The sequence below is a fragment of the Chromatiales bacterium genome (assembly GCA_020445605.1).
Classification (GTDB): Bacteria; Pseudomonadota; Gammaproteobacteria; order JAGRGH01; family JAGRGH01; genus JAGRGH01.
This window is the reverse complement of record JAGRGH010000055.1, coordinates 1-56,503: the sequence shown is the minus strand read 5'-3', so window position 1 is coordinate 56,503 and position 56,503 is coordinate 1. Positions and strand designations below refer to the sequence as shown.

The window sequence follows — 56,503 nt, the reverse complement described above, 5'->3', positions numbered from 1 at the left end:
GGCGTTCATCAACCCGGAAATCATCGAGCGCAGCGGGCAGTTCCAGATGGACGAGGGCTGTCTGTCGGTGCCGGGCTTTTTCGAGACCGTCACCCGTGCCAACAACGTGCGCGTGCGCGCACTCGACCGCGACGGCAAGCCGTTCGAACTGGAGGCCGAGGGCTTGCTCGCGGTGTGCATCCAGCACGAGATCGACCACCTCGACGGAAAGCTGTTCGTGGATTATCTGTCCACGCTCAAGCGTGACCGCATCCGCAAGAAACTGCTGAAGGCCGAGCGCGAGGGCACGGTCGAGGACACCCCGACGCGCAGCGTGGCCATCTGACGCGCAGCGCCCTGCGCACCTCGGAACAAAGCGAGCACGATCCCATGACTGCGGCCGCCCTGCGGGTGGTGTTTGCCGGCACGCCTGAATTTGCCGCGGTGCTGCTCGCGACGCTGCTCGAAAGCCGGCACGAAGTCGTCGCGGTGTACACCCAGCCGGATCGACCGTCCGGGCGCGGCCAAAAGCTGTCGCCTGGCCCGGTCAAGCAACTCGCACTGGCAGGGGGGGTTCCGGTCGCGCAGCCGCGAACGCTGCGTGACGCCGACTCCGCCGGCCAGCTGCGCGCCCTGCAGGCGGATGTCATGGTCGTGGCGGCCTATGGGCTGATCCTGCCCCAGGCGATCCTGGAGGTTCCACGCCTGGGTTGCGTGAACGTGCACGCCTCCCTGTTGCCGCGCTGGCGCGGCGCTGCGCCGATCCAGCGCGCGATCCTCGCCGGCGACCCGGAGACCGGCATCACCATCATGCAGATGGACGCCGGCCTGGACACCGGCGCGATGCTCTCGCGCTGGCCCGAGCCGATTCGCGCCAACGACACCGCGCAGACCCTGCACGACCGGCTCGCCGCGCTCGGCGCCCGCGCGCTCGTTGCGGCGCTGGACGAACTCGCGGTTGGAACCGCCCGTGCGGTCGCACAGGACTCTACGCAGGCGACCTATGCCGCGAAGCTCGACAAGGCCGAGGCGGCGCTGGACTGGGCACTGCCGGCGGAGGTGCTGGCCCGGCGCGTGCGCGCGTTCAACCCCTGGCCGGTGGCGCACACGCGTTATCAGGGCGAGGTCCTGCGCGTCTGGCAGGCGCATGCCGTGCACGGCTCGGCGGCCCCCGGGGCATACGCAGGTCGGTCTGAAGGCGGCGTTGCCGTGGGTAGCGGGGCCGGGCTGCTGGTGCTCGACGAGATCCAGCTGCCGGGGCGCAGACGCGTGGCGGCGGCCGACTTTGCCAATGCGGCCGATCTCGCGGACGCGCGCTTCGGTGACTGACGCCGACGGCGCACAGCCACGCGCGGTCGCGGCCGGCGCGCTCGCCGCCGTGCTCGGAGCGGGGCGCTCGCTGGACGCGGCGTTTGCCGATTTGGCTGGTGCCGCCTCTCCGCTGGCGCGGGAACTGGCCTACGGCGTGTGCCGGTTCGCGCCGCGCCTTGGGGTGCTGGCGCGCGGCCTGTTCGAACGGCCGATGAAGCCGCGCGATCGTGATATCGACGCGCTGCTGTGGATCGGCATCTACCAGCTCGAGTACCTGCGGGTTCCGGCGCATGCGGCCGTGCATGCGACCGTCGCGGCGGCGCGTACGCTCGGCAAACCCTGGGCCGTGGGGTTGCTGAACGCCGTGCTGCGCCGCTACCAGCGTGAACGCGAGGCACGGCTGGCGGCGGCGGACGCCGATCCGGCCGCGCGTGCCGCCCATCCGCGCTGGCTGCTGGAACAGATCGGGCGCGTGTGGCCGGACGATGTCCGGACCATCGTCGAGGCCGGCAATGCGCGCCCGCCGATGTGGCTGCGGGTGACCCGGGCACGCACCACGCGTGCGGATTTCCAGTCGCGGCTCACGGGTGCCGGGATCGGGTGCGTTGCGGGGCCGGAGGGGACTGATGCCTTGAGGCTGGATCAGCCGGTCGACGTCGCCGCCCTGCCGGGTTTTGCCGACGGTCTGGTATCGATCCAGGACCTCGCCGCGCAGCGCGCCGCGCCGTTGCTCGGCGCGCAACGGGGCCAGCGGGTGCTGGACGCCTGCGCCGCGCCGGGCGGCAAGACCGCTCACCTGCTGGAACTCGCCGACGGGGATCTGGAGCTGGTCGCAATCGACCGCGACGCGGCCCGGCTTGATGCCGTGCGCTCGGGGTTGGCGCGGCTTGGCCTGCGTGCCGATTGCGTCGCGGCGGACGCCGCAGCGGCGGATACGTGGTGGGACGGCCGGCCGTTCGACCGCATCCTGCTCGATGCGCCGTGTTCGGCAACTGGCGTCATCCGTCGGCACCCCGACATCAAGCTGTTGCGCAGGCCCGCCGATATCGCGCCGCTGGCCGCGCGCCAGCGCCAACTCCTTGATGCGCTGTGGCCGACTCTCGCTCCCGGCGGGCTGCTTCTGTATGCGACCTGCTCGATCCTGCCCGCGGAAAACGCCGAGGTCGTGGCGGGGTTTCTCGCCCATCACGCCGACGCGCGGTCCGGGTCGATCGACGTGCCATGGGGGCGCGTCGCCGGTGCAGGCCGGCAGCTGCTGCCTGGCGACCCCGACGACTGCGACGGATTTTTCTTCGCGCAGATCCGAAAAGCCATGATCTAGCCAGCCTGTTGCCAATTCGCAACAGGCGCGTAATCTATCAGCCGTGAACCGAGCCTTGTCGTCGTTGGCAACCCCGCGCGGGCGCTGGATGATTGCGCTGGCCTGCGTGCTGCTGGCCGCTGGTCTGGCCCGCGCCGAGGGCGGCACGATCGAGCTGGTGAACCCGGTCGTCGAACGGGCCGACGACGATCGCTGGCGATTGAGTGCCGCATTCGACATCCGTCTCGGTGAGGTCGTGCGCGAGGCGCTTCTGAGCGGCGTCGCGCTGACCTTTGATTTCGTCGTCGAGTTGCGACACACCGATGGCTGGCCATGGCGCCGCAGCGTCACCGAACTTCGGCAGCGTCGCGAACTGGTGTATCTCGCGCTGGCCTCGGCGTTCCGCGTGGAGCGACTCGACAGCGGCGCGGTCACCGAATACACGAACATGAGTGCTGCGCTCGCGGATATCGGCCGGCTGGAAGCGCTGCCGGTCATCGCCGCCAGCGAACTCGAGGCCGGCAAGGACCATGTCATCCGGCTCGACGCGAGTCTGGACATCGAGGCGCTGCCGGTGCCGCTGCGCCCGCGGGCGTATTTGTCGACGGATTGGTATCTGTCCAGCCCGGAATACGAAATCCCGCTGCCGTGATGATGCGCGCGAACCTGAAGCTGCTGCCGGTGCTGCTGCTCTTCGCGGGGCTCCTGTATGTGCTGCACCTGATCGCGGCGGCGACGCAGAACGCGCAGGGCACCGGGCATCTGTATTCGTGGCTGATCCTGCTCGACAGTATCGGCCTGGTCGTGTTGCTGGCGCTGATCCTGCGGCACTTCGTGCAGATCGTTCAGCAGCACCGTGCACGGGCGCCGGGTGCGCGCATCACCCTTCGCCTGGTTGTGCTGTTCGTGCTGCTCGCGCTGGCGCCGGTCAGCGTCGTGTTCTTCTTTTCCATGCAGTTCCTGCACCGCGGCATTGATGCATGGTTCGACGTGGAGATCGACAGCGCGATGGACGACGGCCTGCGTCTGTCGCAACTGTCGCTGGACCTCTATACACGTGAACTCGTCAAGACCACCGAGAACGTCTGGCGTGAGCTGTTCGAAACCCCGCCGGCGGCACGTGCCAGCGCGCTGAATGATCTGCGCGCCTCGAACGGCGCAGAGGAACTTACGCTGATCGGCCCGCGCGGGGAGATCGTGGCGACCAGCAACGCGGACTCGACAGTGTTGATTCCGACCCCGGTCAGCGAGGAAGCCCGCATGCAGGTCCGCCAGGGGCGCTCGCATGTTGCGCTCAGTTCCGCGCGCAGCGAACGCTGGCGGGTGGCCGTGGCCACGGGCGGGACCTCCGAAGGCAATGTGCTGCTGCACGCGATGTTCCCGATGCCCGAGCGCATCCAGGACCTCGCCGATCGCGTGCAGATCGCCTATGCGAAGTACAAGAAGCTGGCGTTTCTGCGTGATTCGCTGAAGTTCAGCTTCACGCTTGCACTGGTTCTGGTGCTGGCGTTTGCGGTGTTTTCCGCGGTGTGGGCCGCCCTGTATGGCGCGCGGCGCCTGGTCGAACCGCTGCGCCAGCTCGCCGATGGCACGCGCGCGGTCGCCGACGGCGATTTCACCCGCAAGCTGCCCGAGTCGCGCAACGATGAACTCGGCTTTCTGGTGCGCTCGTTCAATGCCATGACCGAGCGGCTGAACGCGGCCCGTGAGGCCGAGCGGCGCAGCCAGCGGCAGGTCGAGGAACAGTCCGCCTACCTGCAGGCGGTGCTCGGTCAGCTCTCCTCCGGGGTCGTCACCCTGGACCCGGACGGCAGCATGCGCACGATCAACAGCGCCGCCGACGTTATTCTGGCCGAGCGTCTCAGCGACCTGCACGGCGAGACGCTGGAACGCCTGAAGGGCGTGTTGCCGCGACTCGCGCCGTGGGCCGATGCGATCGTGCGTGGCGTGCAGGCCAACGCCGACTGGCGCTGCGAGGTGCAGTTGTTCTCGCCGGCCGGCCGGCAGATTCTGCTGTGTCGCGGTGCGCCGCTCGGCGGCGTGGATGCGGCGGGCCATGTGGTGGTTTTCGACGACGTGACTGCGCTTGTGCAGGCCCAGCGCGACGCGGCCTGGGGCGAGGCCGCGCGGCGGCTTGCACACGAGATCAAGAACCCGCTGACGCCGATCCAGCTGTCGGCCGAGCGCTTGGAGCGGCGCCTGAACGACCAGCTCGACCCCGCGACCGGTGAATTCGTGCGTGGCGCCACGCACACCATCGTCCAGCAGGTCGAGGCGATGAAGGCCATGGTCAACGAGTTCGCCGACTACGCGCGGCCGACGCGCCGCGACCTCGAGCCGGTCAACCTGAACTCGCTGGTGCGCGATGTCGTGGCGCTGTATTCGGCCGATACCGATCACTCCGCGCTGTCGGTCGAACTGGATACGCGGGTGCCGATGATAAGATGCGACTCCGTGCGCATTCGCCAGGTCCTGCACAACGTGTTGAAGAACGCCCAGGAGGCCACCGGCGGACGGCGCGACGCGTCTGTCCGGGTCGCCACCGAGTGCAGCGGCGAGCCGCGCTGCAGCTATGTGGAAGTTTCCGTCACCGACAATGGCCCCGGTTTCGACCAGGCCATCCATGCGACGCTGTTTGAACCCTACGTCACCACGAAAACCAAGGGCACCGGGCTCGGCATGGCCATCGTGAAAAAGATCATTGAGGAACATGGTGGCAGTGTTCTGGCCGAAAACCTCGACGGCGGCGGCGCGCGCGTGACCATGCGTCTGCCGGTGGCAACCGAGCCGGTCGCGAGCGCAACCGTGGAGATGACGCGATGACCGCCACGGTCCTGGTCGTCGACGACGAACACGATATTCGCGAGACGGTTCGCGGCATCCTCGAGGACGAGGGTCACAGCGTCTACACCGCCGAGGACACCGCGAGCGCGCGGCGGCTGCGGCATGAACACGTGCCGGACCTCGTCCTGCTCGACATCTGGATGCCCGGCGAGGACGGCATCACGCTGCTCAAAGAGTGGGCCGCCGACGGGCGTCTGCCGTGCCCGATCGTGATGATGTCCGGCCACGGCACCGTGGAGACCGCGGTCGAGGCGACGCGGCTCGGCGCATTCGATTTTCTGGAAAAGCCGCTGACCATGAAGCGGCTGCTGATGACCGTGGAGCGTGCCCTTGAGGCCGGTGCCGCGGGTGCGGAGTTCGCCGCCTCACGCCGCGGCGGGCAGGCCGTGCTCGAACCGGCGGGCAGGAGTGCGACCATCCAGCGGCTGCGCGAGCAGATGCGGCGCATTGCCCAGCACGACACACCGGTCCTGCTCTACGGCGAAGCCGGCGCGGGCAAGCAGACCTTCGCCCGCTATCTGCACCTGCATTCGGCGCGTCGCGAACAACCGTTCGTGGATTTTTCCGTCAACGCATCCGGGCAGGGCGTGGAAGAGGAGCTGTTCGGCTCCGGTCGCCGCGCCGGCAAGCTGGAGCAGGCCGGTGGCGGTGTGCTGTATCTGGCTGACATCGGCGAACTGTCGCTGGCGGTTCAGGCGCGGCTCAATGCCGCGATCGACGAGGGCTCGTTTACGCGCACCGGCGGTGGCGAACCGCTGGCGCTGAACATGCGCATCGTTGCGGCGACCCGGCTGGTGCTCGAGCAGGAGGTCGAGCAGGGCCGCTTCATGGAAGACCTGTATTACGCGCTGAATGTGGTGCCAGTCGAGATTCCGCCGCTGCGCGCGCATCGCGAGGACGTGCCCGATCTCCTGCAGTTCTATGTCGACTGGTTTGTCGAGCACGACGATCTGCCGTACCGGCGGTTTGGCGTGGCCGCGCAGAATCATCTGCGCAATCATCACTGGCCGGGCAACGTGCTGGAGCTTCGCAACCTGGTCCAGCGGCTGCTGATTCTAGCCGCAGGCGAGGAGATCTCCGTGGACGAGGTTCGCACCGCGGTCGGTGATGCGCCACCGGACGTGCCGGCGCACGAGCAGAGCGTGTCGATCTCGATGGATCTGCCGCTGCGCGATGCGCGCGAGCAGTTCGAGCGCGCCTACCTCGAGTATCAGCTCGAAAAGAACGCCGGCAGCGTCGCGAAGATGGCCGCCGCCGTTGGCATGGAACGCACCCACCTGTACCGCAAGCTGCGCAGCCTCGGCATCGCCATCAAGTAACGGCGCCGCGTCTCGACCATGAAAATCATCATCCTCGGGGCCGGTCAGGTCGGCTCGTCGGTCGCCAACATCCTGGCCGGTGAGGCGAACGACATCACGGTCATCGATCAGGGCGAGCGCGTGTTGCAGGAGCTGCGCGACCGTCTGGACATCTCGACGGTCTGTGGTCATGCGAGCTATCCGGAGATTCTGCGCCGCGCGGGCGCTGACGATGCCGACATGATCATCGCCGTGACCAACTCCGACGAGGTCAACATGGTCGCCTGCCAGGTGGCCTACACGCTGTTCCACACGCCGACCAAGATTGCCCGCGTGCGCGCGATCGAGTACCTGTCCGAGCAGTCACTGTTCGCGCAGAATGCGCTGCCGATCGACGTGATGATCAGCCCCGAGGAGATCGTCACCGATCACATCCGCAACCTGATCGACCACCCCGGCGCGCTGCAGGTGCTCGACTTCGCCGACGGTCGCGCGCAGCTGGTGGCCGTGCGGGCGTACTACGGCGGTCCGCTGGTCGGTCATGAACTGCGCGCGTTGCGCGACCATCTGCCGGCGACCGAATCGCGCGTCGCGGCCATCTACCGGCGCGGCCAGGCGATCCTGCCCGACGGCCACACCGTGATCGAGCCCGACGACGAGGTGTTCTTCATCGCCGCGCGCAAGGACATCAACGCGGTCATGGCCGAGTTGCGGCGCAAGGAGAAATCTGTAAAGCGCGTGATCATCGCCGGCGGCGGCAACATCGGCAAACGTCTGGCCGAGATGCTCCAGTCGCGCTATCAGGTCAAGATCATCGAGCGCAGCCCCGAGCGGGCCGAACTCATCGCGCCGCTTCTTGAACGAACCATGGTCCTGCGCGGCGATGCCGCCGACGGCGATCTGCTGCTCGAGGAAAACATCGACCAGACCGACGTGTTCTGCGCGGTCACCAACGACGATCAGGTCAACATCCTCTCGTCGATGCTGGCGAAACGTCTCGGTGTGCGCAAGGTCATGGCGCTGATCAACCGGCCGGCCTTTGTCGACCTGGTGCAGAGCGGCGCGGTGGATATCGCGGTCTCGCCGCAGCAGGCGACCATCGGCAGCCTGCTCACGCATGTGCGCCGCGGCGATGTGGTGCGTGTGCACTCGTTGCGCCGCGGTGTCGCCGAGGCCATCGAGGCAATTGCGCACGGCGACTACGGCAGTTCCAAGGTCGTCGGCCGGCGGGTGGAGGAACTGCGGCTGCCCAAGCTCACGACCGTGGGCGCGATCGTGCGCGGCGAGGAGGTGCTGATGCCGCATCACGATCTGGTGATCGAATCCGGTGATCACGTGATCCTGTTCCTGGTCGACAAGCGCCGCATCGGCGAGGTCGAACGCTTGTTCCAGGTCGGCGTGAATTTCATATAGGCGTCGGGCGTTCGTGCATGATTTTGCCCAGCGTTCCGGTCTGATGAGGTGTGACGGTCGCGCGCGCGCGCGCAGCGGTCACTGAGCAGATTCCGGATGCGTTATCTAGCCATCCAGCGTGTTCTTGGTCTGCTGCTGATGTTGTTCAGCAGTTCGCTGCTGCCGCCACTGGCCGTGTCGTTCTGGTATGGCGACCACACGGAAACATCGTTTCTGAGCGCCTTCGCGCTGGTGCTTGGACTCGGTGTCGCGATCTGGTTGCCGGTCGCGCGTGTGGAACGCGAACTGCGCGGCCGCGACGGCTTTGTGATCGTGGTGATGTTCTGGGTCGTGCTGGGCGGCATCGGTGCGGTGCCACTGATGCTGTCCGAGAATCCGCAGGTATCGGTCACCGACGCACTGTTTGAATCGATCTCGGCACTGACCACGACCGGCGCAACGGTGCTGGTCGGCCTCGACGAAATGCCGAGATCGATCTTGTTTTATCGGCAGGAGCTGCAGTGGCTCGGCGGAATCGGGATCATCGTACTCGCGGTCGCCGTATTGCCGATCCTCGGCGTCGGTGGCATGCAGCTGTACAAGGCCGAGGCGCCGGGGCCGGTCAAGGACAGCAAGCTCACACCGCGCATCACCGAGACGGCGAAGGCGCTGTGGTATCTGTATCTCGGGCTCACGGTGGCCTGCGCGGTTGCCTACTGGCTCGCCGGCATGACGCTGTTCGATGCCGTCGGGCATGCGTTTTCGACGGTCGCGATCGGCGGCTTTTCGACCCACGACGCCAGCATGGGCTACTTCGACAGCCGCCTGATCGACAGCGTCGCGATCGTATTCATGCTGCTCGCCGGGGCGAACTTTGCGCTGCATTTCACCGCGTGGCGCGGACTCACCCTGCGTCCGTATCTGGGCGACCCGGAGTTCCGGCTCTACATCGGCCTGTTTGCCACGGTCGCTGCCATCACCAGCGTCATGCTGTATGTCACCTCGACGTTCATCACCTGGGACGACGCGATTATCCAGGGCGTATTCCAGGCGGTGTCGATCGGCACGACCACGGGCTTCACGACGGCCGACTATCACCTGTGGCCGGGCTTCATCACGATCCTGCTGCTGATGACGAGTTTCATCGGCGGCTGTGCGGGCTCGACCGGCGGTGGCATCAAGGTCGTGCGGTTCCTGCTGCTGATCCGTCAGGGCGCGCGCGAGATCACGCGTCTGATCCATCCGAATGCGCAGGTGCCGGTGCGCCTGGGTGGCGTGACGATCTCGCAGCGCACCGTGGATGCCGTGTGGGGGTTCTTCGCGCTGTATGTCGCGAGCTTCTCGGTGATGTACCTGCTGCTCGCGCTCACGGGGCTGGACCTCATGACCTCGTTCTCGGCCGTGGCCGCCTGTCTGAACAACCTGGGTCCCGGGCTCGGACTTGTCGGCTCGAACTACCAGGTCCTGCCCGACGCGGCGAAGTGGGTGCTGTGTTTTGCGATGCTGCTCGGGCGACTGGAGATCTTCACCCTGCTGGTGCTGTTCACCCCGGCCTTCTGGCGGCCGTGACCCCCGATTCACGCATCGCCGCCTTCGAGCGCATGCTCGCCGGTGGCCGCGATGGTGCGTTGCTGCGCTTCGGGCTGGGCAGCGCGTACCTCGACCGGGACGAAACCGAACGTGCGCGCGAACATCTGGCGGTCGCCGTCGAGCTAGACCCCGGTTATTCGGCGGCCTGGAAGCTGCTCGGTCGGGCTGCATTGGCGGCCGGCGATCGCGACGCCGCAATCGCTGCCTGGCAGCGCGGAATCGAGGTTGCCGGCAGGCGCGGGGATCAGCAGGCAGAGAAGGAGATGCGGGTATTCCTGCGCCGGGCCGAGCGCGGGGCGGACCGGGCGAGATGATCGTCGGGCGCATCCGTGCCGCGCTGGGCCGCTGGCTTGCGGCGTACATCTCGCGACCGACGGGCCGCTACCGGCGCTTCTCCACGCATGCCCCCGCGGTGCTGCGCCAGTACCTGGCACCGGGGGACGTGCTGCTGGTCGAGGGCGACCTGCGCGTTTCCAGCGCGATCAAGTATCTGACGCAGTCCACCTGGTCGCACGCCGCGCTGTACGTCGGCGATGCGCTCGCGAGCGCGCCTGGCGATCCCGATCCGCCGAGCCTGATCGAGGCGGATCTCGAGGCCGGCGTCATCGCGGTACCGCTGTCGAAATATGCGGATTTCAACACGCGCATCTGCCGGCCCGTGGGCCTGACCCCGGACGAGCGCGAGCAGGTCGTCCGCTTCATGCTCGGTAATCTCGGCAAGTCCTACGACCTGAAGCACGTCTTCGACCTCGCGCGCTATCTGCTTGCCACCCCGCCGGTGCCTTCCCGCTACCGACGGCGCATGCTGGCGCTCGGCAGCGGGGATCCGACCCGCGCGATCTGCTCGACGCTGATCGCGCAGGCGTTTCAGGGAATTCGCTATCCGGTGCTGCCGTCGACCGAGCGGATCAAGGCCGGCGGCACGGGCTACGACCCGCAGGAGGTCCTGCGCATTCGCCACCACAGCCTGTTCGTGCCGCGGGACTTCGATTTGTCACCGTATTTCCGCGTCGTGAAACCGACCATCGAGGCCGGGTTCAACCACCGCGAACTGGTCTGGGCGGAGCAGGATCTGCCGTCGGACGGGGCGATCGGGGAGTCGACCCCGGTGGCCGGCAGCTGACCGTTCCGCGGGATGGCCAGCCGGACCTTCCCCGCGGCGCACGGAAACGCCGCTGCCCGGGCAGTCCCGGACGGATTGATCAGAGCTTGCTTCGAGGGTCAGTTCACCGCGCGTTCGCGGTTCATCTGCGCCATGCGCTGAATCAGCCCGTCGACGCCGCCGCGTTCGACCTCGCGCTGGAAACCGTTGCGATAGGTCGTGATCAGGCTTACGCCTTCGATGACGACGTCGTAGGCCTGCCAGCCGTGTTCGCCACGCGCCATGCGGTAGCTCACGGACACCGGCGGCGCGCCGGCACTCTGGATGCGGGTGCGCACCAGCGCGTCGTCGCTGCCCTCGGGCAGGCGCATCGGCAGGTGTTCGATCCGCCAGTCGCCGGCGTCGGCGAAAGCGGCGGCATAGGTCCTGAGCAGCAGCTGCTTGAATTCACTGGTGAAGGTGCTGCGTTGCTCTTGCGACGCCGTACGCCAGTACTTGCCGAGCACGAGCTGGGCGACGCGGTCGGTGTCCACGTGCGGCATCAGGACCTCGTCGGCCAGCGCATAGACCTGCGACAGATCGGCGCGCAGGGTGCTGCGATTGGAGGTCAGCTCGCCCTGCAGGCGATCCGAGACGGTCTGGATGATGCGCTGTGGCTCGGCAATGTCGTCGGCGCGGGCCTGCGCGGCGCCGAGCGCCAGGCAGACCGGGATCAACACGAGCAGGAGACGGATGGGGTTCATGCGGGATTCCTTGTTCTTCGGCGGCCACCGCGCCGCGCGCGGGCAAGCGGGCCGCCAATTATACGATTCAGACTGCGCTGGAATCAGCGAAGTTTCGCCAGTGCGGCATCGATTGCCTCAATGACGTTCGATTCGATTTCCGCCAGCACGTCGCGCGCCGGGCTGTCGCCGGCGAACGAGGTCGGCCGGGCGAACAGCACCGAGCTCACGCCCTCGCGCTCGATGACCGTCACGTGCAGCGGGCACAGGGCGAGCATGTCCGGATCGGCGTTCGCGACCTGGTTCGAGAGCCAGGCATTGCAGGCGACCATGCTGCGGATCGCCTGCAGGCCGTTGCGGTTGTAGTCCTCGCCCCAGCGTTTCGCCATGCCGGCCATGTTCTGGCCGATGTCGGCCTCGAACACCACCCAGATGCGGCGCTCCTCGAGTGCCGCGTAGACGGCGCCGTACACAGCGTCCGCAGGCGCAGCGATGCTGGCCTTGTACAGTCCGTCACCGGCGCGCGCGATGCCCGCGCCGAGCACCAGTACCACCAGCAAGAACAGACGTTGCATCACGGCCACCCCTCGCACATCGGCCCGAATGGCCGGGCGGCTATACTACCGCCGGTCACCGCAGGGGTCGAAGTCCAATGTCCGGAGCCGACGAGCAATTTCCCGCAACGCGCATGCGGCGCATGCGCTTCGATGGTTTCTCGCGCCGGCTGATGCGCGAGCACCGGCTGACGAGCGACGACCTGATCCAGCCGGTGTTCGTGCTGCCGGACGCGGGCGCCCGTGAACCGGTCGCGTCCATGCCCGGCATCGAGCGCATGGGCATCGACGTCCTGCTCGGCTACTGTGAACGGCTGCTCGAACTCGGTGTGCCGGCCGTGGCGCTGTTTCCGGTCACGCCGCCCGAGGACAAGAGCGACGACGCGCGCGCGGCGTTCGATCCGCAGGGCATCGCGCAGCGCGCCGTGCGCGCGATCAAGGCGCGCCTGCCTGAACTCGGCGTCATCACCGACGTTGCGCTGGACCCGTTCACGACGCACGGCCAGGACGGCCTGGTCGACACATCCGGCTACGTGCTGAACGATGAGACCGTCGACGTGTTGGTGCGCCAGGCGCTTTCGCATGCCGAGTCCGGCGCCGACATCGTCGCACCGAGCGACATGATGGACGGGCGCATCGGTGCGATCCGCACGGCGCTGGAGGCCGACGGCCATCGCAATACGCGCATCCTCGCGTATTCGGCGAAGTACGCCTCGAGTTTCTACGGCCCGTTTCGCGACGCGGTTGGTTCGGCCGCGAATCTGGGCGGCGGCAACAAGTACAGCTACCAGATGGACCCGGCCAATTCGGACGAGGCGCTGCGCGAGGTCGCGCTCGATCTCGCCGAGGGCGCCGACATGGTCATGGTCAAACCCGGCATGCCGTATCTGGATATCGTCCGGCGGGTGAAGTCCGAGTTTGGCGTGCCGACCTTCGTCTATCAGGTCAGCGGCGAGTACGCGATGCTCGCTGCGGCCGCCGAGCGCGGCTGGCTGGACCGGCGCGCCTGCGTGCTCGAGAGTCTGCTCGGTTTCAAGCGTGCCGGGGCCGACGCGGTGCTCAGTTACTTCACGGCCGAGGTTGCCGGCTGGCTTCGCGAGTCAGCCTGAGCGGGCCGCGCATGGAAGAGACCGCTCTCGATCAATACGCGGTGATGGGCAATCCGATCGCCCACAGCAAGTCGCCGCAGATCCACGCCATGTTCGCCGAACAGACCGGACAGTCGCTGCACTACTCGGCGATCCTGGTCGCGGTCGGTGGTTTCGAGCGCGCGCTGCGCTCGTTCCACAGCCTCGGCGGGCGCGGCCTGAACGTCACCGTGCCGTTCAAGCGCGAGGCCTGGGAACGCGCCGACGAGCGCTCGGACCGTGCGGAACTCGCGGGCGCCGTGAACACGCTGTCGTTTCGCGAAGACGGCAGCCTGCGTGGCGACAACACCGACGGCGTCGGGCTGGTGCGCGACCTGACGGTCAACCTCGGTCTGGGACTGGCGGGCAAGGAGCTGCTGCTGCTGGGCGCCGGCGGTGCCGCCAGCGGCGTGCTGGCGCCGCTGCTCGGGCAGCGGCCGGCGCGGGTCGTGATCGCCAATCGCACGGTGGCCAAGGCCGTTGCGCTGGCCGGGCGCTTTACAGATACCGGGCCGGTGGAGGGCTGCGGGTATGAAGACCTGTCAGGACGGCGGTTCGATCTGGTGATCAACGCCACGGCGACGAGCCTACTGCACAAGGTGCCGCCGCTGCCGCGCAACCTGCTGAGAGCTGGCGCCTGGTGCTACGACATGATGTACAGCGCCCGACCGACCGCGTTCGTGCAATGGGGCCTGGAACATGGCGCCGAACATTCGGTCGACGGCCTTGGCATGCTGGTCGAGCAGGCCGCGGAATCGTTTCTGATCTGGCGTGGCGTGCGCCCGGAAAGCGGTCCGGTGATTCGCCGCCTGCGCGATGATCTCGCACGCGCGCTGGCGACCAAGTCAGGTTAAGGCCGCAAGCGCCGTCGGTGACTCAGGCATGCCGGCCCGCGTGACGGGCGGCGAGTTTCACGTAGTGGTTCGCCGAGTAATGGATGTGGCGGATCTCGGCATCGGTCAGCGGCCGGATGCGCCGGGCCGGAGTGCCGACCCAAAGATAACCACCCTCCAGGGTCTTGCCGGCCGGCACCACTGAGCCGGCGCCGAGCAGCACGCGCCGCTCGATGACCGCGCCGTCCATCACGATGGCACCCATGCCGATCAGGCACTCGTCGCCGACGTGGCAGGCGTGCAGCACGACCCGGTGTCCGACGGTCACGTAGTCGCCGATCCGGCAGTCGAACCCGCCGGGATGGAACTCGCTGTCGTGGGTGACGTGCACCAGACAGCCGTCCTGGATGTTGGTGTGCGAGCCGATCCGGATGGCGTGCACGTCGCCGCGCACGATCGTGCCGGGCCACAGCGAGCTGTATGCGCCGACCGTGACCTGGCCGATGATCGTGCAGTTGTCGTCGACCCATGCGGCCGGATCGACCTGCGGGCTGTGGGCCTCGAATGGGCGAATATCGGCGGGCAAGGGGCCTCCGGGCGCGGTGTATACTCGGGTTCCTGCATTCACGCCGAGGAGCTACGCATGGAAGTCACCGGCATGGTCGTTGTCGGCATCATAGTCGCACTCGTCGTCTACGGCATCATCCTCTACAACGCCCTGGTCACGCTCAAGCACGGCGTGGACAAGGCGTGGGCGAACATTGACGTCCTGCTGCGCCAGCGTCACGACGAAATCCCGAAGCTCATCGAGGTGTGCAAGCAGCACATGCAGTACGAGCAGGAGACGCTGGAGAAGGTCATCCAGGCGCGCTCCGCCGTGCAGGGTGCACGGCAGGCCGGCGATATCGATGCGCTCGGGGCTGCGGAATCGCAGCTGCGGCTCGGGCTCGGCCAGTTGTTTGCGGTCGCCGAGGCCTACCCGGAACTGCGCGCGAGCGAATCGTTCGGGCATCTGCGCACGCGTATCACGGGGCTCGAGGAAACCATCGCTGACCGCCGTGAGTTCTACAACGAGGCCGTGAATCTCAACAACGTGCGCATCGAACAGTTTCCGGACGTGATCCTCGCGCGAATGTTCGGCTTCGGGCCGCGCAAGCTGCTGGAGTTCAGCGCCGAGGAAACCGCCGATGTCGATGTCGGCGCACTGTTCGGCGGCAAGGCCTGATCGCCGCCGGGCGTGCCCGGTTCACCACTCTGGCTGGCGCTGCCGGCCGTCGTTCTGAGCGTCAGCGGCGGCTGGTTCGCGCTCGATGCCTATCTCAAGCGCCGGCGCATCGCCGATACACCGACTGCGCGCGTTCGCTCCGCGGCCCAGGGCTACGTCGAACTCGTCGGCCGCGCGCAGATGCTCGATGGTCTGCCGGTCGAAGCGCCGCTGTCACGCGAACCGGTCTGCTGGTATCGCTACGCGATCTACGGGCGCTCCGGTCGCAGCGAGCGCTGGGGCAAACTCGAGGGCGAGACCAGCGAGGCCCTGTTCGCGCTGGACGACGGCACGGGCCGCTGTGTCATCGATCCCGACGGTGCCGATGTCGCCACCCCGCACCGTTCGGTGCGCTATGGCCAGAAGCGCTATCCCGAGCACTGGGACCGCGGCGGCGCGCTGCACGCGCTCGTCGGCAACTATCGCTATGTCGAGGAGTGGATCGCCCCGGGCGACCGGCTCTACGCGCTGGGACGCCTGCGAACCCACGCCGGCATCACGCAGCTGGATGCCGATCGCGAGCGCGTGGTGCGCGAGACCCTGGCCGATTTCAAGCGCGACCCGGCACGCGCCCGCCGGCTGTTCGACCGCAACGCCGACGGTGTGATCGACGCGACCGAGTGGGAGGCCGCGCGCCGCGTCGCTGCGCAGCGCGCCGATCGTGCGCTGCGTGATACGGCCCCGTCCGACGACGTGCACCTGCTGTCACGCCCGGTCGAACACGGCTACCCGTTCCTGCTGTCGGTCGGCGCCGAGCACCATGCCGAGCGCCGCTATGGCTGGATCGCGCTGGGCGGTCTGGCGGCTTTTCTCGGCGGTCTGGGCTGGCTCGCCTGGCTGCTCGCGCGCGCCGGTGCGCATTGAAGCGGGCGGGGTGCGGCCCTAATCTTGTAGGCCCCGCGTTTTCTTGACGAATTCCCGAATGGACAACCCACTGCTGAGCTTTGACGACCTGCCGCCGTTTTCGGCCATCCGGCCCGAGCACGTGCTGCCCGCCCTGGAGACCGTGCTGGCCGACGCCCGCGCGCGTCTGGATGCCCTGCTCGAGGCTGGCGACTACAGCTGGGAGACACTGGTGCACCCGATCGAACTCATGGATGAGCGGCTGTCGCGAACCTGGTCGCCGGTCGGCCATCTGAACGCGGTGCGCAACAGCGAGGCGTTGCGCGAGGCCTACAACGCGGGGCTGCCGATCCTGACCGAATACTGGAGCGAGCGCGGCCAGAATCGCCGGCTGTACGAGGCGGTGGCCGCGGTGCGCGAGGGCGAAGGCGATCGGCTGGAACCAGGCCAGCTTCGACTGCTGGACAACGCGTTGCGCGACTTTCGGCTCGCGGGCGTGGATCTGCCCGAGGCCGAGCGCACGCGCTTCAAGGCCGTGCGGCAGGAACTCTCGCAACTGACCAGCGCCTACAGCGATGCGGTGCTGGATGCCACCCAGGCCTGGACGCTGACGATTACCGACGAGGCCCGCCTCGCCGGCCTGCCCGAGACGGCACGCGCGCTTGCGCGTCAGAACGCAACCGAGCGCGAGGTCGAGGGCTGGCTGTTCACGCTGGACTTTCCGTCCTACTTCCCTGTGCTGGCGTATGCGCAGGACCGCGAGCTGCGCCGCGAGATGTACCAGGCGTACGTCACGCGCGCTTCTGACCAGGGGCCGAACGCAGGAAAGTTCGACAACGCACCGCGCATGTTGCGCATCCTGGAACTTCGTCACGAACTCGCGCATCTCGCCGGATTCGAGCGTTACGCGGACTACTCGCTCGCCACCAAGATGGCGCGTTCGGCCGAAGACGTGTTCGCCTTTCTGCACGACCTTGCCGCGCGCGCTCGCCCGGTCGCCGAGCGCGATCTCGCCGAATTGCGCGAGTTCGCACGCGAGGAATTCGGCGCGACCGAACTCGAGCCCTGGGACCTGGCCTTTTACAGTGAAAAGCTGCGCGAGGCGCGTTACTCGATCAGCCAGGAAGACCTGCGCCCGTATTTCCCGCTGCCGGCCGTGCTCGACGGGCTGTTCGCGATCGTCGAGCGACTGTATGGCGTGCGCGTGCGGGCGATCGAGGACTTCGATTCCTACCACCGTGACCTGCGTCTGTACGAACTCGTCGACGCAAGCGGTGCGCGCCGCGCACGGTTTTTCCTGGATCCGTTCGCACGCGCCAAAAAGCGCGGCGGGGCGTGGATGGATGAATGCGCGGTGCGCATGCGTGACGGTGACCGCGTGCAGACGCCGGTCGCCTATCTCGTGTGCAACTTCACGCCGCCGGTGGGCGACGATCCGGCCCTGCTGACCCACGACGAGGTCGAGACCCTGTTCCACGAATTCGGTCACGGCCTGCATCACATGCTGACCCAGATCGACTGGCCGTCGATCTCCGGCATCAACGGCGTGGAATGGGATGCGGTCGAACTGCCGAGCCAGTTCATGGAGAACTGGTGCTGGGAGCGCGAGGCGCTGGACCTGTTTGCGCGCCACTACCAGAGCGGTGATCGCCTGCCCGAGGCGCTCTATACACGCATGCGTGCCGCGAAGAACTTCCAGTCCGGCATGCAGCTGCTGCGTCAGCTGGAGTTTGCGCTGTTTGATTTTCGGATCCACCACGAATTTGTGGCCGGTGAACCCGGGTTCATCGAGCGCCTGCTCGGTGAGGTACGCAGCGAGGTCGCGGTGCTGAAACCGCCCCCCTACAACCGTTTCGCAAACAGCTTCACGCATGTCTTTGCGGGCGGCTATGCGGCCGGTTACTACAGCTACAAGTGGGCCGAAGTGCTGTCGAGCGATGCCTTCAGCGCATTCGAGGAGAACGGCATCTTCGATCCGGGCACCGGTGAACGTTTCCTGCGCGAGGTGCTTGAGCGCGGCGGCTCGCGCGATGCACTGGAGCATTTTGTCGCGTTCCGTGGCCGCGAGCCGAACATCGACGCATTGCTGCGTCACAGCGGAATCGCCGCGTGATCAGAGCGCTGCCGCGACTGGCGCTGGCGTTGCTGGTGCTTGCCGGCGGTGCGCGCGCGGCCTACGTGACCGACCAGCTCGTGGCGGGCCTGTTCGAAAGCGAATCCCTCAAGGGCAAGCCGGTGCGTGCGCTGACCAGCGGCACGCCGATGGAGATCGTCGATCGCGCCGAAAGCGTGCTCAAGGTGAGGCTCGTGGATGGCGCCGAGGGCTGGATCGAAAAACGCTTTGTCACGGACGAAAGGCCGGCACGCGGCGCCGTGCTGGCGTTGCAGGCGGAGAACGGCAAGCTGCGCGAGCAGGTCTCGGCGCTGGAGAAACAGCTTGCCACTGGCGCGCCGGAAAAGCCCGCCAGCGCCGAAGTCGCTGATGCGGCAGTCGCCGAGGTCGAGGTCGCGCCGGTTACCGACGGGTCGGGTTCGGACAATGCCGTTGATCTGCGCGATGCGCCGGTCTGGGTGTACGGGCTCGCCGCCGCCGTGATGCTGCTCATCGGCATGGTGATCGGGGCCTGGATCGTGGATTCGGCGAACCGCCGTCGTCACGGTGGCTATCGCCTGTGAGCCCGATGCCTTGAAGATCGCGACCTGGAACGTCAATTCGCTCAAGGTTCGCTTGCAGCACGTGCTCGACTGGCTCGCGATGAATGAGCCGGACGTGCTTGCCCTGCAGGAAACCAAGCTCACCGATGACGCATTCCCGGCACAGGCATTCGCGGACGCCGGTTATCGCGTGGTGTATTCGGGTCAGAAGACCTACAACGGCGTCGCGGTTGTCGCGCGTGAGCAGCCGGTCGAGGTCGTCACCGATCCGCCGGGGGTGGAATCCGAACAGCGCCGCATCCTCGCAACGACGGTCGGCGGCGTGCGTGTCGTCAATCTGTACGTGGTCAACGGGCTGGAGGTCGACAGCGACAAGTACCGCTTCAAGCTCGATTGGCTCGCGGCCGTGACCGCCTGGCTGCGCGTGGAGATCGAGCGTTATCCGCGCATGGTCGTGCTCGGCGATTTCAATATCGCGCCGGCGGATGCCGATGTGCACGACCCGCAGGAGTGGCGTGACCGGATTCTCTGTTCGGGGCCGGAACGCGCCGCTTTGTCGCGCATGCTGGAGCTTGGTCTGGCCGACTGCTTTCGTCGCTTCGAGCAGCCGGAGAACAGCTTCAGCTGGTGGGACTATCGCGCCGCCGGGTTTCGGCGCAATCGCGGCCTGCGCATCGATCTGATCCTGGCGTCGAATCCACTGCTCGATGGCTGCCGCTCCTGCCTGATCGACGTCGAGCCGCGCCGGCTCGAACGCCCGTCCGATCACGCCCCTGTCGTCGCCGAGTTCGCTTGATTCACCGGCCCGGGAATCTGGTGCGCGTCGGTCCCGCGCGCGCTTCGCGAGTCGCGCTGCTGGTGCTCGCACTGGCCGCGACCGGATGCGAGACCATCGGCTACTACGCGCAGTCGATCCGCGGGCATTTCGCGCTGATGGCGCGCGCCCGCCCTATCGATGAGCTGCTCGCCGATGACAAGACGCCGGCGGATCTGCGCGAACGTCTGGTCTTTGCCAAGGCCGTGCGCCAGTTCGCGAGCGAGGCACTCGCGCTGCCCGACAATGGCAGCTACACCTGCTATGCGCAGATCAATCGCGAGTCGGTCGTGTATTCAGTGGTCGCCGCGCCGGAGTTCTCCGTGGCGCCAAAACAGTGGTGCTATCCCGTCATCGGCTGCGCCGCCTATCGCGGATTCTTCGACCGCAACACCGCGGCCGGCTATGGCGAAACGCTCGCAGCGCAGGGGCTGGACGTCGCCGTGCTCGGGGCCGCGGCCTACTCGACGCTCGGCTGGTTCGACGATCCATTGCCGAGCACGGTCAGTGGCTGGTCCGAGGCACAGGTTGCCGCGCTGATCTTCCATGAGCTTGCGCACCAGCGCCTCTACGTGGCCGGGGACTCGGCATTCAACGAGGCATTCGCGACGGTCGTTGCGAACGTCGGCGTCGAGCGCTGGTATCGCGCGCAAGGCAATCTGGCGGCCTTCGAACGCTGGCGTGCCCACAACGACACAATGCGGCGGTTTACCGCTCGCGTGCTGGAAACGCGCGCGGCGCTCTCGAAGGTCTATGCAAGCGCTGGCACAGGCGATGAAATGCGCGCCGCCAAACGCACGGAATTCGAACGCCTACGCGCCGATCTCGAAAGCGGCCGGCTCGGCGACGGCATGGCGACAAGCTTCGCGTCCTGGGCCGGCGGTGCGCCGAACAACGCGCACCTGGCGTCCATCGCCACCTATCACGAACTCGAGGCGCCGCTGGAGGCGTTGCTCGAATCTCTGCATGGTGATCTGCCGCGGTTCTACGAGTCCGCCGCGTCGCTCTCTACACCTTCGTCAGCGTCCGCCGAACAGCGCGTACGGTAGGTCACACAGGCGCTCAACGCGTGATGCGCCGGGCCGTGGTCATTGAATCCTGGCCCCAATTGTTAGGGAAGCTCTGGTCAATCCGTCCCGGATTGCCAGCGCTTTGAGCCCGAAAAAGTGTCATTTTTCGTTTTCTTTCCTTTTCAACGTCTTACATCCGTTGAAAATAGCGGCACTTTCGTGTGCCGCGGGAGTCTGTGCATCCGCTCAGAAGGCTTCCGGGCTCGAGCAGTTGGGCCCTGAAAACCCGCGCCTTGGTCGCCTCACTCAGCGTGGGTTCCGTTCAGGCGGTTCAGGAGAGCACGCAGGCGGGTTTCGTCGGCGGCCTTCCCATGCTCGAAATCTTCGGCCTCGATGGCCGTGTGCGGGTCCGGATATGCGACGCGTTGCCAGCGCAGTGCACGTTCGAACAGGATCGGCGCGTCTGCGGGGTCCCCTGAGCCTTCCGCAATTGCCGAAAGTGCCTGTTCGTAGAGTTGCCCGAGGATCGCGCCCGGGTCGTTCGGCACGGTCAGATTGACGATCAGGGCTTCGGCGTCGTCCCACCGCCCGGCGGCGATAAGTGTGGCGGCCTGAGTGCGTGCGGAATCGACACTGGAAGATTCTTCGGCAAGGCGTTGGTCTTCCGGGTCCGGTTGGCCGGGTTGCAGCGGTGGCACTGCGCCACCGTCCAGCGAAAGGCTCGGGCCCGCGGGTTCGAGCAGTTCGGCTGAACGCACCACGTCGAGCAGAAAGCTTCCGTAATCGTTCCAGTCACGCGCCGGACAGGCGACCTCGAAACTCAGCAGCCAGCCGCCATCCTCGAACGCCGCGAGATATCCCGCCGTGCCGAAGTCGAGCGCCAGACCGGCATGACCGTAGCGCGTTCCGCCGAAGCGAACCTCGACCGTTGACCCGGGTGAACTGCCGCGTGAGCTTGCATGGGTCTGTAGAAACGCGCGGACGCTGGACAGCCCGCGGGCCGGCCGGGCGCCGATGCTGATGACGGCGTCTGTATAGGCCGACAGCACGATCCCGAGCCAACTTGCGCCCGCGGGCGGAGAGGGTGGGTGGTTCGCCTCGTCCGGCGTGGCGAGCAGCAGGGCCGGCGGCAGCGCCAGCGATAGCGCGGGCCCGTCGATCGGGATCAGGTTCTGGCGCGGCCAGCCCATGGCGCGTCAGAGAAACCGACCGACGAACCAGGCCAGCGGCGGCAGCACCAGCCCGACGATCATGAAGACCAGCGGTCCTGCGCCTTCCTCGGGAATCAGGAATCCCCGTTCAGGGTGGCGGCGGTCGACCCATGCGGTCACGACCGCGCCGAGCGGGTAGGGTTTCAGGTCCCCGGCCGCGCCGTCGGCGCTCACGTACCCGCGCACGATGATGTTCGGATGCAGCAGATCGCTCTCATAGGTGCCTCCGTCAATCTCATAGCGGAAGCGCACCTCGGGCGTATAACTGGTCGTGGAGGTGTCGCGCGTGGGACCGACTCGGCGGTCAGTGTCGGCCGAGGTGCCCGCCACAACGCGAGACAGGACAATCTCGGCGCGGACCGGTTCGGCGTTCTGCATGAGTTCGCGTTGGGCGAGGTATTGCGTGATGCCCACGTAGAACATGGCGATCCCGCCGCCGCCGAAGATCACGAGCGCAATCAGACGTGCCATGCGAAGCTGTCCTTCGGAACTGAATGATCGGTCAGGTTTGCCACAGACGGAGGGTGCCCCTCATGCAGGCGCGACTTTCCGCCCGCGGCAAGCGCACGTCAAGCGCCACGCCGCCGTGGTTTGCGCTCGCGCCGGCGCTGAACCGTGGTCCGATCACTGATAACATCGCGACTCCGCACGAATGCGTTTTTTCGGTTCTTGATTCGACATGCGCAAGCTCGCGTCGGTCTTGGTTGGTCTCGGCACTGCGTTTGTTGTGGTCGAACTGCTGTCGTCGGTGGTGTTGCTGTATCGCTACCGGTTCAGCCATCCAGGGCCCGACCGTTTCCAGCACGAGCCGAGTTCTCTTTCATCAGTGAATCTGGTGATCAAAGCCGCGCGTCTTGCGGGCCTGCTTGATTCCGTCGAGACCCGGACCGAGTACCGTCACCAAACAGTGCCCGCGCCATTTCGGATCGAGGACTCGGTCTATGGATATGTCGCAAACCCGGGCCGCTACCAGCACACCTATCAGCGCCGGGACGCAAGCGACGAGCCATGGCGCAGTTTTCGGGTTCAGGCCACGATCAATGCCGATCGCAGCCGCTGGACGGGCCGCGAGCCGCTGCCGGGTGCGCGAAACGTCTGGATACTGGGTGACAGCTTCACGTTCGGCAGTGGCGTGAACGACGAACAGACCTATGCGTTTCAGCTTCAGCATGCACGACCCGATCTGAACGTGCGGCTGTTCGCGCTGGGTGGCTACAGCCTGGCACAGGCCTACCTTCGGGTGCTGTCGCTGCGCGATCAGATCGGCGCCGACGACTGGGTGGTTCTGGGATACGCCGACTTCTACGATCTCCGACATGTGGCGGCACCGTCACATCTGAGAAGGGTCAACCGGTGGCGCACGAGGTGGAACGCCGATTCGGTGCAGTTGTGGTTTCGAGTGCCACGCGTGACATTGGATGCTGCCGGCAGTCCAGCTTTCGATTATGTGCTGGAGGATTGTGCCAACAATGCCGGCTATTGCGAGCAGGACGATCCAGAGCAGGCCTACCAGACCCGGGTGACGGCCACGCTGGTCAACGCCATCGCCGCGATGACGCCCGCGCGGGTCTTTCTTCTCCATTTCGATGGCAAGGCCGACAATCCGGTGTTTGCGCAGATCGATCCGCGCGTCGAGCGGATCTCGGCCCTGCCGGAGGACTTTGACTACTTCATCCGGGACGATGTTGAAGGGTTCGACGCCCATCCCGGGCCGTACTGGCACTACGCGATCAGCCGTAGGCTTCTCGATGCCCTGCCTGCGAAAAAGGCGCGGCAACAGGCGTCAGTACCGTAGCGCGACGACGTCCCGTTGGTCAGTGCTGACAGTGGGCGCAGAAGAAACTCGAACGCTGTCCGATGCGCTGTTCGCGGATCGGCGCACCGCACTCGGGGCAGGGCTCTCCGGCGCGATCGTAGACATTCAGCCGGATGCGGAAATAGCCCGGGCTGCCATCGGCGGCCGCGAAGTCGCGCAGCGTCGTGCCACCGGCCGCAATCGCTTCGCCGAGCACATCGCGCACCGCATGGGCGAGATCGGCGTAACGCGCAGCCGCGATTCGACCGGCGGCACGACGCGGGTCGATGCCGGACAAAAACAGCGCCTCGCTCGCGTAGATATTGCCGACGCCGGCGACGACATGCGAATCCATGATCAGGTTCTTCACGGCCACACGTCGACCCAAGGCGCACGCATGCAGCCAGGCGCCGTCAAACGCCGGATCGAACGGCTCTGGTCCCAGATCGCGGAGCAATGGGTGATCGTCTGGCGCTTCGCGTGTGAAGTGCACGCTGCCGAAGCGTCGTGGGTCCCGCAGCCGCAGCGCCGAGCCGTCGTCGAACTGGAGCTCGAAGTGATCGTAGGGCCCCGGATCAGCGTCGGCTGGTGACACCCGCAGCGATCCGGACATGCCCAGATGCACGATCAGCGTGCCGCTGCCCGTATCGATCAGCAGATATTTCGCGCGCCGACCGACTGATTCGATCGTGCGGCCGGCGAGTGTCTGTGCAATGTTTTTCGGCACCGGCCAGCGCAGGCGCGGCTCGCGCACGATCACCGCATCGATCCGTCGCCCGACGACGAGCGGGCGGATGCCACGGCAGGTGGTTTCGACTTCGGGCAGTTCGGGCATGGCGGCGCGTGATGGTATCAGCGTTTCGGTATCTCCCGGCTGGCAGGTTGTTGAAAAAGGCCCGTCCATGGCCTTTTCAACTTCGCAACCGAAAAGCGCGGTTTTCGGACGAGACATTCCTGTCTCGCGATAGACTCACGGCCGTTCCCAGTTCGGCAAAGCTCGCATGCGTTGGTTAGGTATCGACACCGGCGGCACGTTCACGGACTTCGTGCTCTACGACGGTGAGAGTTTGCAGACCTTCAAGTGTCTGTCGACGCCGCATGCACCCGAGCAGGCGATCCTGACCGGGGTGCGCGCGCTGCTCGGCGATGCAATGGATTTCGCGATTGTCCACGGCAGCACGGTCGCGACGAATGCGGTGCTGGAAGGCAAGGGCGCGCGCACGGCCTTTGTCACCAATCGCGGCTTCCGCGACCTGCTGACCATCGGTCGCCAGGCTCGCGAGCACCTCTACGACCTGCAACCACCCGTCGTCGAAGCCCCGGTACCGCGCGAACTGTGCCTTGAGACGGCCGGGCGACTCGACGCGACCGGAAACACGCTCGAGCCCTTGACGGAGGCCGCGCTCGAAGCGCTTGCCCAATCCGTCCGCGCTAGCGGCGTCGAGGCCGTGGCGGTATGCATGCTGTTCGCGTATCTGGACCCGACGACTGAACAGCGGATCGCCGCACGGCTCGCTGCCGACGGTCTGTTCGTCTGTCACTCCGCCGCCGTGCTGCCGCAGATGCGCGAATACGAGCGCGGTATGGCGACCTGGCTGAACGCGCGGGTCGGACCGCTGATGCAGGGTTACATCGGTCGGCTCGGTGCGGCGCTGCCGGACGTGCCGCTGGCCGTCATGCAGTCCAGCGGCGAGACCATGGATGCCAGGCAGGCCGGCCGGAATGCCGCGCGCCTGCTGCTCTCGGGTCCTGCGGGCGGGCTGGTCGGTGCCCGCAGCGTGGCGGCGGCTGCCGGCGCGGAACGCGTCCTGAGTTTCGACATGGGTGGCACCTCCACCGATGTCGCACTGATCGACGGCGCGCCATCGATCACCAGTGAGGGCCGGATTGGCCGCTACCCGGTCGCCGTGCCCATGGTCGAGATGCACACGATCGGCGCCGGCGGCGGTTCGATCGCGCGCGTGGATGCCGGCGGCATGCTGCTGGTCGGCCCCGAGTCCGCCGGGGCCGATCCGGGTCCGGCCTGCTATGGCCGTGGCGGGTTGCTCGCGACCGTCACCGACGCAAACCTGGTGCTCGGACGCATTCCGCCACAGGCGCGCCTGGGCGGCAGCCTGCAGCTGGATATCGATGCCGCCCGCACGGTGGTCGCAGGCGTCGGCAAGACGATGGGCATGACGCCGGAAGATGCGGCGCTCGGCATTGTTCGCATTGCCAACGCCCATATGGCTCAGGCCCTGCGGGTGATCTCGGTCGAGCGCGGCGTTGATCCGCGCACATTCTCACTGGCCGCATTCGGCGGCGCCGGCGGGCTGCATGTCTGTGCGCTGGCCGACGCGCTTGGACTGACCGAGGCCCTGGTGCCGGCATATGCCGGCGTGCTGTCTGCGCTGGGCATGCTGGCGGCGCCACCCGGCCGCCAGCTGACGCAGGCCTTTTCCGGCGACCTCGCCGACACCGACCCCGTTGCGGTCGATGCCGGGCTTGCGAAGCTCGAACAGCAAGCCCGCGCCATGCTCGTCGCCGACGGAATTCCGGACTCGGCGCTGGTCGCGGAGCGCCGGCTGGACCTCCGCTATCGCGGCCAGTCATTCACGCTGGATCTCGCGTGGAACGGCGCGGCAAGAACGCAGGACGATTTCCACACGCTGCACGCGGAGCGCTACGGACACGCACTCGCCTATGCTGTGGAAATCGTGAACCTGCGGGTCCGCCTGACCGCGCCGGGCCGGGCGCTGCACTGGGGCGTGACGGGACGTGGAGGCGGCATGCCCCTGGGCAAGGCCTGCTGCCACGGGCTGGATGCGCCGGTGCCCGTTTACGAGCGTGGTGCGCTGGCCGGCGGGGCGCCGCTTCAGGGGCCGGCCATCGTGCTCGACGAGGTCGCCACGACCTGGCTCGCGCCGGGCTGGACCGCGCGGCTGCACGGCAGCGGCAGTCTGCTGCTGCGGGGCGAACGGCCTTAACGACAACGAGTTCCAGCGTCCGCCGCCGGCCGCACGCGGGCACAAAAAAGCCCGCGCGCGGCGGGCTTTCCTGAAATCGTCGTTCGCGTGAAGGGCTACTTGATCTTGCCTTCCTTGTAGACCACGTACTGGCGCACGACGGGGTCGTACTTGCGGAACTCGAGCTTGTTCGGCGTGTTGCGCTTGTTTTTCGTGGTCGTATAGAAGTGACCCGTGCCGGCGCTCGATACGAGTTTGATCTTTTCGCGTGCGGATTTGGCCATGGTCGGCTACCTCGGATTAAAGCAGGAGCGTCAGACGCGTTCGCCGCGGGCGCGGATTTCGGCCAGCACGGCGTCGATCCCCTTCTTGTCGATGATGCGCAGCCCGTGCGAGGACACCCGCAGGCGCACCCAGCGGTTCTCGCTGGCGACCCAGAACCGGTGCTCGTGCAGGTTCGGCAGGAACCGCCGCCGCGTCTTGTTGTTCGCGTGCGAAACGTTGTTCCCGGACATCGGCCCCTTGCCGGTGACTTGGCAGACCCTGGACATCTGTTGAGACCCTCGAAACCGCGGACTAGAAGCCGCAAGACACAGTGAAGCCCGCCATTCTCTCAGAAGCCCCGGATCGGATCAACGACCATTCGGCGCTCAAATCCATCCCCGCTCTGCAAAAGACGCGGTTTCGCCATCGCCGACCACGAGGTGATCGAGCACCCGGACCTCGACCAATGCCAGCGCGGCCCTGAGGCGCTCGGTCAGGGCGCGGTCGGCGGCCGAGGGTTCGGCCACCCCCGAGGGGTGGTTGTGGGCGAGGATCAGCGCCGCGGCATTGTGCGCGAGCGCACGTTTGACGACTTCGCGCGGGTGCACACTGGCACCGTCGATCGTTCCCCGGAACAGTTCCTCGAACGCGATCACGCGATGCCGGTTGTCGAGATACAGGGCCGCGAAGACCTCGTGCGGCAGGTCGCGCAGACGCGCGTGCAGGTAGGCGCGGGTCGTCTCGGGGCTGGTCAGGGCGTCACCGCGGCGCAGCGTCTCGGCGAGGTGGCGCCGGCCGATTTCCAGTGCGGCCTGCAGCAACGCGAATTTGGCCGGTCCGAGCCCGCGGGTCGCGCCGACCTGGTCCTGCGGGGCCGTGAGCAGTCCGCGCAGGCCACCGAAGCGTTCAAGCAGTTCGCGTGCAAGGTCCACGGCGGTCTTACCGCGCGTGCCGGTGCGCAGGAAGATCGCGACCAGTTCGGCGTCGGACAGGACTTGCGCGCCGTGGCTCAGCAGCCGCTCGCGCGGACGTTCCGTGCTGGGCCAGTCGCGGATCGAACGCTTGCCGGTTTGTGTTTCCATGCCGGGTGTCAGCCTAGAACGGCGGCGCGTGTGGCGACAGTCCGGGGACGACCTTCTAAGCACCGGCCTACAGGCCGATCCGCTATAGTCGCACGCAAGCTTTTTAACACAAGGACCGCTGCATGCGGATTCTGCTCGGGGTCAGTGGCGGCATCGCGGCGTACAAGGCCGCCGAGCTCGTGCGTACCCTGCGCCGCGCCGGCCACGAGGTGCAGGTCGTCATGACCGCGGCTGCCGCCGAGTTCATCGGTCCGATGACCCTGCAGGCCCTGTCCGGTCACCGCGTGCGTGGTGCGCTGTTCGATGCCGAGGCCGAGGCCGCGATGGGGCATATCGAGCTTGCACGCTGGGCCGAGCAGGTCGTCATCGCACCGGCCAGCGCGGACCTGATCGCGCGTCTGGCGACCGGCATGGCCAATGATTTGCTGACGACGCTGTGCCTTGCGACCCGCGCGCCGCTGTTGCTTGCGCCGGCGATGAATCACGTCATGTGGGCCAACGACGCAACGCGCGAGAACGTCGCCCGGCTGCGCGCGCGCGGTGCGCTGATCCTCGATCCCGATTCCGGCGAGCAGGCCTGCGGCGAGGTCGGTCCCGGGCGCATGCCCGAGCCGGATGCGATCGTCGCGGCGATTGCCTCGCCGCGCGTCGGGGCGCTTGCGGGTGTGGACGCGGTGATCACGGCCGGCCCGACCCGCGAGCCGATCGATCCCGTGCGCTTTGTCTCCAACCGCAGTTCCGGTCGCATGGGCTATGCGCTGGCCGAGGCCGCGCGCGACGCCGGCGCGGCCGTGACGCTGATCAGCGGTCCGGTGGCGCTGCCGCCGCCGCGCGGTGTCGAACGGGTGTCGGTCGAGACGGCCGCACAGATGCATGCCGAAGCGCTGGCGCGCTGCGCGGGTGCGGGTCTGCTCATCGCCGCTGCCGCAGTCGCCGACTATCGGCCGGGCGTGGTTGCGGCACAGAAGCTGAAGAAAGGTGCCGGAACCGCCGCGCTCGAACTCGAATCCACGCCGGACATCGTCGCCGCAATCACGGCGCTCGATCCGCGGCCCTTTGTCGTTGGTTTTGCGGCCGAGACCGAAAACCTCGTCGCCAACGCCCGCGGCAAGCTCGAACGCAAGGGCATGGACATGATCGTCGCGAACCGTGTCGGTCCCGGTGTCGCGGGTGGATTCGAGTCCGAGGTCAACGCCGTTACGGTGTTGTGGCCCGGCGGTGAAACCGAGCTATCATTGCAGCCAAAGCCGGAACTGGCTCGGCGGCTGATCGACCTGATCGCGCGCGAGTTGCATGCAAGAAATAGAGCTTAAGATTCTCGACCCGCGTATTGGCGATTCGATCCCGCTCCCGCATTACGCCACCGACGGCGCTGCGGGTCTGGACCTGCGCGCCTGCCTGGATGCGGATTGCGACCTGCCCCCGGGCGCGACGGAACTCGTTCATACCGGCCTCGCGATCCACATCGGCCGACCCGATCTCGCCGCGGTCATCCTGCCGCGCTCGGGCCTCGGCCACAAACACGGGATCGTGCTCGGCAATCTCGTCGGACTTATTGATTCGGATTATCAGGGCGAGTTGATGGTCTCGGTCTGGAACCGTGGCCATGACACGTTTGTGATCCGCCCGGGTGAGCGCATCGCGCAGCTCGTGATCGTGCCGGTCGTGCATGCACGGTTCGTGACGGTCGACGAGTTCACGCCGAGCGCCCGCGGCGCAGGCGGCTTCGGCCATACCGGACGACACTGAGCGGGGCGCCATGAAGGGAATTCGCTTCTCACGGAAACGGCCGGCGCCTGCCGCCGCGGCACAACGGCTACGGGCGCGGACCAGCGTCGCGCGCGTGGCGTTCTCGACCTTCGTGCTCACCGCCCTGCTGTTCGTGCTGCTCGGCATGGTGTTGCAGTGGCTGAACGCCCGTGAACACGAGCGCGTGCAGGACGATGCGGCGCGCGCGATCGCCGTCGCGGTCGCGCAGCAGGTTTCCGATAGTTTCGGTTTGCTGGCGGGCAACGCCGCCCAGCTTGCGGCGGATCCGCTCGCCGTTGTCGCGCTGCGCGACGGTTCGCCGGCCGCGCTCGCCCAAGCTGAGCAACAGCTCGCCGCACGCGCCGTCCAGGTTGGCCGTGTTCATCTCCTGCCGCCGGAAGTCGGTGTTACGCCAGACCGCGCTGCGGGCGACTGGTTTGGCTACGCCGCCGTGGATCTGGCGCGCCGCGCCCAGCGCGGCGCCACGCCGCCGTTCGAGGTGCATCTGTACGGCGAGAGCACGCGCCGGGTCGTGGTCGCGCGGCCGGTTCGTGATGGCGGCAAGCCGATTGGCAGTCTGCTGCTGATGTACCCGTTCGACTATCTGAAGAGCGCGGTTGTCGCCCCCGCCGGCGCGGGTTTGCCGGTGGCCATCGTGCAGGGCGAGTCGAATGAACTGGTGCGCACGACGGCGGGCAGTGTTCGCGGAGCGGCGCGCAATCGGGTGGATATTCCGGGGACGAGCTGGTCGGTGGCCTGGGGCAGCCTCGCGGCGCGCGAGAGCGTCGCCGAGCTGCTGCTGTTCTGGGGGGCGCTCGTGGCCGCGCTGCTGCTGATCGGGCTGGCGACCTATCTGCAGTTCGCCCAGCTGCGCCGCCATATCCGTGCCGACGGCGCCGGCATCGTCGGCATTTTCGATGATGCGCTCCGGTTGCGCCTGCACGAGAACTACCCGGTACGTCTGACCGAATTCACGCCCGCCTACCAGCAGCTGCGCGACCGCGCCCGTGAGTACGTCGTCAAGCGCCGCAAGAGCCAGCGCGCGGCACCCGAGTCCGATGCGATGCCCGCCATCGAAGCGCCGGCGTTGGACCTGCTTGAAGAAGGTGATTTCGACCCCGTGCGCATGCTGCCGGTGCATGTCCTGCGCGACAGCGCGATCTGCGGTCTGGCCGATGAGTTCGTGACGCCCGAGGGCGCGTTTCTGATCGGGCAGGCCGTTGGCAGCGAGGCCTACGAGCGTGGCCAGAACGAGGTTTTTGTTGCGCGTGACGTGCGTGAGTCCAGCGCCGTGCTTGCCGATGCCCTGATCCGCGGCCTGCGCAAGTCCGGGCGCACCGCGATCGATCTCGGCGTCGTGCCCGCGCCGCTGCTGTATTACGCGACGCTGGCGGCGAAGCCCGAGACCGGCGTCATGGTCGGCGGCGGCAATTCGCCGCCGGAATTCAACGGCTTCGAGGTCGTTCTGCGCGGTGAACTTCTGACCGCCGACGCATTGCAGTCCCTGCGCGGACGGGCGGTCTCCAAGAACCTGTTGACGGGCGACGGCGCGCTGCGCAACGAAGACCTGGGCGAAGCCTACATCCAGCGCGTGGTGCAGGACGTTGCCCTGGCGTCGCGGCTGCGCGTCGTCGTGGATGCGGGCAACGGCGCGACTGGTGCTTTGGCGGAGCGGCTGTATCGGGCGCTCGGCTGCGATGTCGTGCTGATCAACGGCGAAACCGATCCGGCGTTCCCCGCGCGCGGGCCGGATGTCGGAGTGCCGGCGCACATGGCGTCGCTGGTGCGCGCGATCGGCAAGCGGCGTGCCGATCTGGGTCTGGCCTTCGATGCCGCGGGCAACCGGCTGCTGGCCGTCGACAAACTCGGAAATGCCGCGTTTGCCGACCGGGTGTTGATTCTGTTTGCCTATGACATCCTCGCGGCAAATCCCGGCAGCGATGTCGTGTTCGACCCGCTGTGTTCGCGCTATGTGCCGACCGAGGTCGTTTCCAGCGGTGGCCGGCCGGTGCTGGCAAACGGCGGTTTCGCAGCCATCCACGAGCGCATGCGTGCAACCAAGGCACCGCTTGGCGGGAGCTTCGACGGGCGCCTGCTGTTCGGCGACCGCTGGTTCGGCCTGCCCGACGCGCTGTATGCCGGCGCGCGATTGCTGGAACTGCTCAGTGCGGACGATCGCGGCTCGGCCGACTTCTTCGCGCAGGCCCCGCAGACGGCTTCGACGCCCGAGTTTCGCATCGCCTTCGACGAGGGTGAGGTCCAGGAATTCATTGCTGCGCTGGAACCGGAGGCGCATCTGCCTGGCGCACGCATCACCCGCGATTACGGAATCAAGATCGAGTTGCCGCGCGGCTGGGGCGTCGTGCGTCCCTGCGAGGCGACCCCCTGTATCGGCATCCGCTTCGAGGCGGATAATGCCCAGGCGCTCGGCGAGATCGCCGGCCGCTTCAAGGCCATGCTGATTGCCGCCAATCCGCATTTGCCGATACCGTTCTGATCGGCGGCCGGCGGGCCGCTTGCCGACCACCTCTTCAACACCCGATGGCGAACATGATTCAAGATGACCCGCGCGCGATTGCGCGCGTACTCGGTGAGGCATTGCCGTACATCCAGCGCTTTGCTGGGCGCACCATCGTGATCAAGTACGGTGGCAACGCGATGGTCGACGAGGGGCTGAAGTCGAGCTTCGCGCGCGACATCGTGCTGCTGAAACAGGTCGGCATTCACCCGGTCGTCGTGCACGGTGGCGGGCCGCAGATCGGCCGGCTGCTCGAGCGCCTCGGCAAGCCCAGTGAATTTGTGCAGGGCATGCGGGTGACCGATGCCGAGACCATGGATGTCGTGGAGATGGTTCTCGGCGGTCTCGTGAACAAGGAGATCGTCAACCTGATCCATCGCCACGGCGGCAATGCGGTGGGTCTGACCGGCAAGGACGGCGACCTGATTCGTGCACGCAAGCTCGTGCTCAAACCCAGCGCGCCGGAGTTGAAGGCGTCCGAGATCATCGATCTCGGCCATGTGGGCGAGGTGGCCTCGATCGATCCGGAGGTCGTGCACATGCTGGTGCGCGGCAACTTCATCCCGGTCATCGCGCCGATCGGCGTCGGCGAGGACGGCGCGTCCTACAACATCAACGCCGACATCGTCGCCGGGCGCATGGCCGAGGTGCTCGGTGCCGAGAAGCTCATGCTGCTGACCAACACCACCGGCATCCTCGATCGCGAGGGCAAGTTGCTGACCGGGCTTAAGGCCGCTGCCGTGGATGCGCTGATTGCCGATGGCACCATCCACGGCGGCATGCTGCCGAAGGTTCGCTGCGCGCTGGATGCCGTGCACGCCGGCGTGCGCAGCGCGCACATCATCGACGGTCGCGTCGAGCACGCCGTGCTGCTGGAGATGTTCACCGACCACGGCGTGGGCAGTCTGATCCGCGGCTGATCCCGGCCCGATCGCAGCCGTCGTGCGCGGATCGGCGATCAGTGCGTGTTCAGCGCGTCGCGATAACGGGCGAGAAACGGGTCGACTGCGCGGTCGCAGTATTTGCGACCGGCATGGGTGTCGCGACAGCGCACGTCCAGCATGATCTGCCCGCTTTCACCCTCTTCGGCATTGAGCCGCGCGAGGATCACGCCGAGCCCGTCGTCGTCGACCGGGCGCTGGGTCATCAGCACAACGCTGCCGTTGAGGTCCACTGGCGGCAGGTTCTGCGTTAGAACGAACGCCCGGGCCTGGTTCCATAACGTGTCGCAAGCGCCGATATCGGCGCATTCGGTGATTTCGATTGCGGCACCCCAGGCGAGATCGGCGCCGCCGGCGCGATCCTTCTGACCGTAGATTTCGCGTAATTGCGCAAGGCGCGCGCGTTGCATGGCGGCATCGGCCTGGATCGCTTCTCGCGCGCGCTGCTTTTCGAAGGTCTGCGCGGTGAGCTGTTCGATCTGGCGGATCAGCGCGGTGATCTCGTCGCGCAGCGTGTTGCTCACGCCGCGTCCTTCGCGCTCGTCCGCGGCGGCCTTGGTTTCCTGATCGTTGCGCAGCGCGCGCAGCCGTTCGATCGAGCGTTCGATGCGGTGCACGTCGGCGTCGACGATCTCCATGCGATTGTCGGCGACGCGGTCGACATCGGCCTCTGAGCGGAACGTGCGCAGCAGGGTGACGTCATCCTGGCGCTGCGCGCGAACCACGGCGATCACGCGCTTGCGCAGGCGGTCCAGTTCGGCGGCGCGTTCGCGCTCGGCCAGCGCGCCGGCCGGGTCGACCCGCTGGCGGGTCAGGCCGCGCGCATCCAGCACGCTGCGCGACCGGTTGCTCTGCTCGGGCGGCAGGCGATCGCTGTAGTTGATCTGGCCGGTCTCGTCCTCGAACCGATAGGTCGCGGCGAGCGCGGGCAACTGCGCTGCAGCCATCGTCGCCGCGAGCGCAAGAATCATGTGCATCGCTGGCGCACGCTTGGGCGGGTGCCGGTCCAGACGGTTTTCCATCGCCCGATTATAATCATGCGGCCGCGCCGGTCGAGTCGGGAATGTGAATCCTTGGAACACTTGCTGCTCGCCATCGTCGCGCTGATCGCCAATGCCTTCTCGGCCCTGGCCGGCGGTGGCGCCGGTCTGTTGCAGCTGCCGATCCTGATCTTTCTCGGCCTGCCGTTTCCCGTGGCGCTGGCCACGCACAAGATCGCGGCCGTTGCGCTGGGCGTCGGTGCCACGGCTCGCCATCTGCGCGAACGGCGGCTCGAGTGGCCGTTCATCACGTTTGTCCTTCTGAGCGGGCTGCCCGGAGTCGTGATCGGGGCGGTTTTGATCCTGCATGTTCCGGATCGCACGGCCGAGGTCGCGTTGGGGTGTCTGACCCTTGCGTTGGGCATCTATTCGCTGTTGCGGCCCGCGCTCGGTCAGCAGCATGCGCCCACCCACCGCGATACCCGCGGTTTTCTGCTCGGCGGCGCGGCGCTGTTTGTCATTGGTGTGCTGAACGGGTCGCTGACCTCGGGCACGGGCCTGTTCGTCACGCTGTGGCTGGTGCGCTGGTTCGGGCTGGATTACCGCCGCGCGGTCGCCTACACGCTGGTGCTGGTCGGGCTGGCATGGAACGGCGCGGGGGCCGTGACGCTGGCGAGCCTCGGCACGGTGCGCTGGGACTGGCTGCCGGCGCTATTGATCGGCGCGTTGACCGGCGGCTACCTCGGCGCGCACTGGTCGATCGTCAAGGGCAACCTGTGGATCAAGCGCAGCTTCGAGGTCGTCACGCTCGCGGTTGGCGCGAAACTGGTGATTGGCTGACGCCGTATTGCCCGCGGTAGGCCTCGATCGCCGGCAGGTGGGCGGCGAGTTGCGGCTGATCCCGTGCATACTCGATCAGTGCATCAAGGTCCGCGACCGCAATGACGTCGATTCCTTCGGTCTCGCGCAGTTCCTGGATCGCCGAGCGTTCGCCGGTGCCGCGCTCCTGGCGGTCCAGCGCGACGGCGAGCGCGACGGGCTCGGCGCCGGCCGCGCGCAGTTTTTCGATCGAACCGCGTGCCGCAGTGCCCGCGGTGACGACATCATCGATGATCAGCACGCGCCCGTGGACCGGCGCCCCGACCAGGCTGCCGCCCTCGCCATGGTCCTTGGCTTCCTTGCGATCGTAGGCGTACGGAACGTCACGTCCGTGGTGGTGTTCGAACGCCAGTGCGACGGCGGCCGCGAGCGGGATGCCCTTGTAGGCCGGGCCGAACAGGAGATCAAACCCGATGCCGCTCGCGACGATCGCATCCGCATAGCAGCGTGCGAGTTCGCCAAGGGAGGCGCCGGAGTCGAAGCGGCCGGCGTTGAAAAAGTACGGGCTGAGACGCCCGGATTTCAGTTTGAATTCGCCGAAACGCAGCACGTCACGGGCGAAGGCGAGATCGAGAAAGCGGCGTTGGTGGTCGAGCATTGCAGGTCGTCCGGCGATCGGGAGCCCGGATGCTAAGCTAGCCGGCCGTCGAATAACAGCGCGAGCGGCCTCGCGCGCAGCGAGAACCGTGTCCGACCGCCCCAATGCCAGGCGCGCACTGCGCGTGATCACCGTGAACGTCAACGGCATCCGTTCGGCGGCGCGCAAGGGTTTCTTCGACTGGCTCGCCACGCAGGATGCCGATGTCGTCTGTCTGCAGGAAATCAAGGCGCAGACCGATCAGCTCACCGACGCCGTTTTCTTTCCCGCCGGCTATCACTGTCACTATCACCCGGCGGAACGGAAAGGCTACTCGGGGGTTGCGATCTTCTCGCGCGAGCGGCCGACGAAGATCATCACCGGCCAGGGCTTTGACGAGTTCGACCCCGAGGGGCGTTACATCGAGGCGCAGTTTCCGGGGCTGTCCGTGGTCTCGGCCTATCTTCCCTCGGGTTCGTCGAGCGACGAGCGGCAGGCCGCGAAGTTCCGCTATCTCGGACAGATGACGGAGTATCTGAAGCTGCTGCGCCGGCGGCGGCGCGAATACATCCTGTGCGGCGACTGGAATATCGCGCACCGGGAGATCGATCTGAAGAACTGGCGCTCGAACCAGAAAAACTCCGGTTTCACGCCCGGGGAGCGCGCCTGGATGGACGAGCTGTTCGGAACGCTTGGATTCGTCGATGCGTTCCGCGTCGTGGAGCCGCGCGCGGAGCAGTACACCTGGTGGTCGAATCGCGGCCAGGCTTGGGCCAAGAACGTCGGCTGGCGCATTGACTATCACGTTGTGACGCCGCGTCTTGCCGGCGCCGTCGAGCGCGCGGCGATCTACAGGGATGAGCGCTTTTCGGACCATGCGCCGCTGACAATCGACTATCGCCTGCCCACGTGAGCGAGCAGGCAGAGCGCGCCACCTGGGTGGACGCCTGGCGTCTGTACACGCGCCCGCGCGTGCTGGCCATGCTGTTCCTGGGCTTCTCCGCTGGGCTGCCGCTGCTGCTGGTGTTCGGCACGCTCTCCGCCTGGTTGCGCGAGGCCGGCGTAGACCGCACGACGATCGGCCATATCTCGTGGGTCGCGCTGCTCTACGGGCTCAAGTTCGTCTGGGCGCCGCTGGTCGACCGGCTGCGCATTCCGTGGATTTCGGGTCGGCTTGGGCACCGGCGCGGCTGGATTCTGCTTGCGCAGGCCGGCGTCATCGCCGGGTTGGTGCTGATGGCCCGCAGCGACCCGCAGGCCGACCTCGAGTGGATGGTCTGGGCCGCGCTGCTGGTCGCGTTCGCCTCCGCGACCCAGGACATCGGCATCGACGCCTGGCGCATCGAGGCGGCACCGGCCGACTGGCAGGGCGCGATGGCGGCGACCTATCAGATCGGCTATCGGGTCGGGATGATCGTCGCCGGCGCGGGTGCGCTCTACATTGCCGAATATGCCTCCTGGCAGCTTGCCTATCAGACCATGGCCGTCATCGCACTCGTTGGCGTCGCGACGACACTGGTCATCGGGGAGCCCGAGCGCCGTATCGAGCGCGACACCTGGCGCGCGGAAGAGCGGGTTGTCGCGTATCTGCAGTCGTCGACCCATCCGCCGAATGCATGGCGATCAGTCTCGGCGTGGTTCATCGGCGCGGTGGTCTGCCCGTTCACGGAGTTTTTTTCGCGCCATGGCCGCACCGCGCTGTTGATCCTGCTGTTCATCGGGCTGTTTCGCATCAGCGACATCACGATGGGGGTCATGGCGAACCCCTTTTATATCGATGCCGGCTACTCCAAGGCCGATATCGCCAGCGTCACGAAGATCTTTGGCGTGGTCGTGACGATGGTCGGCGCGGTGCTGGGCGGTGTGCTGACGCTGCGCATCGGGGTGTTTCGCATGTTGTTCGTCAGTGCGCTGCTGGTTGCGCTGACGAATCTGATCTTCGCCTGGCTTGCGACGCAGGGGCCGCACATCGCGTATCTGGTGCTGGTGATCAGCGCGGACAATCTCGCCGGTGGCATGGCGGGCTCGGTGTTCATTGCGTTCTTGTCCGGCCAGACCAACCGCGCATACACGGCGACGCAATACGCGCTGTTCAGTTCGCTGATGCTGCTGCCGGCCAAGTTCGTCGGCGGGTTCGCCGGCGCCGTGGTCGATGCCATCGGCTATCCGATGTTCTTTATTTACGCGGCCGGGCTCGGTTTGCCGGCGTTGTTGCTGATCGTGCTGCTGGCGCGGCGTCTCAAGCCGGACGGAAGCTCGACGCGCCAGGACGATGCGAAGCTTGTCTAGAACCTAGCCTTGGCCATGCCAGCCGAGCGGGTCGGCCGGGTCGATGCCGGGCATGAACGGTGAATGACGATTGGCATCCGTGACCTGGTAGACCTTGCCGAGCCAGTTGTTCACCACGGCCTTGGCCGAATCGCGCCAGGTGTTGTCGAGAAAATCCACGATGTCCGTTTCCGGCATCGTCGGCAGCGGTTCGCCGGCCGCGCGACTGCGCTCGACAACGCCGCGATATGCGCCGAGGACGGCCTGCGCGGTTTCGTCGAAATAGTTCTCAGGCAACGGCGGGTAATCCGGCCGCTCGCCGGTGTGCCAGCGCGTGATCTCGCGCTTGTACTCCTTGAGCAGGCTCTGCGAGTCGTACTCCGGGTGTCCCTGAAAGTACACCACGCGCAGTCCGTCGGCCGACACCGCAAGGTGCGCGCCGGCGACCTCGCTTTCGATCAGCACATGCAGGCCGCAGCCGTCGAAGTCCGCTCGCGAGATGTCGTTGAAGCGCGAGTGCGGGACGTCCAGCCGCGTGTTGATGTCGTTGACCAGCGGATGGGTGCGGTCGACGACCCGGTGCTCGAACACGCCCCAGCGCTTGAAACCGAGCGGCTTGCGGGCGATGCCGAATTCGTGCTCGACCAGTGCATGCGTGGCCAGACATGAACACAGCACCGAGGTGACGTGCTCGCGCGCCCAGTCGAACACGCGGACAAGTTCCGGCCAGAACGGCTCCTGTGGCAGCGTGCTGCCGGCGACATTCGCGCCACTGATGATCAGTGCGTCGAGGCCCTGTTCACGAATCTGTTCGAATGGCGTGTAGTAGCGCTCGATGTGTGCACGCCCGCGCTCACCGCGCGGCACGCCGTCGATCGAAAACGGGTGCAGGTAGAACTGCACGATGCGATTGCACGAGGCGACCAAGCGAAAGAACTGCCGTTCGGTGGCTTCCAGCGCGGCGTCCGGCATCATGTTCAGAAGCCCGATGTGCAGTTCGCGGATGTCCTGCTGGCGCGCCTCGGGCTCGCTAAGTACCTCGAAGCCTTCTTCGGCCAACCGCTCGTAGGTTGGCAGCGGCCGGTGTGCGATCAACGACATCGGTGTGCGATCAGCCGGTCGCGCGTGCGCGCCGACAGCGTTCCCGCGCGGCGCCCAAAAGCTCGATGAGATCGCCTTCGTCGCGCACCTGCTGGGATTCGGATGCGCGGATCGTGCAACCGTAACGTTCCGCGATCGCGCGATAGCGCGGCAGGCGCGCACGTACGAGGCGCGGGAACACCCAGCTCACGAAGCTGTCCGGTGCGATCTCCTCCACCCTGCGAATGTCGTGCTCACGCATAAACTCCGGCAACTGCTCGTCGAGAAAGGCTTCTCGGTAGTAGAGCGGCTTGGGGTTGTGCTGGGCGCGCTCGATCAGGGTCATCTCCATTTCGGCATCCGTCTCGATGTAGACGATCAGCGTGTGCGCGGCGAGGGTTTCCAGCACCGTTTCGTCGTCGAGTTCGCACACGCTCCCGCCGGCGTCGTTCAGGAAGTGCTCGTAGCCGTAGATCTCGCGCGCCTTGACGATGAAACCGGGCACATCGAGCATCGCCCGGATCTCCGCTTCGCGATGCAGGTGCTGACGGCGTTTGAACTCGGCCAGGCTCAGCCCATCCTGGGCCGGATCGCCAAGCTTGCCGAGGAATTTCGAGATCGGATCGAGGTTGTCGAACGAGATGTTGTTGCCGATGTAGATCGAGTCCGAGCGCAGCAGGTCGCGCAGGAATGGCACGGCCATCGCGCGGCGCTTGATGTCGTCGAGGATCGGTTCGTCGAGATAGCGTGTACCGATCCGGTAGTCGCCGGAATAGTGAAACCAGCGTTCGCGCGGGAGCTTCTTGGCAAGCTGCGTCTTGCCGACCCCGGACATGCCGAGCAGCGTGACTCGGCGGCGTTGCGGATGCAGAAAATCGTCGTGGCGATCTGACATGGGTAGACAGGCGTTGCGGTGTCGGGCCGCGATGCCGGGGAAGTCTAGCAGGAACGTTTGAACGCGGTCTGCGGCGACCGCGGACGGGGTCAGCTTGCAACCAGTCGTGGACGCGGGCGGTCGTTGCGCGCCATGGGCCGTGTGCCGGTCAGGGTCGTGTGCATGTTGCGCAGGGTGTTCAGGTCGTTCTCGAGCGCCTGCTGCTCGCGGCGCAGGTCGGCGATGCGGCTCTCGAGCGTGTCCATGGATTGATGGACACGCCGCAGGGAATCCAGCCGTTTTTCGACCCCGCGCTTGCGTTCGCGGATGCTGCGCCGCAGGGGCTTGAGCGCTTCGGTGAGCCAGCGGTCGCATTCGGTATGTGCGCGCACGAAGATGTCGCGCGCACGCGAGACCATGGTCACAAAGAACTTGCGCACGACGATGCCCTGTTCGGTCAGGGTCGTCTTGGTGCTGCGGCGGAATTCCTCCGCCTCCTGATACAGCAGTTCGAGCTGCACGCGGTATTCGATGATCGAGAACATCTTCGGCAGCGCGATGCCCTCGAGCGCGTGCTTCTCCTCGAAGCGGCGATAGATCGTCCGGATCAGGCGGCGGGTTCGTTCGTTCTGCTCGACGACGCCGAGCATGTCGTTGCGCACACGCTTGAGGAACTCGCCCATGTTGGCCTTGAGCTGGGACGTGGTCCAGCTGCCGATCATGTTGCGTCGCGTCTCGCCGATGTAGCGGTCGAGTTCGTCGAGGTCCAGCGCTGCGATGAGTTCGCGTCCCTGCAGCGCGAGCATCTTGCTGGAGGCCTGGAATTCCGAAACCGCGCGGTGATGTTCGTCCTGCTCTACGCGCAGCTTGCGCATCATGTTCTCGACGACGTTGCGGTTCTTGCCGCGCAGGGCCGTGAGTTCCTCGATCTCCACGCGACAGGCGTCGAGACGGTCACTGATGGTCGTGCGCGACTGCTCGATCAGGTCGCCGAGTTCGCGGCACACGGTCTCGTGGATGATGGCGTGTTTCTGCTTGAGCAGGTCTTCCGAGAGGTAGTGTTCGAGTTCACCGAGCCGGCTGCGACGCAGCAGGGTGCGGTTCTGGCGGATTTTGGCTACCAGCCCCTTCTGCGCCGAGGCCGGGAACACCAGCCGTTCGTCGACACCGAGGATCCTCGCCGTGGCCTCTTTCTGCTTGGCGATGGCCTCCTGCACGGCCGCCTCGTTCGAAAGCTCGTCCCAGAGCGTGTCGATCTTGTTCAGCACCACGATCAGGCCTTTGCGCCGGTCGCTGCGGAAGCCGCGGATGTGATGCTGCCAGACGTCCAGGTCGGTGCGGGTGACGCCGGTGTCCGCGGCGAGCAGGAAGATGACGGCATGCGCCTGCGGCAGCATGCCCAGCGTGAGTTCCGGCTCGGCGCCGAGCGCGTTCAGCCCCGGCGTGTCGAGGATCGTAAGCCCGCGTTTCAACAGCGCATGCGGGAAGTTGATCAGGGCGTGCCGCCACTTCGGGATATCGACCTCGGTGGGTTCCTTGGTCGCGTTCGCCTGGTACTCGGGGTTATACAGGCCAAGCTCGCGCGCCTCGCCCACGCTCACGCGGGTGGTGCGCAGCACCTCCGACAGCGCCTGCGCGACCTGTTCCGGATCGTCCAGATTCAGCTTGGTGCGGGTCCAGCGCGTGTGATCGAGCTTCAGGTCGCGCAGCGAGATGTCCTCGAGCCGCGTGGCGATCGGCAGCAGCTGGATGTAGGGCGACGTGGACTCGGGGTCCCAGAAGATCTCCGTCGGACACATCGTCGTGCGCCCGGCCGTGGACGGCAGCAGCCGGCGGCCGTAATCGGCGAAAAACAGTGCGTTGATCAGTTCGGATTTGCCGCGCGAGAACTCCGCGACCACGGCCAGGGTCAGGCGGTCCTGGCGCAGGACCTCGAGCGTTTCAAAGATCTTGAGGTCGAGATCGGCCTCGTTCAGGCCGTGATCGTCCAGCCAGTGCTGGAACGACTGGATGGTGTTGATCAGCGTCGACTTCCACTGGTCGTACGCTGCCAGATTCTGCTCGAAGCGGCTTTCGTCCAATTTTCTGGTCCGCGAACCCGGTCGGGATGCCCGTCGCCCCAGTCGACAGGCGTAGTGCCAGAAAGTATACGCCGAGCTGGCAAGACTTCAATGTAAGTCGTTGCCCGGGCGGTTATTTCCCCGGGCCCAGGGGGGGCGGGAGGGCTCAAGGCTGTGCAGCGAGGTCCACTTCGCGCAGGCGCCGGGCCGCGTCCTCGGGGCTGACGGTGGACACGAACAACCCGGAGCCCAGTTCGAACCCGCTGGGGATGGAGGTGCGCGGGCAGATCTCCAGGTGCCAGTGATAGCTGGAGGCGTCGCCCGCGAAGGGATCGCCCTGTGGGCGGGTGTGCAGGAAGAAGTTGTACTGCGCCCCGCCGATGACCCGGTCCAGTCGTGCCATCGCGCGCTGCAGCACGGTCGCGAAATCCTCGAGCTCGGCGTCGGTCACTGCGAGGAAATCCGACTCGTGACGCAGCGGCAGAACGTGCAGTTCCCACTCGTAGCGGCTGGCGAACGGCTTGATCGCGACAAAGTGGTTGCCCCGTTCGACCACGTACTGCCCGACGTCCACGCGCCGGCGGATCTCGCCGGATTCACGATCGTAGACCGTCGCCTCGAAGGTCAGCGCCTCGTCGATCAGCGCGCAGAAGATGCAGTGGCCGTTCTTGGCATGCCAGGCGCGGGCGTGATGCAGCTCGTTGTGGACGTTCTCAGGGACCACCGGCAGGGCGATGATCTGGCTGTGGGTGTGCGCAATGGACGCGCCGGCGGCCGGGCCGAAGTTCTTGAAGATCAACACGTAACGCAACCGAGGGTCGCTTGCGTACAGGTGCGCCGCACGGTCGCGGTACAGCGAGAACAGGCGTGCGATGTGCTCCGGTGCCATCTCGTGCAGGGCGATGCCGTGCTCGGCGTGGTCGATGACCACCTCGTGGCGGCCGTAGCCGTCGATGACCTGCTGCAGGCCGAGGGTCATGGACCGGTGCGCGCCTTCGGCGGCGAGCACCGGAAACAGGTTTTCGACGATGCGCATCTGCCACTTCTCGGCGTCGGGCCAGGCCGCGAGCGTGGGCGGGGTCATCGACTCGTTGCCCTTGCAGAACGGGCAGGTCGGGACCACGGCGCGGCGGTCGCGCTCGACCGCGGCCTCCTGTTTGCGCGGGCGCATGCCGCGTGCGGTCGAGATCAGGACCGACTCGCTCGGCACGATCGGGTTGATGCGAATCTCGCGGACGGATGGTGGATTGCTCACGCGCGGGGCTCCGTTTCCGGTATAGTCGCGCGCCTTTCTACCGGCGCACCGCCCGGTGCGTCCAATTCACCCGGCTTATGCCGTCATGCTTGACCGTCTGCGAAACATCGCCATCGTCGCCCATGTCGACCATGGCAAGACCACCCTGATCGACCGTCTGCTGCAGCAGTCCGGAACGCTCGGCGAGCGCTTCGGGCCGGTGGAGCGGGTCATGGATTCGAACGCGCTCGAACGCGAGCGTGGCATCACCATCCTGGCGAAGAATACGGCGATTCGCTGGGGCGACTGGCGCATCAATATCGTGGATACGCCGGGACACGCCGACTTCGGCGGCGAGGTCGAGCGCGTGCTGTCGATGGTCGACTCGGTGCTGCTGCTCGTCGACGCCGTCGACGGACCCATGCCGCAGACGCGGTTCGTGACGCAGAAGGCGTTCTCGTATGGTCTGCGGCCGATCGTGGTCGTCAACAAGCTCGACCGTGAGGGCGCGCGCCCGCACTGGGCGCTGGACCAGACCTTCGATCTGTTCGATCGGCTGGGCGCCAGCGAGGCGCAGCTCGATTTCCCGGTCGTGTACTGCTCGGCCCTGCAGGGCAGGGCGGGGCTCACGCCGGATTCCCTTGGCGACGATCTCTCGGCGCTCGTCGATACGATCGTTGCGCACTGTCCGCCGCCGGACGTCCAGGTCGATGGCCCGTTCCAGCTCCAGGTCAGTGCGCTGGGCTGGTCGAGCTACGTCGGCGCGCTCGGGATCGGTCGCATCCGGCGTGGCCGCATCCGGCGCAATTCGCCGGTCGTGGTCGTGCGCCGGGATGGGTCACGCTACGAGGGGCGCGTCCTGCAGGTGCTCGGCTTCCAGGGGCTCGACCGCGTCGAGGTCGACGAGGCCGTGGCCGGCGACATCATTGCGTTCACCGGACTCGAACGCCCGCGCATCGCCGACACCCTGTGCTCGCCCCAGGCCGTCGAGGCGCTGCCGCCGATCGCCGTCGACGAGCCGACGATCCAGATGCGCTTCGAGTCGAACACCTCGCCGTTTTCGGGCCGTGAGGGTCGCTTCGTGACCTCGCGCCAGCTGCGCGACCGGCTGGAGACCGAAACCATCCATAACGTGGCGCTGCGGGTCACGCCGACCGACGATCCGGATTGCTTCCTGGTCGCCGGCCGCGGCGAGCTGCACTTGTCCATCCTGCTCGAGACCATGCGTCGCGAGGGTTACGAGATGGCGGTGTCGCGCCCCGAGGTCGTGGTGCGCGAGCGCGACGGCGCGCTCGAAGAACCGTATGAAAGCCTGGTCGTGGACGTTGAATCCGACAGCCAGGGCGGCGTCATGGAGGCGCTCGGCGAGCGCGGCGGCGAACTGCTGGACATGGTGCCGGACGGCCACGGGCGCGTGCGCATGGATTACCGCATTCCGGCGCGCGGCCTGATCGGTTTCCAGAGCCTGTTTCGTACCCTGACCGCCGGTTCCGGTCTCATGCACCATGTCTTCGAGGCCTTCGGACCGCTGCGCCCCGGACGCATCGCGCCACGGGCGAACGGCGCGATGATCTCGAACTCGACGGGCAAGGTGCTCGGTTACGCGCTGTTCAACCTGCAGGAGCGCGGCCGATTGTTCGTCGCGCCCGGCGAGCCCGTCTACGAGGGGCAGATCGTCGGCATCCATGCGCGCAACAACGATCTGACGGTGAACCCGACCCGCGCCAAGCAGCTGACGAATATTCGCGCGGCGGGAAAAGACGACAACATCCTGCTGTCGCCGCCCGTGGTGTTTTCGCTGGAGCAGGCGCTGGAGTGGATCGAGGACGACGAACTCGTCGAGATCACCCCGGCGGCGATCCGTTTGCGCAAACGCCATCTGCTCGAGTCCGACCGACGGCGCCATTCGCGCGCGATCGCGGGCTAGTGGGCCAAGTGGAAAGTTCTGTAACCCTCAGAGCCACAGTGCGAGCGCGAATCAAGGCGCGTTTCGCAGGCAATGGCCCCTCCCTTGTCAAGAAACGCAACACAGAGTCGCGCTCGCACTGTGGCTCCCGAAGGGCCGCGCCACAAGCCTTGTGGGCTATGTTGCAGCCCTTGGAAAGGGCCTGCCATTCCCTGCGGACTGCGCCTTGCCCACAAGGCTTGCGGCGTGGCTGAGCGTCACAGAACTTTCCACTTGGCCCACTAGGCGCGGTCGCGCCCACGATCGGGCCGGGTACACTGCGCGCCAGCCATGCTGTATCCAGAGATCAAACCGAATGCGACCTTCCGGCTGGAGGTCGGCGACCGTCACTCTCTGTACGTCGAAGAGTCCGGCAACGAGGCCGGCCTGCCGGTGGTGTTCCTGCACGGCGGCCCCGGGGCCGGCTGCGATGCGCTGCACCGGCGGTTTTTCGACCCGAATGCCTACCGGATCGTGCTGTTCGACCAGCGCGGTGCCGGGCGTTCGCGGCCACACGCTGAACTCAACGCCAACGACACCTGGGCGCTGGTCGCGGATATCGAACGCATCCGCGAGCATCTCGGAATCGAGCGCTGGGTCGTTTTCGGTGGTTCCTGGGGATCGACACTGGCGCTGGCCTATGCCGAAACTCATCCCGACCGGGTGCTCGCGCTGGTGTTGCGTGGCATCTTTCTATGCAGCCGCGACGAGATCCAGTGGTTCTACCAGCGCGGCGCAAACCGTCTGTTCCCGGATGCCTGGGAAGACTACGAGCGTGTGATTCCCGCGGCCGAGCGGGCCGACATGGTTGCCGCGTACCACCGGCGCCTGACCGGCGATGATGAACTCGCGCGCATGGCGGCGGCCAAGGCCTGGTCGCAGTGGGAGGCGCGGCTTGCGACCCTGCTGCCGAACCGGGCGATCGTCGACCATTTCGCCGCGCCGCACACGGCGCTGGCGCTGTCCCGCATCGAGTGCCACTACTTCATGAACGATGCGTTCCTGCGCGAGAACCAGCTGATTGCGGACGCCGGCAGGCTCGCGGGCATTCCTGGCGTGATCGTGCACGGGCGCTACGATGTGATCTGCCCGCTCGAAAATGCCTGGACCCTGCACCGGGCTTGGCCGGACTCGGAACTTCAGATCATCGCCGACGCCGGCCATGCGGTCAGCGAGACGGGCATCACCCGTGCGCTGGTGGCGGCGACGAACCGGTTTGCCGCGCAGTTCGGAGCGGCCTGAAGACTGTCGGCCGACTCTCGCCCAGAGAAACTCTGAACAATTCTAGAGTTTCCGTAGGGAAGCTCTGATCAATCCATCCCGGATTGCCAGAGCTTTGAGCCCGAAAAAGTGCGATTTTTCGTTTTCTTTCATTTTCCACGCCTTACACTCGTTGAAAATGGCGGGACAGGACGCTAGCCATCGCGACCGGGATAGACGATGTGCGTTGCGCAATCGGGGCTGTCGTCGCCGTCACCGGGCGCCTCTTCAATCTGCTCCAGTTCCAGTGACAGGCCGGACTTGCGGATGATGTCTTCGGCCACCTGCTTGCGTCGTGCTTCGTCCTGAATGCGCTCGTCGTTGCGGTGCTGGGCGGCGGTTTCCTGTTCCTGACGGGCCGCCAGGTCGCGCAGCCAGCCGGGCAGACCATCGTCGGCCGCTTCGGAGGCCTGCGGTTCCAGCGGCACGACCTCGAGATTGAAGGCCTTCGCGAGTTCGAGGTAGTTGGTTGCCGCCGGTTCGTTGACCACTTCGGGCAGGTATGCTTCAAAGAAGCGGCGCAGTTCCGAGAGCTGGTTTTCCAGCAGCGCCGGCACTAGCATCGAGTACATGTCGATCAGGGTGACGGCGTTTTTCAGCGAGTCGGATTGGCTGATGCCGTACATGCGTTTGGCCATGCCCGCGTTGACGATGTGCAGGTCGGCGTATATATCGACGAGCCCGCGGAACTCGATGCTGCCGCCGGCGGCGGCCTGGCGCAGAAAGTACTGCGACAACAGGTACATGCCGGTGACCCGAAAAACGGTTTCCTCCTCGGACGCCAGCGGCAGGTGAAACCGCGCCATGGGCTTGAGGTGTGCCGTCTTCGGGCAGCCGCAGATCGGCACGATGAGGTCGAGCATCGAGGCCAGTGCGTTCTGGATCGGCAGGCGTTGGATCACGCGGCGGTTTTCGGTGACGACCTCCAGTTCGATCTTGTCGATCGAACGGGTATCGTGGAACCGCTCGGCGATCCGGCTCATCTGCACGGCCAGCGGGCACTGCGGATGTTGGTCCGCCTGAAGCGGGCAGTGCGAACACTGGTGATGGGCGAGCGCGGTCCACTGCGGTGGGTCGGCGACGGGCTCGGAGATGAGGTCGAAGGTTTCGCCGTCCAGACAGAAGCGAAACGTTTCGATACGGTGATCGCCGAGCCGGAGCCGGTAGTCGATTCGGACTTGATTCAATGCATCCCCCGTGGGCACCGAGCCCCACCCGCGGCCTCGCACATGCCCGAACCCATGACAGCAGAACCGATCAGGCAAAAAGTGTGAACCGCGTCACATCCAGGGCCCTTGCATGGCAGTATCGCCCGGGCCGCCGTGGCCCCGCACGCCCATGATCGGACTGATCCAGCGTGTGCGCGAGGCCGCAGTGGATGTGGGCGGCGAGCGTGTCGGCGCGATCGGCAGCGGCCTGCTGGTCCTGGTCGGAGTGCGCAGGGACGACGACGAGCGCAATGCCGCGCGGCTGGTCGAGCGCATCCTCGGCTATCGGATGTTCGCCGACGACCGGGGTCGCATGAACCTGAACCTGACCCAGACCGGCGGCGGACTGCTGCTGGTGCCGCAGTTCACGCTGGCAGCCGATACGCGTTCGGGGCGTCGACCGGGGTTTGATCCGGCCGCGCCGCCGGCGCGGGCCGAGGCGCTGTTTGATCACCTGGTCCGGACCGCGCGTGACAGCCACCCGGCGGTGGCTACGGGGCGCTTCGGTGCGCACATGCAGGTGCGCCTCACCAACGACGGCCCGGTAACCTTCTGGTTGGAGGCCTGAGGACGCGTGTCCCGTCCTGCTGTCGAGGCGGGCCGACATGCCGTATCCTTGCGCAATTCAGCCTGAACGAGCCGGTCCATGGGACGCGAAGCCACCGTACAACGCAACACGCTCGAGACGCAGATCGAGGCCCGTGTGGACCTCGACGGCAGCGGCCGCAGCGAACTCGCCATCGGCGTGCCGTTCCTCGAACACATGATCGACCAGATCGCGCGCCACGGCATGCTCGACCTGACAATTCGCGCGAGCGGTGATCTGCACATCGATGCCCACCACACGGTCGAGGATGTCGGCATCACGCTCGGCCAGGCGCTGGCGCGTGCGATCGGTGACAAGAAGGGCGTGCGTCGCTACGGCCATGCCTACGTGCCGCTGGACGAGGCGTTGTCACGGGTGGTGGTCGACTTTTCCGGACGGCCCGGGCTCGAATACCACGCGGAGTTTCCGCGCGCCAGGATCGGCGATTTCGATGTGGACCTGATCGGCGAGTTCTTTCAGGGCTTCGTGAATCATGCGGCCGTCACACTGCATGTCGACACCCTGCGCGGGCGCAACGCGCACCACATCGCCGAGACGCAGTTCAAGGCGTTCGGTCGGGCGTTGCGCATGGCCGTGGAGCCGGACCCGCGTGCGGCCGGGCAGATTCCGTCGACGAAGGGGTCGCTCTAGGCGCCCTGAGCGGAGCACCGTCGTGCAGCGTATCGCGGTCGTTGACTACGGCATGGGCAACGTGCGCTCGGTCGTGCGCGCGCTCGAACATGTCGTGGAAGGCTCGGCCGAGGTGGTGCTGAGCGGCGATCCCGCGGTGATCGACGCCGCCGACCGCGTGGTGTTTCCGGGCCAGGGCGCGGCGCGCGACTGCATGCTGTCCCTGGGCGAACGCAGCCTGGACGACGCCCTGCGCCGGGCCGCGCGCGAGCGACCGTTTCTCGGCATCTGCATGGGCCTGCAGGTGCTCATGGACCACAGCGACGAGAATGAGGGTACTGCGTGTCTCGGGCTGTATCCGGGCGTGGTGCGTCGTTTCGATGCTGACACTGACGGCATCAGCAAGATTCCGCACATGGGCTGGAATGCCGTGCATCAGACCCGGGGGCATCCGCTCTGGCAGGGCATCGACGACGGCGCGCGGTTCTATTTTGTCCACAGCTATTACGTCGTGCCCGATGACCGCACACTGGTCAGCGCGACCTGCGACTACGGGCGCACCTTTGCGGCCGGCATCGCGCGCGACAAGGTCTTTGCGGTACAGTTTCACCCAGAGAAAAGCGCCTCCGACGGCCTGCGCCTGCTCGCGAATTTCGTCGGCTGGTCAGACCGCTGAGTTTCTATTCATACGCGACTGCTTGACGGTATCCCAGTCATGTTGTTGATCCCGGCGATCGACCTCAAGGATGGCCAGTGCGTACGCCTGCGCCAGGGGCGGATGGACGATGCCACCGTGTTCTCCGACGATCCGGTGGCCGTCGCCGCGCGCTGGGTCGAACAGGGTGCGAAACGTCTGCACGTCGTGGACCTCAATGGCGCGTTCGAGGGTAGGCCGGTAAACGCCGAGGTGATTCACCGCATCGCTGAGCGGTTTCCCGATCTGCCGATCCAGGTCGGCGGCGGCATCCGCGACGAAGACACGATCCAGACCTATCTGGAGGCCGGTGTGCAGTGGTGCATTCTCGGCACCAAGGCAGTTAGCGAACCGCACTTCGTCAACGAGATCTGCCTGGAGTTTCCGGGGCACATCATCGTTGGGCTCGATGCGAAGGACGGCAAGGTCGCGATCGACGGCTGGTCAAAGCTTTCGCGCCACGACGTCATCGACATGGCGCTGCATTTCGAGCGCGACGGTGTCGAGGCGATCATCTACACCGACATCGCACGCGACGGCATGATGGATGGGCTGAACATCGATGCCACCGCACGACTCGCCAATGCGATCACCGTGCCCGTCATTGCCTCCGGCGGCATCACGACGCTGGACGACATCCGGCGGCTCGGCGAGGCAGATTCGCCCGGCATCATCGGCGCGATCACCGGCCGGGCGATCTACGAGGGCACGCTGGACTTCGCGGCCGGCCAGGCGCTGGCCGCGACCTTCGGCTCCTGATGCAGATGCCCCGTCCACGCTAGGCGGCCGCCATGCTCGCCAAGCGCATCATCCCCTGCCTTGATGTTGACGCCGGTCGCGTCGTCAAGGGTGTGAAGTTCGTCGAGATTCGCGATGCCGGCGACCCCGTGGAGGTGGCCGCGCGCTACGATCGCGAGGGCGCCGACGAGATTACCTTTCTCGACATCACGGCGAGTTCCGACGACCGCGAGACGATCGTCCACATCGTGGAGGCCGTTGCGAGTCAGGTCTTCATCCCGCTGACCGTCGGCGGCGGCATTCGCAAGGTTGCCGACGTTCGGCGCATGCTCAATGCCGGAGCAGACAAGGTCGCGATCAACACCGCCGCCATTCACAACCCGGATTTCGTGCGCGAGGCCGCGGAGCGGTTCGGTTCGCAGTGCATCGTCGTTGCGATCGACGCCAAGCAGGTCGAATCCGGCGCGTCGCCGCGCTGGGAAATCTTCACGCATGGCGGGCGCAAACCCACGGGAATCGACGCCGTTGAATGGGCGCGGCGCATGGCCGATTACGGTGCCGGCGAGATCCTGCTGACCAGCATGGATCGCGACGGGACGAAGTCGGGGTTCGATCTCGCGCTCACGCGCACCATCAGCGATGCGGTTCCGATTCCGCTGATTGCCTCGGGTGGTGTCGGCAATCTGGATCACCTGGTCGATGGCGTCACCAAAGGGCATGCCGATGCGGTGCTGGCCGCGAGCATCTTTCATTTCGCCGAATTCAGCATCGAACAGGCCAAGCGGCACATGCGCGCGGCCGGCGTGGAGGTGCGTCTGTGACCCAGCCGCAGTGGATGAGCGAGCTGCGTTTCGACGAGCACGGCCTGATCCCGGCGATCGCCCAGGAGGTCGGCACGGGCCGGCTGCTGATGGTCGCGTGGATGGATCGCACCGCGCTCGAGGAAACCGTGGCCACCGGGCGTGCCGTGTATTTTTCGCGCTCGCGCCAGCGGCTCTGGCGCAAGGGCGAGGAGTCTGGCCACTGGCAGAACGTTCGCGCTGTGCGCCTGGACTGTGATGCCGATGTCGTGCTGCTCGAGGTGGAGCAGCTGGGCGGCATCGCCTGTCACACCGGGCGGCACAGCTGCTTTTTTCGCGAGCTGCGCGATGGCGAGTGGGTCGAGATCGACCCGGTGCTTAAATCGCCGGAGGAAATCTATGGCAAGGGCTGAATCCCGGATTCGTGGCCGCGCGGCAGGACTGCTCGCCGTTTGCGCGCTCGTGTGGTCCATCCCGGGCGCGGGCTGGGCCGAAGAGGCCGAGCGCCTACGCGAGGCGGTCGATGTGCTCGAGCAGATCATGGCCGTTCCCGAAAACGAAATTCCGCCGGCATTGCTACGCGACGCGGCCGGCATTGCAATCGTCCCCGGTGTGATCAAGGTCGGGTTCGTCATCGGTGGCCGACACGGCAAGGGCGTGGTTTCGGTGCGCGGAAGCGACGGACAGTGGAGTGCGCCGGCGTTCCTGTCGCTGACCAGCGGCAGTGTCGGCTGGCAGATCGGGGCGCAGTCGACCGATGTGGTGCTGGTGTTCAAGTCGCGCCGCGGAATTGATGGCATCGTCGACGGCAAATTCACCCTCGGCGCCGATGCCGCGGTCGCGGCCGGGCCGGTCGGGCGCAATGCCTCGGCCGCGACGGACACGAGCCTGAAGGCGGAGGTCTATTCCTACTCGCGCTCGCGCGGACTGTTCGCCGGGGTGTCGCTCGAGGGCTCCGCGCTCGAGATCGACGCTGCCGCGAACAGCGCTTACTACGGCGCCGGTACTGGCGCCGGAGCGATCCTGGCGGGAGAGCTGCCGCAACTGCCCGCCGAGGCAGATGCGCTGCGCACCGCGCTGGCGCGCGCCGTGGACGCCGCGCCATGAGCGATTCGGCGCTGGACCGGCTCAGCGCGGTCATCGACGCGCGCAGGGGCGCGGATCCCGAGGCTTCCTATGTGGCACGACTGCACGCGGCCAAACTCGACGCGGTACTGAAGAAGATCGGCGAGGAGGCGACCGAACTCGTCATGGCGGCCAAGGACGCGGATCGGGCGGCGATCGTGCATGAGGCAGCTGATCTGTGGTTCCACACCTTGGTGCTGTTGAGCCGGTTCGATGCCGACGCAGCGGCGGTGGTTGCCGAGTTGGAACGCCGGTTCGGTACCTCCGGTCTTGCCGAAAAGGCGGCCCGGGGCTAGGTTCCCGATTGGCGTAGGTTTCCGCGCACCGGCCGGCAGGCCGGCTGCTGCGGTACGATAAGCGCAATTCATCGACCAATCCGGAGATTCCCATGGGCGTTGGTGGCATTAGCATCTGGCAGCTTCTGATCATCCTGCTGATCGTGGTGCTGCTGTTCGGAACGAAGAAACTCCGCAGCATGGGCGGCGACCTCGGCGCGGCCCTGAAGAGCTTCAAGTCCGCGGTCAAGGACGGTGAGGACGCCAAGGACAAGGACGCCGCGAAGATCGAGAGCCAGGCCGACGAGTCCGTCGCCGCAAGTACGCCCGAACGCGACAAGGAAAAGGCCTGATCGCAATCCTGTTTGCCAGCCCGGCGCAGGCGTGACGCCTGACTGACTGCGGCATGGCGCCGAGGCGTAGCGCCGGTGTTCGATATCGGATTCTGGGAACTCGTGGTGATCGGTGTTGTGGCGCTGGTCGTCATCGGGCCTGATCGTCTTCCGCGCGTCGCGCGCAAGGCCGGCATGTGGGTCGGCAAGATGCGCGGATTCGTCTCCAGCGTGAAGGCCGACATCGATCGGGAGCTTCGCGCGGAGGAACTCAAGCGCGTGCTTGATCAGCAGAACCAGCTCGCAAAGAGCGCGTTGGAAGACATCGAGGACATCACCGCGCAGACGCGCGAGTCTGTCGGCTCCGCGCAGAAATCCGCCGCCGCCGCGCTGAATGCTGCGCAAGACGCTGCAACCGATGACGAAAAAAAGCAGCGATCCGGATCCTGATCAGAACGAACAGCCGTTTCTGTCGCACCTGGTCGAACTGCGCGACCGGCTGTTGCGCGCGGTTGTCGCTGTCCTGATCCTGTTCGTCGGGCTGTTTTACTTCGCCAACGATATCTATACGTTCCTCGCGGGGCCGCTGCTCGCCCACCTGCCGGAAACGAGCAGCATGATCGCCGTGGACGTGGCCTCGCCGCTGCTGACGCCGCTGAAGCTGACGCTGGTGCTGTCCATCTTTCTCGCGATGCCCTATCTGCTCTATCAGATGTGGGCGTTTGTTGCGCCCGGGCTGTATCGCCACGAGCGGCGCCTGGCGGCGCCGCTCCTTGTCTCCAGCACGCTGCTGTTTTATCTCGGCGCGGCATTCGCGTATTTCGTTGTTTTTCCGCTGGTCTTTGCGTTTCTAACCGGAACGGCGCCGGAGGGCGTCGCGGTCATGACGGATATCGCGCGCTATCTGGATTTTGTGCTGACGCTTTTCTTTGCGTTCGGCTTGTCGTTCGAGGTGCCTGTAGCGACGGTGTTGCTGGTGGCCATCGGTGCGACCACGCCGGACTCGCTGCGGTCGAAGCGTCCATATGTCATCGTCGGCGCATTTGTTGTCGGCATGCTGCTGACGCCGCCGGACGTGATTTCGCAAACGCTTTTGGCTGTGCCGGTCTGGTTGCTCTACGAGGTCGGGGTGGTCGCCTCTGCAATCATGGTGCGAAATCGAACCCGTAACAAGGCGAAAGAAGTCATGCAGGGGGAGACCCCGTTCAGCCCGATGTCGGATGCCGAGATGGACGCGGAACTCGACCGCATCGAGGCCGAGGAGCAGGAAGTCAAGGGCAAGTCATGAAACAGCGATGGCCGCTCGTGGTCACAGGCATGGTGGCTATGTTTGTCGCCACGGTGGCGATCGCGTTGTCACCGTCGCTGAATCGCAACGAGTTGACCGGTCACGCCTCGCCGTATCTGGCAATGCATGGGCAGGATCCGGTGCGTTGGCGCGACTGGGGTCCGCAGGTTCTGGCGTCCGCCCGCGACAACAATCAGCTGATTTTCATCTCCAGCGGCTACTTTTCCTGTCACTGGTGCCACGTGATGCAGCGTGAGAGCTACCAGGATCCCGGCGTCGCGGCGCTTCTCGACGCCGGTTTCGTATCGGTGAAGATCGACCGCGAGTTGCTTCCGGCGCTCGACGCGCATCTGATCGACTTCGTGGAACGCACGCAGGGGCAGGCGGGCTGGCCGTTGAATGTGATTCTTACCCCGGATGGCTATCCGATCATCGGGTTCACCTACCTGCCGCGTGACCGTTTTGCGTCAGTGCTCAAGCAGATTGGAACGCTCTGGCGCGACGATCGCGAAGAGCTGTTGCGACTGAGCCGCGCAGCCTTGGCCGAACTCGTCGCGGCGCGCTCTGCCGCGCAGCCATCGCCGATGGTGCCGCCGCCGCCCGCGGCCTGGGCGGAGCTCCTGAGCCGGCAGGCGATCGCGATCGGCGCGGAGGTCGAGGGCGGCTTCGGACAGCAGAACAAGTTTCCGATGAGCCCGCAGCTGCTGGCGCTTTTCGAAGCGCTTACGGTGCGCGACGATCCTGCCTTGTCCGGCTTCCTGGAACTGACGCTGGAACGCATGGCGTCCCAGGGGCTGCGCGATCACCTTGGTGGCGGATTCTTCCGCTACACCGTCGATCCCGGCTGGCAGGTTCCACATTTTGAAAAGATGCTTTACGACAACGCGCAACTGGCGCGTGTCTATCTCATGGCCGCGAAGCGGTTCGCACGAGCGGATTTTGCCGCCGTCGCGCGGGAGACAATAGATTTTGTTCTAGAGGAGATGGATGCCTCGGGCGGAGGGTTCGTGGCCAGCCTTTCGGCAGTCGATTCCGCGGGTGTCGAAGGTGGCTACTACGTCTGGGATCAGGCCACGCTCAACAGGCTCCTCGACGGGCCGGAGCGAGCCGCCATGCGGTTGCTCTGGGGGCTTGGCGACGGTGCGCCGGACGTGGAGGCGGGCGATTTGCCCCGCATTTCGCGCACAATTGCCGAAGCGGTCAGCGAGCTTGGCGTGTTGGCCGACACGCTTGGCGCGGTCTTTGAATCCGCTCGTCGAAAACTTGCGCTGGACCGGTCGGCCCGCTCGCTTCCGGTGGACGACAAGCGAGTGACTGCCTGGAATGCGCTGGTGCTCGAGGCGCTTGTCGATGCCGCACGAACCCTTCCGGAGCGGGAGCGTTACGCAGGCGCGGCCCGCCGATTGGCCGGCTGGATGAAACAACACCTCTGGAGCAACGGCAGTCTGGCCCGCGCCTGGGCCGGCGGCGGCGCCTTGGGCGCCGGCACGCTGGAGGACTATGCGTATCTCACGCGCGCCATGATGGAGCTTGCCGAGCTGACGGGCTCGCAGACTGATCGGGACTTTGCCCAGACGCTTGCCGAACAGGCGTGGAGTCGCTTTTACTCCCTGTCGGGCTGGCGCCTCGACGATGGGCTTGCATTGCCCGGGGTGGCCGGTGAGCCGGTGCAGGCCGACGGCCCAATGCCCGCGCCTGCCGCCACCTTGATTTTGACGTCACTGGAACTCGGTGGCGCGGTGGCGCGCCATGCTCGCCAGGCCCGTGGCGAGGCCGCCGCAGCGGTCTGGGACAGCCCCTTTTGGCACGCCACGCATCTGGTGCATTACCTGCATTGACGCCGCCTCACGCAGACGGTTGACGTCGGCACGCCGGCCCGTATAATGCGCCTCCCTTGCCACGGCAGGGGCAGAAAAAATTCGGCGGCAATCTGTTGACACCGAATTTTCCGACAAGTCATAATTGTCGGTCTGCGCTGGAACAAACCGGCGACGCTCTTTGACAATTCGGATCAAGTAATTTGTGTGGGTGCTCCGTCGAGTCCTGGTGTCTGTACACCGGCTCGATCTGAGCAACCTTTTATGCTCCGATTGAGCCAGGGTGGGTCGGCCCTAATCGACCAAACAACCTTCAACTGAAGAGTTTGATCCTGGCTCAGATTGAACGCTGGCGGCATGCCTAACACATGCAAGTCGAACGGTAACAGGCCCTTCGGGGTGCTGACGAGTGGCGGACGGGTGAGTAATGCGTAGGAATCTTCCCAACGGTGGGGGATAGCCCGGCGAAAGCCGGATTAATACCGCATACGTCCTACGGGGGAAAGCGGGGGATCTTCGGACCTCGCGCCGATGGATGAGCCTACGTCGGATTAGCTAGTTGGTGGGGTAATGGCCTACCAAGGCGACGATCCGTAGCTGGTTTGAGAGGACGATCAGCCACCCCGGAACTGAGACACGGTCCGGACTCCTACGGGAGGCAGCAGTGGGGAATATTGGACAATGGGCGCAAGCCTGATCCAGCCATGCCG

At 66.3% G+C, this 56,503-nt stretch carries 57 protein-coding genes and 1 rRNA gene (1 of these 58 cut by a window edge); 42 read left to right on the top strand and 16 right to left on the bottom strand.

Annotated elements, in window-relative coordinates:
• From KDG50_14205 to KDG50_14160, 10 genes are all read left to right on the top strand, one after another.
• A protein-coding gene (locus KDG50_14205) for a peptide deformylase (GenBank protein ID MCB1866566.1) crosses the window boundary here: on the top strand, positions 1-325 show its 3' portion. The gene continues 212 nt to the left of window position 1, outside the view; the window shows 325 of its 537 coding nt (coding positions 213-537); its start codon lies off the left edge, out of view; it ends in the stop codon at positions 323-325.
• 44 nt (positions 326-369) lie between these two features.
• On the top strand, positions 370-1,308 hold the full coding sequence (fmt, locus tag KDG50_14200) for a methionyl-tRNA formyltransferase (GenBank protein ID MCB1866565.1): 939 nt from the start codon (positions 370-372) through the stop codon (positions 1,306-1,308).
• A complete protein-coding gene (gene rsmB / locus KDG50_14195; protein MCB1866564.1) occupies positions 1,271-2,611 on the top strand; it encodes a 16S rRNA (cytosine(967)-C(5))-methyltransferase RsmB in 1,341 nt (446 codons plus the stop codon). The genes fmt and rsmB overlap by 38 nt, the downstream gene beginning before the upstream one ends.
• Before the next feature lie 64 nt (positions 2,612-2,675).
• Entirely contained in the window at positions 2,676-3,242 is a 567-nt protein-coding gene (locus KDG50_14190) for a DUF4390 domain-containing protein (GenBank protein ID MCB1866563.1), read from the top strand.
• A complete protein-coding gene (locus KDG50_14185; protein MCB1866562.1) occupies positions 3,242-5,413 on the top strand; it encodes a HAMP domain-containing protein in 2,172 nt (723 codons plus the stop codon). The genes KDG50_14190 and KDG50_14185 overlap by 1 nt, the downstream gene beginning before the upstream one ends.
• On the top strand, positions 5,410-6,753 hold the full coding sequence (locus KDG50_14180; protein MCB1866561.1) for a sigma-54-dependent Fis family transcriptional regulator: 1,344 nt from the start codon (positions 5,410-5,412) through the stop codon (positions 6,751-6,753). The genes KDG50_14185 and KDG50_14180 overlap by 4 nt, the downstream gene beginning before the upstream one ends.
• 18 nt (positions 6,754-6,771) lie before the next feature.
• Positions 6,772-8,145: a Trk system potassium transporter TrkA gene (gene trkA / locus KDG50_14175; GenBank protein ID MCB1866560.1), complete on the top strand. Its 1,374-nt coding sequence runs from the start codon at positions 6,772-6,774 to the stop codon at positions 8,143-8,145.
• A gap of 96 nt (positions 8,146-8,241) precedes the next feature.
• A complete protein-coding gene (locus KDG50_14170) occupies positions 8,242-9,693 on the top strand; it encodes a TrkH family potassium uptake protein (GenBank protein ID MCB1866559.1) in 1,452 nt (483 codons plus the stop codon).
• 32 nt (positions 9,694-9,725) lie between these two features.
• Positions 9,726-10,028 carry a tetratricopeptide repeat protein gene (locus KDG50_14165; protein ID MCB1866558.1) on the top strand — a complete coding sequence of 101 codons (303 nt, stop codon included), beginning with the start codon at positions 9,726-9,728 and terminating at the stop codon, positions 10,026-10,028.
• Positions 10,025-10,837: a lipo-like protein gene (locus tag KDG50_14160; protein ID MCB1866557.1), complete on the top strand. Its 813-nt coding sequence runs from the start codon at positions 10,025-10,027 to the stop codon at positions 10,835-10,837. Before KDG50_14165 ends, KDG50_14160 begins: the two co-directional genes overlap by 4 nt.
• A 98-nt stretch (positions 10,838-10,935) precedes the next feature.
• Here the strand turns inward: KDG50_14160 and KDG50_14155 are convergent, their stop codons facing one another.
• A complete protein-coding gene (locus KDG50_14155) occupies positions 10,936-11,559 on the bottom strand; it encodes an ABC transporter substrate-binding protein (protein MCB1866556.1) in 624 nt (207 codons plus the stop codon).
• Positions 11,560-11,642: 83 nt separating this feature from the next.
• Positions 11,643-12,113, bottom strand: coding sequence for a DUF302 domain-containing protein (locus KDG50_14150; protein MCB1866555.1), 471 nt, complete (start codon positions 12,111-12,113; stop codon positions 11,643-11,645).
• Between the two features lie 77 nt (positions 12,114-12,190).
• Here KDG50_14150 and hemB point away from each other — a divergent pair, with 77 nt between their 5' ends.
• Positions 12,191-13,201: a porphobilinogen synthase gene (hemB, locus tag KDG50_14145; protein MCB1866554.1), complete on the top strand. Its 1,011-nt coding sequence runs from the start codon at positions 12,191-12,193 to the stop codon at positions 13,199-13,201.
• Between the two features lie 44 nt (positions 13,202-13,245).
• Positions 13,246-14,073 (top strand): shikimate dehydrogenase, encoded by an 828-nt coding sequence (aroE, locus tag KDG50_14140; GenBank protein MCB1866553.1) that lies wholly within the window; start codon positions 13,246-13,248, stop codon positions 14,071-14,073.
• A gap of 22 nt (positions 14,074-14,095) precedes the next feature.
• Here aroE and KDG50_14135 read toward each other — a convergent pair whose 3' ends face one another.
• Entirely contained in the window at positions 14,096-14,638 is a 543-nt protein-coding gene (locus tag KDG50_14135) for a gamma carbonic anhydrase family protein (GenBank protein MCB1866552.1), read from the bottom strand.
• Between the two features lie 57 nt (positions 14,639-14,695).
• On the opposite strand from KDG50_14135, the gene KDG50_14130 reads away from it, so the two are divergent.
• Genes KDG50_14130 through KDG50_14105 form a run of 6 tightly spaced genes read left to right on the top strand, consistent with a single transcriptional unit; the run spans position 14,696 to position 20,677 of the window.
• A complete protein-coding gene (locus tag KDG50_14130; protein ID MCB1866551.1) occupies positions 14,696-15,277 on the top strand; it encodes a LemA family protein in 582 nt (193 codons plus the stop codon).
• A 12-nt stretch (positions 15,278-15,289) separates the two neighbouring features.
• Positions 15,290-16,180 (top strand): hypothetical protein, encoded by an 891-nt coding sequence (locus KDG50_14125; protein ID MCB1866550.1) that lies wholly within the window; start codon positions 15,290-15,292, stop codon positions 16,178-16,180.
• 58 nt (positions 16,181-16,238) lie between these two features.
• Positions 16,239-18,272, top strand: coding sequence for a M3 family metallopeptidase (locus KDG50_14120; protein MCB1866549.1), 2,034 nt, complete (start codon positions 16,239-16,241; stop codon positions 18,270-18,272).
• Complete coding sequence (locus tag KDG50_14115; protein ID MCB1866548.1) at positions 18,269-18,835, top strand: hypothetical protein; 567 nt, start codon at positions 18,269-18,271, stop codon at positions 18,833-18,835. Before KDG50_14120 ends, KDG50_14115 begins: the two co-directional genes overlap by 4 nt.
• Before the next feature lie 10 nt (positions 18,836-18,845).
• The gene (gene xth / locus KDG50_14110) at positions 18,846-19,610 is read left to right on the top strand and encodes an exodeoxyribonuclease III (GenBank protein MCB1866547.1); all 765 of its coding nucleotides are present in this window, start codon (positions 18,846-18,848) and stop codon (positions 19,608-19,610) included.
• A 20-nt stretch (positions 19,611-19,630) separates the two neighbouring features.
• The gene (locus tag KDG50_14105; GenBank protein ID MCB1866546.1) at positions 19,631-20,677 is read left to right on the top strand and encodes an aminopeptidase; all 1,047 of its coding nucleotides are present in this window, start codon (positions 19,631-19,633) and stop codon (positions 20,675-20,677) included.
• A 263-nt stretch (positions 20,678-20,940) separates the two neighbouring features.
• Here KDG50_14105 and KDG50_14100 read toward each other — a convergent pair whose 3' ends face one another.
• Together KDG50_14100 and KDG50_14095 are read right to left on the bottom strand one after the other, a co-directional pair.
• Complete coding sequence (locus tag KDG50_14100) at positions 20,941-21,828, bottom strand: hypothetical protein (GenBank protein ID MCB1866545.1); 888 nt, start codon at positions 21,826-21,828, stop codon at positions 20,941-20,943.
• 6 nt (positions 21,829-21,834) lie between these two features.
• Positions 21,835-22,320 (bottom strand): DUF3592 domain-containing protein, encoded by a 486-nt coding sequence (locus KDG50_14095; GenBank protein ID MCB1866544.1) that lies wholly within the window; start codon positions 22,318-22,320, stop codon positions 21,835-21,837.
• A gap of 208 nt (positions 22,321-22,528) precedes the next feature.
• Here KDG50_14095 and KDG50_14090 point away from each other — a divergent pair, with 208 nt between their 5' ends.
• On the top strand, positions 22,529-23,644 hold the full coding sequence (locus KDG50_14090) for an SGNH/GDSL hydrolase family protein (GenBank protein ID MCB1866543.1): 1,116 nt from the start codon (positions 22,529-22,531) through the stop codon (positions 23,642-23,644).
• Between the two features lie 19 nt (positions 23,645-23,663).
• Here KDG50_14090 and mutM read toward each other — a convergent pair whose 3' ends face one another.
• Complete coding sequence (gene mutM / locus KDG50_14085) at positions 23,664-24,479, bottom strand: bifunctional DNA-formamidopyrimidine glycosylase/DNA-(apurinic or apyrimidinic site) lyase (protein ID MCB1866542.1); 816 nt, start codon at positions 24,477-24,479, stop codon at positions 23,664-23,666.
• A 166-nt stretch (positions 24,480-24,645) separates the two neighbouring features.
• Between mutM and KDG50_14080 the strand changes: the two genes are divergently transcribed.
• Entirely contained in the window at positions 24,646-26,610 is a 1,965-nt protein-coding gene (locus KDG50_14080) for a hydantoinase/oxoprolinase family protein (GenBank protein ID MCB1866541.1), read from the top strand.
• Positions 26,611-26,705: 95 nt separating this feature from the next.
• Here the strand turns inward: KDG50_14080 and rpmG are convergent, their stop codons facing one another.
• The 3 genes from rpmG to radC form a co-directional block, all read right to left on the bottom strand.
• Complete coding sequence (gene rpmG, locus KDG50_14075; GenBank protein ID MCB1866540.1) at positions 26,706-26,873, bottom strand: 50S ribosomal protein L33; 168 nt, start codon at positions 26,871-26,873, stop codon at positions 26,706-26,708.
• A 30-nt stretch (positions 26,874-26,903) separates the two neighbouring features.
• The gene (gene rpmB / locus KDG50_14070; GenBank protein MCB1866539.1) at positions 26,904-27,140 is read right to left on the bottom strand and encodes a 50S ribosomal protein L28; all 237 of its coding nucleotides are present in this window, start codon (positions 27,138-27,140) and stop codon (positions 26,904-26,906) included.
• Positions 27,141-27,239: 99 nt separating this feature from the next.
• Positions 27,240-27,935 carry a DNA repair protein RadC gene (gene radC / locus KDG50_14065; protein MCB1866538.1) on the bottom strand — a complete coding sequence of 232 codons (696 nt, stop codon included), beginning with the start codon at positions 27,933-27,935 and terminating at the stop codon, positions 27,240-27,242.
• A gap of 122 nt (positions 27,936-28,057) precedes the next feature.
• Between radC and coaBC the strand changes: the two genes are divergently transcribed.
• The 4 genes from coaBC to argB are packed head-to-tail and all read left to right on the top strand — an operon-like array spanning position 28,058 to position 33,122.
• A complete protein-coding gene (gene coaBC, locus KDG50_14060; GenBank protein MCB1866537.1) occupies positions 28,058-29,248 on the top strand; it encodes a bifunctional phosphopantothenoylcysteine decarboxylase/phosphopantothenate--cysteine ligase CoaBC in 1,191 nt (396 codons plus the stop codon).
• A complete protein-coding gene (dut, locus tag KDG50_14055) occupies positions 29,229-29,684 on the top strand; it encodes a dUTP diphosphatase (protein ID MCB1866536.1) in 456 nt (151 codons plus the stop codon). Before coaBC ends, dut begins: the two co-directional genes overlap by 20 nt.
• A gap of 10 nt (positions 29,685-29,694) precedes the next feature.
• Entirely contained in the window at positions 29,695-32,181 is a 2,487-nt protein-coding gene (locus KDG50_14050; GenBank protein ID MCB1866535.1) for a phosphomannomutase/phosphoglucomutase, read from the top strand.
• A 53-nt stretch (positions 32,182-32,234) separates the two neighbouring features.
• Complete coding sequence (gene argB, locus KDG50_14045; GenBank protein ID MCB1866534.1) at positions 32,235-33,122, top strand: acetylglutamate kinase; 888 nt, start codon at positions 32,235-32,237, stop codon at positions 33,120-33,122.
• Between the two features lie 38 nt (positions 33,123-33,160).
• Here argB and KDG50_14040 read toward each other — a convergent pair whose 3' ends face one another.
• Positions 33,161-34,165 carry a DUF4124 domain-containing protein gene (locus KDG50_14040; GenBank protein MCB1866533.1) on the bottom strand — a complete coding sequence of 335 codons (1,005 nt, stop codon included), beginning with the start codon at positions 34,163-34,165 and terminating at the stop codon, positions 33,161-33,163.
• Between the two features lie 15 nt (positions 34,166-34,180).
• On the opposite strand from KDG50_14040, the gene KDG50_14035 reads away from it, so the two are divergent.
• Positions 34,181-34,963, top strand: a complete 783-nt coding sequence (locus KDG50_14035; GenBank protein MCB1866532.1) for a sulfite exporter TauE/SafE family protein — start codon at positions 34,181-34,183, stop codon at positions 34,961-34,963.
• Here KDG50_14035 and pyrE read toward each other — a convergent pair.
• Positions 34,926-35,600 (bottom strand): orotate phosphoribosyltransferase, encoded by a 675-nt coding sequence (gene pyrE / locus KDG50_14030; GenBank protein MCB1866531.1) that lies wholly within the window; start codon positions 35,598-35,600, stop codon positions 34,926-34,928. The genes KDG50_14035 and pyrE overlap by 38 nt on opposite strands.
• Positions 35,601-35,718: 118 nt before the next feature.
• Here pyrE and xth (KDG50_14025) point away from each other — a divergent pair, with 118 nt between their 5' ends.
• The gene (xth, locus tag KDG50_14025; protein MCB1866530.1) at positions 35,719-36,492 is read left to right on the top strand and encodes an exodeoxyribonuclease III; all 774 of its coding nucleotides are present in this window, start codon (positions 35,719-35,721) and stop codon (positions 36,490-36,492) included.
• 68 nt (positions 36,493-36,560) lie between these two features.
• On the top strand, positions 36,561-37,868 hold the full coding sequence (locus KDG50_14020) for an MFS transporter (GenBank protein ID MCB1866529.1): 1,308 nt from the start codon (positions 36,561-36,563) through the stop codon (positions 37,866-37,868).
• A 3-nt stretch (positions 37,869-37,871) separates the two neighbouring features.
• On the opposite strand, the gene KDG50_14015 is transcribed toward KDG50_14020, so the two are convergent.
• The 4 genes from KDG50_14015 to KDG50_14000 all read right to left on the bottom strand — a co-directional run bounded on the left by KDG50_14015 (position 37,872) and on the right by KDG50_14000 (position 43,116).
• Positions 37,872-38,948, bottom strand: coding sequence for a homoserine O-succinyltransferase (locus KDG50_14015; GenBank protein MCB1866528.1), 1,077 nt, complete (start codon positions 38,946-38,948; stop codon positions 37,872-37,874).
• Between the two features lie 10 nt (positions 38,949-38,958).
• Positions 38,959-39,822 (bottom strand): ATPase, encoded by an 864-nt coding sequence (locus tag KDG50_14010; GenBank protein MCB1866527.1) that lies wholly within the window; start codon positions 39,820-39,822, stop codon positions 38,959-38,961.
• Between the two features lie 89 nt (positions 39,823-39,911).
• Entirely contained in the window at positions 39,912-41,882 is a 1,971-nt protein-coding gene (locus tag KDG50_14005) for a dynamin family protein (GenBank protein ID MCB1866526.1), read from the bottom strand.
• 145 nt (positions 41,883-42,027) lie between these two features.
• Positions 42,028-43,116: a DUF4931 domain-containing protein gene (locus KDG50_14000; protein ID MCB1866525.1), complete on the bottom strand. Its 1,089-nt coding sequence runs from the start codon at positions 43,114-43,116 to the stop codon at positions 42,028-42,030.
• Between the two features lie 85 nt (positions 43,117-43,201).
• On the opposite strand from KDG50_14000, the gene typA reads away from it, so the two are divergent.
• Both typA and pip read left to right on the top strand, forming a co-directional pair.
• A complete protein-coding gene (typA, locus tag KDG50_13995; GenBank protein MCB1866524.1) occupies positions 43,202-45,022 on the top strand; it encodes a translational GTPase TypA in 1,821 nt (606 codons plus the stop codon).
• 309 nt (positions 45,023-45,331) lie between these two features.
• Positions 45,332-46,282 carry a prolyl aminopeptidase gene (gene pip, locus KDG50_13990; GenBank protein MCB1866523.1) on the top strand — a complete coding sequence of 317 codons (951 nt, stop codon included), beginning with the start codon at positions 45,332-45,334 and terminating at the stop codon, positions 46,280-46,282.
• A 173-nt stretch (positions 46,283-46,455) separates the two neighbouring features.
• Here pip and KDG50_13985 read toward each other — a convergent pair whose 3' ends face one another.
• Positions 46,456-47,487: a hypothetical protein gene (locus KDG50_13985; GenBank protein ID MCB1866522.1), complete on the bottom strand. Its 1,032-nt coding sequence runs from the start codon at positions 47,485-47,487 to the stop codon at positions 46,456-46,458.
• A gap of 151 nt (positions 47,488-47,638) precedes the next feature.
• Between KDG50_13985 and dtd the strand changes: the two genes are divergently transcribed.
• The 13 genes from dtd to KDG50_13920 form a co-directional block, all read left to right on the top strand.
• On the top strand, positions 47,639-48,076 hold the full coding sequence (dtd, locus tag KDG50_13980) for a D-tyrosyl-tRNA(Tyr) deacylase (protein MCB1866521.1): 438 nt from the start codon (positions 47,639-47,641) through the stop codon (positions 48,074-48,076).
• A 78-nt stretch (positions 48,077-48,154) separates the two neighbouring features.
• A complete protein-coding gene (gene hisB, locus KDG50_13975) occupies positions 48,155-48,745 on the top strand; it encodes an imidazoleglycerol-phosphate dehydratase HisB (protein MCB1866520.1) in 591 nt (196 codons plus the stop codon).
• Between the two features lie 22 nt (positions 48,746-48,767).
• Entirely contained in the window at positions 48,768-49,400 is a 633-nt protein-coding gene (gene hisH / locus KDG50_13970) for an imidazole glycerol phosphate synthase subunit HisH (GenBank protein ID MCB1866519.1), read from the top strand.
• A gap of 39 nt (positions 49,401-49,439) precedes the next feature.
• Complete coding sequence (gene hisA / locus KDG50_13965; GenBank protein ID MCB1866518.1) at positions 49,440-50,177, top strand: 1-(5-phosphoribosyl)-5-[(5-phosphoribosylamino)methylideneamino]imidazole-4-carboxamide isomerase; 738 nt, start codon at positions 49,440-49,442, stop codon at positions 50,175-50,177.
• Positions 50,178-50,209: 32 nt separating this feature from the next.
• Entirely contained in the window at positions 50,210-50,977 is a 768-nt protein-coding gene (hisF, locus tag KDG50_13960; GenBank protein ID MCB1866517.1) for an imidazole glycerol phosphate synthase subunit HisF, read from the top strand.
• Entirely contained in the window at positions 50,974-51,369 is a 396-nt protein-coding gene (gene hisI, locus KDG50_13955; GenBank protein ID MCB1866516.1) for a phosphoribosyl-AMP cyclohydrolase, read from the top strand. The genes hisF and hisI overlap by 4 nt, the downstream gene beginning before the upstream one ends.
• The gene (locus KDG50_13950) at positions 51,356-52,063 is read left to right on the top strand and encodes a lipid-binding SYLF domain-containing protein (GenBank protein MCB1866515.1); all 708 of its coding nucleotides are present in this window, start codon (positions 51,356-51,358) and stop codon (positions 52,061-52,063) included. Before hisI ends, KDG50_13950 begins: the two co-directional genes overlap by 14 nt.
• Complete coding sequence (locus KDG50_13945; protein MCB1866514.1) at positions 52,060-52,377, top strand: phosphoribosyl-ATP diphosphatase; 318 nt, start codon at positions 52,060-52,062, stop codon at positions 52,375-52,377. The genes KDG50_13950 and KDG50_13945 overlap by 4 nt, the downstream gene beginning before the upstream one ends.
• 92 nt (positions 52,378-52,469) lie before the next feature.
• A complete protein-coding gene (gene tatA, locus KDG50_13940) occupies positions 52,470-52,709 on the top strand; it encodes a twin-arginine translocase TatA/TatE family subunit (protein MCB1866513.1) in 240 nt (79 codons plus the stop codon).
• A gap of 75 nt (positions 52,710-52,784) precedes the next feature.
• Complete coding sequence (gene tatB, locus KDG50_13935; GenBank protein ID MCB1866512.1) at positions 52,785-53,138, top strand: twin-arginine translocase subunit TatB; 354 nt, start codon at positions 52,785-52,787, stop codon at positions 53,136-53,138.
• Positions 53,107-53,976 carry a twin-arginine translocase subunit TatC gene (gene tatC / locus KDG50_13930; protein MCB1866511.1) on the top strand — a complete coding sequence of 290 codons (870 nt, stop codon included), beginning with the start codon at positions 53,107-53,109 and terminating at the stop codon, positions 53,974-53,976. Before tatB ends, tatC begins: the two co-directional genes overlap by 32 nt.
• A 53-nt stretch (positions 53,977-54,029) precedes the next feature.
• On the top strand, positions 54,030-55,814 hold the full coding sequence (locus tag KDG50_13925; protein MCB1866510.1) for a thioredoxin domain-containing protein: 1,785 nt from the start codon (positions 54,030-54,032) through the stop codon (positions 55,812-55,814).
• 293 nt (positions 55,815-56,107) lie between these two features.
• Positions 56,108-56,503 (top strand): 16S ribosomal RNA (locus KDG50_13920); the annotation flags it as partial.

Coding starts and splice junctions, on each gene's coding strand:
- fmt (MCB1866565.1), top strand. CDS start 370: ATGACTGCGGCCGCCCTGCGGGTGGTGTTTGCCGGCACGCCTGAATTT.
- rsmB (MCB1866564.1), top strand. CDS start 1,271: ATGCGGCCGATCTCGCGGACGCGCGCTTCGGTGACTGACGCCGACGGC.
- KDG50_14185 (MCB1866562.1), top strand. CDS start 3,242: ATGATGCGCGCGAACCTGAAGCTGCTGCCGGTGCTGCTGCTCTTCGCG.
- KDG50_14180 (MCB1866561.1), top strand. CDS start 5,410: ATGACCGCCACGGTCCTGGTCGTCGACGACGAACACGATATTCGCGAG.
- trkA (MCB1866560.1), top strand. CDS start 6,772: ATGAAAATCATCATCCTCGGGGCCGGTCAGGTCGGCTCGTCGGTCGCC.
- KDG50_14170 (MCB1866559.1), top strand. CDS start 8,242: ATGCGTTATCTAGCCATCCAGCGTGTTCTTGGTCTGCTGCTGATGTTG.
- KDG50_14165 (MCB1866558.1), top strand. CDS start 9,726: ATGCTCGCCGGTGGCCGCGATGGTGCGTTGCTGCGCTTCGGGCTGGGC.
- KDG50_14160 (MCB1866557.1), top strand. CDS start 10,025: ATGATCGTCGGGCGCATCCGTGCCGCGCTGGGCCGCTGGCTTGCGGCG.
- KDG50_14155 (MCB1866556.1), bottom strand. CDS start 11,559: ATGAACCCCATCCGTCTCCTGCTCGTGTTGATCCCGGTCTGCCTGGCG.
- KDG50_14150 (MCB1866555.1), bottom strand. CDS start 12,113: ATGCAACGTCTGTTCTTGCTGGTGGTACTGGTGCTCGGCGCGGGCATC.
- hemB (MCB1866554.1), top strand. CDS start 12,191: ATGTCCGGAGCCGACGAGCAATTTCCCGCAACGCGCATGCGGCGCATG.
- aroE (MCB1866553.1), top strand. CDS start 13,246: ATGGGCAATCCGATCGCCCACAGCAAGTCGCCGCAGATCCACGCCATG.
- KDG50_14130 (MCB1866551.1), top strand. CDS start 14,696: ATGGAAGTCACCGGCATGGTCGTTGTCGGCATCATAGTCGCACTCGTC.
- KDG50_14120 (MCB1866549.1), top strand. CDS start 16,239: ATGGACAACCCACTGCTGAGCTTTGACGACCTGCCGCCGTTTTCGGCC.
- KDG50_14100 (MCB1866545.1), bottom strand. CDS start 21,828: ATGGGCTGGCCGCGCCAGAACCTGATCCCGATCGACGGGCCCGCGCTA.
- KDG50_14095 (MCB1866544.1), bottom strand. CDS start 22,320: ATGGCACGTCTGATTGCGCTCGTGATCTTCGGCGGCGGCGGGATCGCC.
- KDG50_14090 (MCB1866543.1), top strand. CDS start 22,529: ATGCGCAAGCTCGCGTCGGTCTTGGTTGGTCTCGGCACTGCGTTTGTT.
- mutM (MCB1866542.1), bottom strand. CDS start 24,479: ATGCCCGAACTGCCCGAAGTCGAAACCACCTGCCGTGGCATCCGCCCG.
- KDG50_14080 (MCB1866541.1), top strand. CDS start 24,646: ATGCGTTGGTTAGGTATCGACACCGGCGGCACGTTCACGGACTTCGTG.
- rpmG (MCB1866540.1), bottom strand. CDS start 26,873: ATGGCCAAATCCGCACGCGAAAAGATCAAACTCGTATCGAGCGCCGGC.
- rpmB (MCB1866539.1), bottom strand. CDS start 27,140: ATGTCCAGGGTCTGCCAAGTCACCGGCAAGGGGCCGATGTCCGGGAAC.
- radC (MCB1866538.1), bottom strand. CDS start 27,935: ATGGAAACACAAACCGGCAAGCGTTCGATCCGCGACTGGCCCAGCACG.
- coaBC (MCB1866537.1), top strand. CDS start 28,058: ATGCGGATTCTGCTCGGGGTCAGTGGCGGCATCGCGGCGTACAAGGCC.
- dut (MCB1866536.1), top strand. CDS start 29,229: ATGCAAGAAATAGAGCTTAAGATTCTCGACCCGCGTATTGGCGATTCG.
- KDG50_14050 (MCB1866535.1), top strand. CDS start 29,695: ATGAAGGGAATTCGCTTCTCACGGAAACGGCCGGCGCCTGCCGCCGCG.
- argB (MCB1866534.1), top strand. CDS start 32,235: ATGATTCAAGATGACCCGCGCGCGATTGCGCGCGTACTCGGTGAGGCA.
- KDG50_14040 (MCB1866533.1), bottom strand. CDS start 34,165: ATGGAAAACCGTCTGGACCGGCACCCGCCCAAGCGTGCGCCAGCGATG.
- KDG50_14035 (MCB1866532.1), top strand. CDS start 34,181: ATGCGGCCGCGCCGGTCGAGTCGGGAATGTGAATCCTTGGAACACTTG.
- pyrE (MCB1866531.1), bottom strand. CDS start 35,600: ATGCTCGACCACCAACGCCGCTTTCTCGATCTCGCCTTCGCCCGTGAC.
- KDG50_14020 (MCB1866529.1), top strand. CDS start 36,561: ATGCTGTTCCTGGGCTTCTCCGCTGGGCTGCCGCTGCTGCTGGTGTTC.
- KDG50_14015 (MCB1866528.1), bottom strand. CDS start 38,948: ATGTCGTTGATCGCACACCGGCCGCTGCCAACCTACGAGCGGTTGGCC.
- KDG50_14010 (MCB1866527.1), bottom strand. CDS start 39,822: ATGTCAGATCGCCACGACGATTTTCTGCATCCGCAACGCCGCCGAGTC.
- typA (MCB1866524.1), top strand. CDS start 43,202: ATGCTTGACCGTCTGCGAAACATCGCCATCGTCGCCCATGTCGACCAT.
- pip (MCB1866523.1), top strand. CDS start 45,332: ATGCTGTATCCAGAGATCAAACCGAATGCGACCTTCCGGCTGGAGGTC.
- dtd (MCB1866521.1), top strand. CDS start 47,639: ATGATCGGACTGATCCAGCGTGTGCGCGAGGCCGCAGTGGATGTGGGC.
- hisB (MCB1866520.1), top strand. CDS start 48,155: ATGGGACGCGAAGCCACCGTACAACGCAACACGCTCGAGACGCAGATC.
- hisA (MCB1866518.1), top strand. CDS start 49,440: ATGTTGTTGATCCCGGCGATCGACCTCAAGGATGGCCAGTGCGTACGC.
- hisF (MCB1866517.1), top strand. CDS start 50,210: ATGCTCGCCAAGCGCATCATCCCCTGCCTTGATGTTGACGCCGGTCGC.
- KDG50_13950 (MCB1866515.1), top strand. CDS start 51,356: ATGGCAAGGGCTGAATCCCGGATTCGTGGCCGCGCGGCAGGACTGCTC.
- KDG50_13945 (MCB1866514.1), top strand. CDS start 52,060: ATGAGCGATTCGGCGCTGGACCGGCTCAGCGCGGTCATCGACGCGCGC.
- tatA (MCB1866513.1), top strand. CDS start 52,470: ATGGGCGTTGGTGGCATTAGCATCTGGCAGCTTCTGATCATCCTGCTG.
- tatC (MCB1866511.1), top strand. CDS start 53,107: ATGACGAAAAAAAGCAGCGATCCGGATCCTGATCAGAACGAACAGCCG.